General features: G+C 56.8%; 51 protein-coding genes and 1 riboswitch (1 of these 52 running past the window's edge). Of the genes, 28 read left to right on the top strand and 23 right to left on the bottom strand.

From position 1 onward, the window contains the following. The 5 genes in view from nikB to nikR are tightly spaced (at most 5 nt apart) and all read left to right on the top strand, a layout consistent with a single transcriptional unit that may run on beyond the window. Window positions 1–353: the final stretch of a nickel ABC transporter permease subunit NikB gene (gene nikB / locus ABLU96_RS06965; RefSeq protein ID WP_025106838.1), read on the top strand. The gene continues 592 nt to the left of window position 1, outside the view; the window shows 353 of its 945 coding nt (coding positions 593–945); the start codon falls outside the window, past its left edge; its stop codon occupies window positions 351–353. Then, window positions 350–1,183: a nickel ABC transporter permease subunit NikC gene (nikC, locus tag ABLU96_RS06960; protein ID WP_004855132.1), complete on the top strand. Its 834-nt coding sequence runs from the start codon at window positions 350–352 to the stop codon at window positions 1,181–1,183. The genes nikB and nikC overlap by 4 nt, the downstream gene beginning before the upstream one ends. After that, window positions 1,183–1,944 (top strand): nickel import ATP-binding protein NikD, encoded by a 762-nt coding sequence (gene nikD, locus ABLU96_RS06955; RefSeq protein ID WP_014227131.1) that lies wholly within the window; start codon window positions 1,183–1,185, stop codon window positions 1,942–1,944. Before nikC ends, nikD begins: the two co-directional genes overlap by 1 nt. Then, the gene (nikE, locus tag ABLU96_RS06950) at window positions 1,944–2,714 is read left to right on the top strand and encodes a nickel import ATP-binding protein NikE (RefSeq protein ID WP_025106837.1); all 771 of its coding nucleotides are present in this window, start codon (window positions 1,944–1,946) and stop codon (window positions 2,712–2,714) included. The genes nikD and nikE overlap by 1 nt, the downstream gene beginning before the upstream one ends. Before the next feature lie 5 nt (window positions 2,715–2,719). Next, on the top strand, window positions 2,720–3,136 hold the full coding sequence (gene nikR, locus ABLU96_RS06945; protein ID WP_025106836.1) for a nickel-responsive transcriptional regulator NikR: 417 nt from the start codon (window positions 2,720–2,722) through the stop codon (window positions 3,134–3,136). 50 nt (window positions 3,137–3,186) lie between these two features. On the opposite strand, the gene ABLU96_RS06940 is transcribed toward nikR, so the two are convergent. Then, on the bottom strand, window positions 3,187–3,744 hold the full coding sequence (locus ABLU96_RS06940) for a DUF1440 domain-containing protein (protein ID WP_025106835.1): 558 nt from the start codon (window positions 3,742–3,744) through the stop codon (window positions 3,187–3,189). 253 nt (window positions 3,745–3,997) lie between these two features. Beyond that, a riboswitch (M-box (ykoK) riboswitch) is annotated at window positions 3,998–4,181 on the top strand. Between the two features lie 56 nt (window positions 4,182–4,237). Here ABLU96_RS06940 and ABLU96_RS06935 point away from each other — a divergent pair. Then, entirely contained in the window at window positions 4,238–5,251 is a 1,014-nt protein-coding gene (locus ABLU96_RS06935; protein WP_064407374.1) for a magnesium transporter, read from the top strand. Here the strand turns inward: ABLU96_RS06935 and ABLU96_RS06930 are convergent. Continuing rightward, window positions 5,217–5,549 carry a LysR family transcriptional regulator gene (locus tag ABLU96_RS06930; protein WP_049080823.1) on the bottom strand — a complete coding sequence of 111 codons (333 nt, stop codon included), beginning with the start codon at window positions 5,547–5,549 and terminating at the stop codon, window positions 5,217–5,219. The genes ABLU96_RS06935 and ABLU96_RS06930 overlap by 35 nt on opposite strands. Window positions 5,550–5,881: 332 nt before the next feature. On the opposite strand from ABLU96_RS06930, the gene ABLU96_RS06925 reads away from it, so the two are divergent. From ABLU96_RS06925 to ABLU96_RS06905, 5 genes are all read left to right on the top strand, one after another. Beyond that, the gene (locus ABLU96_RS06925) at window positions 5,882–6,835 is read left to right on the top strand and encodes a hydroxyacid dehydrogenase (RefSeq protein ID WP_064406119.1); all 954 of its coding nucleotides are present in this window, start codon (window positions 5,882–5,884) and stop codon (window positions 6,833–6,835) included. 10 nt (window positions 6,836–6,845) lie between these two features. After that, a complete protein-coding gene (locus tag ABLU96_RS06920) occupies window positions 6,846–7,544 on the top strand; it encodes an RraA family protein (RefSeq protein WP_047722841.1) in 699 nt (232 codons plus the stop codon). A gap of 66 nt (window positions 7,545–7,610) precedes the next feature. Continuing rightward, the gene (locus ABLU96_RS06915; protein ID WP_004126262.1) at window positions 7,611–9,005 is read left to right on the top strand and encodes a DASS family sodium-coupled anion symporter; all 1,395 of its coding nucleotides are present in this window, start codon (window positions 7,611–7,613) and stop codon (window positions 9,003–9,005) included. A 12-nt stretch (window positions 9,006–9,017) separates the two neighbouring features. Then, entirely contained in the window at window positions 9,018–10,181 is a 1,164-nt protein-coding gene (locus ABLU96_RS06910) for a metallo-dependent hydrolase (RefSeq protein WP_049084366.1), read from the top strand. A gap of 142 nt (window positions 10,182–10,323) precedes the next feature. Continuing rightward, window positions 10,324–12,207: a sigma 54-interacting transcriptional regulator gene (locus ABLU96_RS06905; RefSeq protein ID WP_064406124.1), complete on the top strand. Its 1,884-nt coding sequence runs from the start codon at window positions 10,324–10,326 to the stop codon at window positions 12,205–12,207. Between the two features lie 34 nt (window positions 12,208–12,241). Here ABLU96_RS06905 and ABLU96_RS06900 read toward each other — a convergent pair whose 3' ends face one another. Continuing rightward, window positions 12,242–13,438 (bottom strand): NAD(P)/FAD-dependent oxidoreductase, encoded by a 1,197-nt coding sequence (locus ABLU96_RS06900; protein WP_025106829.1) that lies wholly within the window; start codon window positions 13,436–13,438, stop codon window positions 12,242–12,244. A gap of 229 nt (window positions 13,439–13,667) precedes the next feature. Here ABLU96_RS06900 and pitA point away from each other — a divergent pair, with 229 nt between their 5' ends. Further along, entirely contained in the window at window positions 13,668–15,164 is a 1,497-nt protein-coding gene (pitA, locus tag ABLU96_RS06895; protein WP_014227140.1) for an inorganic phosphate transporter PitA, read from the top strand. A gap of 66 nt (window positions 15,165–15,230) precedes the next feature. Here the strand turns inward: pitA and uspB are convergent, their stop codons facing one another. Further along, window positions 15,231–15,566 (bottom strand): universal stress protein UspB, encoded by a 336-nt coding sequence (gene uspB, locus ABLU96_RS06890; RefSeq protein ID WP_004855171.1) that lies wholly within the window; start codon window positions 15,564–15,566, stop codon window positions 15,231–15,233. 380 nt (window positions 15,567–15,946) lie between these two features. Between uspB and uspA the strand changes: the two genes are divergently transcribed. Next, window positions 15,947–16,384 (top strand): universal stress protein UspA, encoded by a 438-nt coding sequence (uspA, locus tag ABLU96_RS06885; protein WP_004126268.1) that lies wholly within the window; start codon window positions 15,947–15,949, stop codon window positions 16,382–16,384. A gap of 12 nt (window positions 16,385–16,396) precedes the next feature. Here the strand turns inward: uspA and ABLU96_RS06880 are convergent, their stop codons facing one another. Beyond that, window positions 16,397–16,570, bottom strand: coding sequence for a hypothetical protein (locus ABLU96_RS06880; protein ID WP_155774232.1), 174 nt, complete (start codon window positions 16,568–16,570; stop codon window positions 16,397–16,399). A gap of 72 nt (window positions 16,571–16,642) precedes the next feature. On the opposite strand from ABLU96_RS06880, the gene dtpB reads away from it, so the two are divergent. Further along, window positions 16,643–18,109 (top strand): dipeptide/tripeptide permease DtpB, encoded by a 1,467-nt coding sequence (gene dtpB / locus ABLU96_RS06875; protein ID WP_064406126.1) that lies wholly within the window; start codon window positions 16,643–16,645, stop codon window positions 18,107–18,109. A 373-nt stretch (window positions 18,110–18,482) separates the two neighbouring features. Here the strand turns inward: dtpB and rsmJ are convergent, their stop codons facing one another. The 5 genes from rsmJ to gntX all read right to left on the bottom strand — a co-directional run bounded on the left by rsmJ (window position 18,483) and on the right by gntX (window position 24,464). After that, window positions 18,483–19,247 (bottom strand): 16S rRNA (guanine(1516)-N(2))-methyltransferase RsmJ, encoded by a 765-nt coding sequence (gene rsmJ / locus ABLU96_RS06870; protein WP_004855183.1) that lies wholly within the window; start codon window positions 19,245–19,247, stop codon window positions 18,483–18,485. A gap of 7 nt (window positions 19,248–19,254) precedes the next feature. Next, window positions 19,255–21,297 (bottom strand): oligopeptidase A, encoded by a 2,043-nt coding sequence (gene prlC, locus ABLU96_RS06865; RefSeq protein ID WP_014839726.1) that lies wholly within the window; start codon window positions 21,295–21,297, stop codon window positions 19,255–19,257. Window positions 21,298–21,506: 209 nt separating this feature from the next. Then, complete coding sequence (gene gntT, locus ABLU96_RS06860) at window positions 21,507–22,823, bottom strand: gluconate transporter (protein ID WP_004134706.1); 1,317 nt, start codon at window positions 22,821–22,823, stop codon at window positions 21,507–21,509. Window positions 22,824–23,155: 332 nt separating this feature from the next. After that, window positions 23,156–23,731: a Fe-S biogenesis protein NfuA gene (gene nfuA, locus ABLU96_RS06855; protein ID WP_004106660.1), complete on the bottom strand. Its 576-nt coding sequence runs from the start codon at window positions 23,729–23,731 to the stop codon at window positions 23,156–23,158. Between the two features lie 58 nt (window positions 23,732–23,789). Further along, window positions 23,790–24,464 (bottom strand): DNA utilization protein GntX, encoded by a 675-nt coding sequence (gntX, locus tag ABLU96_RS06850; protein WP_032694208.1) that lies wholly within the window; start codon window positions 24,462–24,464, stop codon window positions 23,790–23,792. Between the two features lie 37 nt (window positions 24,465–24,501). Here gntX and bioH point away from each other — a divergent pair, with 37 nt between their 5' ends. Together bioH and ABLU96_RS06840 are read left to right on the top strand one after the other, a co-directional pair. Continuing rightward, the gene (gene bioH, locus ABLU96_RS06845) at window positions 24,502–25,284 is read left to right on the top strand and encodes a pimeloyl-ACP methyl ester esterase BioH (RefSeq protein WP_048263487.1); all 783 of its coding nucleotides are present in this window, start codon (window positions 24,502–24,504) and stop codon (window positions 25,282–25,284) included. 111 nt (window positions 25,285–25,395) lie between these two features. Then, on the top strand, window positions 25,396–25,665 hold the full coding sequence (locus ABLU96_RS06840; RefSeq protein WP_014227147.1) for a YdgH/BhsA/McbA-like domain containing protein: 270 nt from the start codon (window positions 25,396–25,398) through the stop codon (window positions 25,663–25,665). A 231-nt stretch (window positions 25,666–25,896) separates the two neighbouring features. Here the strand turns inward: ABLU96_RS06840 and feoC are convergent, their stop codons facing one another. The 5 genes from feoC to greB form a co-directional block, all read right to left on the bottom strand. Continuing rightward, window positions 25,897–26,133 (bottom strand): [Fe-S]-dependent transcriptional repressor FeoC, encoded by a 237-nt coding sequence (gene feoC / locus ABLU96_RS06835; protein ID WP_014227148.1) that lies wholly within the window; start codon window positions 26,131–26,133, stop codon window positions 25,897–25,899. Between the two features lie 9 nt (window positions 26,134–26,142). Beyond that, window positions 26,143–28,461, bottom strand: a complete 2,319-nt coding sequence (feoB, locus tag ABLU96_RS06830; protein ID WP_064406169.1) for a Fe(2+) transporter permease subunit FeoB — start codon at window positions 28,459–28,461, stop codon at window positions 26,143–26,145. 27 nt (window positions 28,462–28,488) lie between these two features. After that, entirely contained in the window at window positions 28,489–28,716 is a 228-nt protein-coding gene (gene feoA, locus ABLU96_RS06825; RefSeq protein ID WP_004126281.1) for a ferrous iron transporter A, read from the bottom strand. 411 nt (window positions 28,717–29,127) lie between these two features. Continuing rightward, window positions 29,128–31,458, bottom strand: a complete 2,331-nt coding sequence (locus tag ABLU96_RS06820; protein WP_032751610.1) for a Tex family protein — start codon at window positions 31,456–31,458, stop codon at window positions 29,128–29,130. A 101-nt stretch (window positions 31,459–31,559) separates the two neighbouring features. After that, window positions 31,560–32,039, bottom strand: coding sequence for a transcription elongation factor GreB (gene greB / locus ABLU96_RS06815; protein WP_004106676.1), 480 nt, complete (start codon window positions 32,037–32,039; stop codon window positions 31,560–31,562). Between the two features lie 237 nt (window positions 32,040–32,276). Between greB and ompR the strand changes: the two genes are divergently transcribed. Next, window positions 32,277–32,996 carry a two-component system response regulator OmpR gene (ompR, locus tag ABLU96_RS06810; RefSeq protein ID WP_001157751.1) on the top strand — a complete coding sequence of 240 codons (720 nt, stop codon included), beginning with the start codon at window positions 32,277–32,279 and terminating at the stop codon, window positions 32,994–32,996. Beyond that, window positions 32,993–34,354, top strand: a complete 1,362-nt coding sequence (envZ, locus tag ABLU96_RS06805; protein WP_014227153.1) for a two-component system sensor histidine kinase EnvZ — start codon at window positions 32,993–32,995, stop codon at window positions 34,352–34,354. The genes ompR and envZ overlap by 4 nt, the downstream gene beginning before the upstream one ends. Before the next feature lie 111 nt (window positions 34,355–34,465). On the opposite strand, the gene ABLU96_RS06800 is transcribed toward envZ, so the two are convergent. Beyond that, window positions 34,466–35,737: a phosphatase PAP2 family protein gene (locus tag ABLU96_RS06800; RefSeq protein WP_064406132.1), complete on the bottom strand. Its 1,272-nt coding sequence runs from the start codon at window positions 35,735–35,737 to the stop codon at window positions 34,466–34,468. Window positions 35,738–36,046: 309 nt separating this feature from the next. Between ABLU96_RS06800 and ABLU96_RS06795 the strand changes: the two genes are divergently transcribed. Both ABLU96_RS06795 and gorA read left to right on the top strand, forming a co-directional pair. Further along, window positions 36,047–36,889, top strand: coding sequence for a 23S rRNA (adenine(2030)-N(6))-methyltransferase RlmJ (locus tag ABLU96_RS06795; RefSeq protein WP_009651758.1), 843 nt, complete (start codon window positions 36,047–36,049; stop codon window positions 36,887–36,889). Between the two features lie 71 nt (window positions 36,890–36,960). Continuing rightward, window positions 36,961–38,313 (top strand): glutathione-disulfide reductase, encoded by a 1,353-nt coding sequence (gene gorA / locus ABLU96_RS06790; RefSeq protein WP_064406134.1) that lies wholly within the window; start codon window positions 36,961–36,963, stop codon window positions 38,311–38,313. Window positions 38,314–38,364: 51 nt separating this feature from the next. On the opposite strand, the gene ABLU96_RS06785 is transcribed toward gorA, so the two are convergent. Then, window positions 38,365–38,988, bottom strand: coding sequence for a glutathione S-transferase (locus ABLU96_RS06785; RefSeq protein WP_025106820.1), 624 nt, complete (start codon window positions 38,986–38,988; stop codon window positions 38,365–38,367). A 121-nt stretch (window positions 38,989–39,109) separates the two neighbouring features. On the opposite strand from ABLU96_RS06785, the gene ABLU96_RS06780 reads away from it, so the two are divergent. The 4 genes from ABLU96_RS06780 to ABLU96_RS06765 all read left to right on the top strand — a co-directional run bounded on the left by ABLU96_RS06780 (window position 39,110) and on the right by ABLU96_RS06765 (window position 43,276). Next, window positions 39,110–40,258 carry an iron-containing alcohol dehydrogenase gene (locus ABLU96_RS06780; RefSeq protein ID WP_048263481.1) on the top strand — a complete coding sequence of 383 codons (1,149 nt, stop codon included), beginning with the start codon at window positions 39,110–39,112 and terminating at the stop codon, window positions 40,256–40,258. Between the two features lie 266 nt (window positions 40,259–40,524). Beyond that, window positions 40,525–42,177: an alpha,alpha-trehalase gene (locus ABLU96_RS06775; protein ID WP_014227158.1), complete on the top strand. Its 1,653-nt coding sequence runs from the start codon at window positions 40,525–40,527 to the stop codon at window positions 42,175–42,177. Window positions 42,178–42,245: 68 nt separating this feature from the next. After that, on the top strand, window positions 42,246–42,794 hold the full coding sequence (locus tag ABLU96_RS06770; RefSeq protein ID WP_014227159.1) for a GNAT family protein: 549 nt from the start codon (window positions 42,246–42,248) through the stop codon (window positions 42,792–42,794). A 53-nt stretch (window positions 42,795–42,847) separates the two neighbouring features. Continuing rightward, complete coding sequence (locus ABLU96_RS06765; protein ID WP_032751618.1) at window positions 42,848–43,276, top strand: lysozyme; 429 nt, start codon at window positions 42,848–42,850, stop codon at window positions 43,274–43,276. On the opposite strand, the gene ABLU96_RS06760 is transcribed toward ABLU96_RS06765, so the two are convergent. Together ABLU96_RS06760 and ABLU96_RS06755 are read right to left on the bottom strand one after the other, a co-directional pair. Then, window positions 43,273–43,881 (bottom strand): response regulator transcription factor, encoded by a 609-nt coding sequence (locus tag ABLU96_RS06760; RefSeq protein ID WP_064406136.1) that lies wholly within the window; start codon window positions 43,879–43,881, stop codon window positions 43,273–43,275. The genes ABLU96_RS06765 and ABLU96_RS06760 overlap by 4 nt on opposite strands. Window positions 43,882–44,231: 350 nt before the next feature. Then, window positions 44,232–44,990 carry an SDR family oxidoreductase gene (locus ABLU96_RS06755; RefSeq protein WP_032719951.1) on the bottom strand — a complete coding sequence of 253 codons (759 nt, stop codon included), beginning with the start codon at window positions 44,988–44,990 and terminating at the stop codon, window positions 44,232–44,234. A gap of 119 nt (window positions 44,991–45,109) precedes the next feature. Here ABLU96_RS06755 and ABLU96_RS06750 point away from each other — a divergent pair, with 119 nt between their 5' ends. The 3 genes from ABLU96_RS06750 (at window position 45,110) to ABLU96_RS06740 (ending at window position 48,906) form a co-directional block, all read left to right on the top strand. Then, window positions 45,110–46,009, top strand: coding sequence for a LysR family transcriptional regulator (locus ABLU96_RS06750; protein WP_014227163.1), 900 nt, complete (start codon window positions 45,110–45,112; stop codon window positions 46,007–46,009). Window positions 46,010–46,281: 272 nt separating this feature from the next. Then, window positions 46,282–47,313, top strand: a complete 1,032-nt coding sequence (gene yhjD / locus ABLU96_RS06745) for an inner membrane protein YhjD (protein WP_004134249.1) — start codon at window positions 46,282–46,284, stop codon at window positions 47,311–47,313. A 270-nt stretch (window positions 47,314–47,583) separates the two neighbouring features. After that, window positions 47,584–48,906 carry an MFS transporter gene (locus tag ABLU96_RS06740; RefSeq protein WP_004126314.1) on the top strand — a complete coding sequence of 441 codons (1,323 nt, stop codon included), beginning with the start codon at window positions 47,584–47,586 and terminating at the stop codon, window positions 48,904–48,906. 49 nt (window positions 48,907–48,955) lie between these two features. Here the strand turns inward: ABLU96_RS06740 and ABLU96_RS06735 are convergent, their stop codons facing one another. After that, complete coding sequence (locus ABLU96_RS06735) at window positions 48,956–51,007, bottom strand: AsmA family protein (RefSeq protein WP_046877725.1); 2,052 nt, start codon at window positions 51,005–51,007, stop codon at window positions 48,956–48,958. 195 nt (window positions 51,008–51,202) lie between these two features. Between ABLU96_RS06735 and ABLU96_RS06730 the strand changes: the two genes are divergently transcribed. Further along, on the top strand, window positions 51,203–52,132 hold the full coding sequence (locus ABLU96_RS06730; protein WP_064374778.1) for a sugar kinase: 930 nt from the start codon (window positions 51,203–51,205) through the stop codon (window positions 52,130–52,132). 194 nt (window positions 52,133–52,326) lie between these two features. Here ABLU96_RS06730 and ABLU96_RS06725 read toward each other — a convergent pair whose 3' ends face one another. The 3 genes from ABLU96_RS06725 to hmsP form a co-directional block, all read right to left on the bottom strand. Continuing rightward, a complete protein-coding gene (locus ABLU96_RS06725; protein WP_064406140.1) occupies window positions 52,327–53,832 on the bottom strand; it encodes a pitrilysin family protein in 1,506 nt (501 codons plus the stop codon). Between the two features lie 221 nt (window positions 53,833–54,053). Then, window positions 54,054–55,340 carry a C4-dicarboxylate transporter DctC gene (gene dctA / locus ABLU96_RS06720; RefSeq protein ID WP_014227166.1) on the bottom strand — a complete coding sequence of 429 codons (1,287 nt, stop codon included), beginning with the start codon at window positions 55,338–55,340 and terminating at the stop codon, window positions 54,054–54,056. Window positions 55,341–55,494: 154 nt separating this feature from the next. Then, window positions 55,495–57,501 (bottom strand): biofilm formation regulator HmsP, encoded by a 2,007-nt coding sequence (gene hmsP, locus ABLU96_RS06715; RefSeq protein ID WP_025106810.1) that lies wholly within the window; start codon window positions 57,499–57,501, stop codon window positions 55,495–55,497. Between the last annotated feature and the right edge of the window lie 170 nt (window positions 57,502–57,671).

Raw genomic sequence — 57,671 nt, 5'->3', positions numbered from 1 at the left:
GCATGCTGGAAGTCTCCGGGCAGCGTCACGTAACCTGGGCCAGGCTGCGCGGCCTGAACGACAGGCAAACCGAGCGCCGCCATATTCTGCGCAACGCCTCGCTGCCGATGATTACCGCCGTGGGGATGCATATCGGCGAGCTGATTGGCGGCACGATGATTATCGAGAATATCTTTGCCTGGCCCGGCGTGGGCCGCTACGCCGTCTCGGCGATTTTTAATCGCGATTATCCGGTGATTCAGTGTTTCACCCTGATGATGGTGATCGTTTTTGTGGTCTGTAACCTGATGGTTGATCTGCTGAACGCCGCGCTGGACCCGCGCATTCGCCGCCATGAAGGAGCGCGCTCGTGAACTTTTTCCTCTCTTCACGCGGGTCCGTCCGCATTTCTTTGCTTATCATCGCCCTGCTGGCGGTCGTTGCGCTCACCAGCCAGTGGTGGCTGCCGTACGATCCGCAGGCGATCGATTTGCCTTCGCGCCTGCTGCCGCCCGGCAGCCAGCACTGGCTCGGTACCGATCATCTGGGGCGCGATATCTTCTCGCGTCTGCTGGCGGCGACCCGCGTATCGCTCGGCTCGGTGATGGCCTGCCTGCTGCTGGTGCTGGCGCTGGGACTCCTCGTCGGGGGCTGCGCCGGGCTTATCGGCGGCCGCGTCGATCAGGCCACCATGCGCGTCGCGGATCTGTTTATGACCTTCCCGACCTCAATCCTCTCTTTCTTTATGGTGGGGGTACTGGGAACCGGGCTGACCAACGTGATTATCGCCATCGCCCTGTCGCACTGGGCGTGGTATGCGCGGATGGTGCGCAGCCTGACAATCTCCCTGCGCCAGCGCGAATTTGTGCTCGCCGCGCGGCTTTCCGGCGCGGGACACGTGCGGGTATTCGTCGACCATCTGGCCGGCGCGGTCATTCCGTCGCTGCTGGTGCTGGCGACCCTGGATATCGGGCATATGATGCTGCACGTCGCCGGGATGTCGTTTCTCGGCCTCGGCGTCACCGCGCCAACCGCCGAGTGGGGGGTGATGATTAACGACGCCCGCCAGTATATCTGGACCCAGCCGCTGCAAATGTTCTGGCCAGGACTGGCGCTGTTTATCACCGTCATGGCCTTCAACATGGTGGGCGACGCGCTGCGCGATCGCCTGGATCCTCATCTGATCGCGGAGCACGCCCACTAATGCCGCAACAAATTACACTGCAAAACATCGTCTTACAGGCCGAGCGTCCGCTGGTGCACGGCGTATCATTGACGCTCAAACGCGGGCGCGTGCTGGCGCTGGTTGGCGGCAGCGGCAGCGGAAAATCGCTAACCTGCGCGGCGGCGCTGGGCATTTTGCCTCCCGGCGTACGGCAAACGGCGGGGATGATCCTCGCCGACGGCCAGCCGGTCTCCCCCGGCGAGCTGCGCGGCAGCAAAATCGCCACCATTATGCAGAACCCGCGCAGCGCCTTTAATCCGCTGCACACCATGGCGACCCACGCGCGGGAAACCTGCCGGGCATTGGGTAAACCCGCAGACGACGCCACGCTTACGGCGGTACTGGAAGCCGTTGGGCTGGAGGAGGCGCAGCGCGTCCTGAAGCTTTATCCGTTCGAGATGAGCGGCGGCATGCTGCAGCGGATGATGATTGCCATGGCGCTGCTGTGCGAGGCGCCGTTTATCATTGCCGATGAACCCACCACCGACCTGGACGCCGTGGCCCAGGCGCGCATTCTCGATCTGCTGGCAGGTGTTATGCAAAACCGCGGGCCCGGGATGCTGCTGGTCACTCACGATATGGGCGTCGTGGCGCGGCTGGCGGACGATGTGGCGGTGATGGATAGCGGCTGCATTGTGGAACAGGGGGATGTAGAAAGCCTGTTCAACGCTCCGCAGCACAGCATCACCCGCAGCCTGGTGGCGGCGCATCTCGCCCTCTACGGACTGGAGCTGGCCTGATGACATTACTGAGCGTATCCGCGATAACCCATCAATATACCGATTCAACGGTGCTAAAAGAGGTCTCTTTGGCGCTGAAAAGCGGTGAAACCGTTGCCCTGCTGGGACGCAGCGGCTGCGGGAAAAGCACCCTGGCGCGCCTGCTCGTTGGCCTGGAATCCCCCACTCAGGGCAGCGTCTGCTGGCGGGGAGAACCGCTCTCCCGGCTCAATCACGCTAAGCAAAAGGCGTTCCGTCGGGATATTCAGATGGTGTTTCAGGACGCCATCAGCGCGGTGAATCCGCGTAAAACGGTACGCGAGATTTTGCGTGAACCCATGCGACATCTGCTGTCATTGACGAAAGCGGAACAGCTGGCCCGGGCAAGCGACATGCTCAGGGCGGTGGATCTCGATGTTAGCGTGCTCGATAAGCGCCCCCCGCAGCTGAGCGGCGGACAGCTGCAGCGCGTCTGCCTGGCGCGCGCGCTGTCGGTTGAGCCGCAGCTGCTGATCCTTGATGAGGCGGTGTCTAACCTCGACCTGGTGCTCCAGGCGGGCGTCATTGGTCTGCTCAAAAAGCTTCAGCGACAGTTTGGCACCGCCTGTCTGTTTATCACCCACGACTTACGTCTGGTGGAGCGTTTTTGCCAGCGGGTGATGGTGATGGATGAGGGGCAAATCGTTGAGACGCAGGTCGTGGGCGACAAATTAACGTTTTCTTCCCACGCCGGTCGCGTGTTACAAAATGCGGTACTTCCCGCCTTTCCCGTGCGCCGTAATAAGGTTTAAAACAGATGCAACGTATCACGATTACTCTTGATGACGATTTACTCGACACGCTGGATAGCCTGAGCCAGCGCCGCGGCTATCATAATCGCTCCGAAGCCATCCGCGATATTCTGCGCGGCGCGCTGGCCCAGGAAAGCGCTCAGGAGCACGGCACCCAGGGCTTCGCGGTACTCTCCTATGTTTATGAACATGAGAAGCGCGATTTAGCCAGCCGTTTAGTTTCCACCCAGCATCACCACCACGACCTCTCCGTCGCCACCCTCCACGTACATATCAACCATGACGACTGTCTGGAAATCGCCGTGCTGAAAGGCGATATGGGCGACGTTCAGCATTTTGCCGATGACGTTATCGCCCAGCGCGGCGTGCGCCACGGCCATTTGCAGTGTTTGCCAACGGAGAAGGAGTCACCCCACTCATAGCCGTGGGATGCGATAAATGACTCTTTAACGCGCGATCGGGACTAACGCCATTATGGCGACTCGTTGGCCCATGCGCCTCGTATCGGTTTTGCCAGCAGGGCAAGAACGGCAATCATGCTGATTTCAATCGAAAACGACCAGCAAATATGTCCGAGGGTTTCGCTCCACAGCTCGTAGCCATTCAGGTTCCACAGCCACCCGGTTTCCCCGTTTAAATAGGCGGGATGCCTGAAGCCCAGCGCGGGAATGAGGAAGCCGTGCATAACGAGAGTAATAATCAGACCATAGGCCGCGCCGTACCAAAGCCGGATTTTCGGCCAGTATGCGGAAATAAAGACATAGAGAAAGGCAAAAGCAAAGCTGAACAGCCAGTGGTAAAGCATGACGGCGCCGGGGATTGTCACCCCCTGATAAACGTAGTCCAGCGAGTGTGAATTAATGCCAAGCCAGCCGAGCCAGGCGTCGATATGCGCCGCCGGGGGCGATATCTCGCCCGCCACGCGGGGCGGCATATTAGCTTCCGTTCCCGACTTCACCAGAGAGCTGATGAACCCTCCAATGAGCGTCGTCCAGATAATAACCTGAAGATTAATCCTGTTTTTCAACATAACAGCGTTCCTCTTAAATATCGCTTATACGATGGGTCACCTCAGTTTTTTCAACCAACAATCTCGCGGGAAATAGCATTTATAACGCATCCATTGCTAAGTATAGTTTGAAAAAATTTTGTTCACCCTAAGAGGGAAAAATCCCTGTATCGCCCTGATCGCAATAAACTTTCGCCTTTTCTCAACAATTAATAAACCACATGAATTATATGCTTGGTTAATCATCTCTCTTCGCGAATAATCAGGCCTCATTTAACGATCTCGTTATGGCGAGGCTCCTGCATAAACATAAGTTACCGCCCTGTTGGTATCGAGAGAGACCACTCAGGGAAATACAGGCTTCCATCGAATCAAGGTGTTGCCAAGGTAACTTCTGACGGCGTTCATGCCGGGCAGATACGTTGTGCAGTGCTAAAACCAGGACGTAGGGATCTGCCTGTGCTCATCCTGTCTTGTTCGCCCCTATGAGTGATTTTTTATAGGGAATTACACCATGTCTTCCATTCAACTGTGCGCCGCACATCAGGCTACCGCAGCGTTCGACGGCGACGCGATCGCCCAGTACATGCGTACCGATTTCATTACCCTGCCGGAACATTTCAGCGTTCATGAAGCGCGTGAGCTGTTCGTTTCTCAGCTGGCCAGCGATGAGATCCCCGGCCAGGTTTTTGTCGTCGCCGGGAAAAAACTGCGCGGCAGTTTATCGATTAAAAAGCTGCTGCAGGAGAGCGATACCGCCCAGTCCATTCGTTATTTAATGGATAGCTGCCTGTTTCGCGTCAGGCCTGACGACCCGCGGCCGCAGGTGGTCGCCGAGCTGGCCGAGCGCGGGTTCGACCTCGTGCCGGTGGTCGAAAAGGGCGAGCTGGTCGGCTGCCTGATGGAAAAAGAGATCGCGCATCTGCTGGAAGATGACGTGACCGAGGATGCTCAGCGTCAGGGCGCGACGCTGCCGCTGGAAAAGCCCTACCTGGAAACCAGCCCGTGGGCGCTGTGGAAAAAACGTTCGGTATGGCTGCTGCTGCTGTTTGTCGCCGAAGCCTATACCAGCAGCGTGTTACAGCATTTTGAGGAAGCGCTGGAGTCGGCGATTGCGCTGGCCTTTTTCATTCCGCTGTTGATTGGTACCGGCGGCAATAGCGGAACGCAGATCACCTCCACCCTCGTGCGTTCCATGGCGCTCGGCGAGGTGCGGCTGCGCGATATGGGGCGCGTAATCCGTAAAGAGGTCTCAACCTCGCTGCTGATTGCCATTACGCTCGGCCTGGCGGGCTGCCTGCGCGCCTGGATGATGGGCATCGGCATGGAGATCACCCTGATTGTCAGCCTGACGCTGGTATGCATTACCCTGTGGAGCGCGGTGGTGTCTTCGGTGATCCCCCTGACGCTCAAACGCGTAGGCATCGACCCGGCTGTAGTTTCAGCGCCGTTTATCGCCACCCTTATCGACGGTACCGGACTGATTATCTACTTCAAAATTGCCCAGTATTTCCTGGGGCTGAACTGATTATTTTGCCCGGCGGGAAGGACTTGCCGGGCTGTTTTATTCCCGCCCGAATATCCGCAATCGCATTAAGCAATCTCAGTAACTCTGGAGCAAGCCGATAAAAAGCGTGTCCTTTTTCCGTTAAGATAACTTTTCTGATATTCCTGCCGCGCTTAATCAGGTTGAAACCCAGTTCATTTTCAAGCGCACATACGCTGGTTGTTATCAACGAAGGCGCAATACTCAGCCGCTGCGATACAAAATGAACACTCCCCTCCCGAACCATAAGCATGAATATCTCCACCTGTGATTTATTCATTGCCGAAACCTCTCCAGATTAACCTTTGGCTTACGTTTTAAGTTGTCCACCGGGCAATGTCAATCGCTACAAGAAAATGCTCTCCGCATATAAATAAAATAAAGTGTGAAGCTCGCCATTCGCACATTTAATTATGCATTTCAGCCATTTCATAATTAAATAACCGACCTCACTTCGGCGTTCAGGTATGTGAAGAACATCACCACAACTCGTTGACCACAAAAACAAAATACACACACATATCAAAGCATTACAAAAAACATTCATCTTGCATGAATGTATGGCACACGCCATGCAATTACCTCCACGTAATCAACACTGGAGATAGTTAAATGACGTACAAAATTTTACTCCCGCAGGAAATCATGGCAGAAGGGAGAGAATATCTGGAAAGCCGCGGTTATCAACTGATTAACGGCTCAGGGATGGAAGAAGAAGATATCATTCGCGACATCGTCGATTGCGACGGTATTATCGTCCGCCTTTCAAAAATGTCCGACCGCGTATTTGAAGCGGCTAAAAAGCTGAAAGTCGTTGCGCGTCACGGTGCCGGTTACGATACGGTCGATCTGGCGTCGGCTAAACGTCACGGCGTCGTCGTATTAAATGCGCCAATTGCTAACAGCATGTCCGTTGCCGAACTGGCCATATTTTATATGCTGCACTGCTCGCGTAATTTCAAGCTGGTACAGGAAAAGATGCTTGAAGATTATTACTGGGCAAAACTGCGCACGCCAAAAGTGGAGCTGGATGGAAAAACGCTGGGTTTAATTGGCGTCGGGAATATCGGTTCACGCGTGGCAATCAAAGCGCTGCATGGCTTTAATATGAAAGTTATCGCCTATGACCCGTATAAAACCCAGCAGCAGATCCCCGAAGGCGTAGAGCTTACCAACGATTTTAACCGTATTTTCAAAGAGAGCGACTTCGTTTCTCTGCACTGTCCGACGACGGCGGAAACCACCGATTTTGTCGGAGAGAAACAGTTTTCCATGATGAAGCCTACCGCCTATTTCATTAATACCGCACGCGGAAAGCTGGTTGATGAAAAAGCGCTGTATCACGCCTTGAGCACCCACGCTATCGCCGGGGCGGGCGTGGATGTTTTAAAGAAAGAGCCGTTTGATGCCAACGACCCGATTTTCTCGCTAAGCAATATCGTGATTGCCCCGCATATTGGCGCCGCCACCATTGAAGCGACCGACAGAGCCTCGCTCCATTCCGCGATTGGCATTGATGAAGTCTTATCCGGTAAGAAACCGTCCTGGCCGGTCCCGGGTTTTTAAGGAGAAAAAAATGACTATTGGTAACCGTATTTTTTTAAAGCGTCCGACCTGCAGCGTCGATCTTCTTAAAGAATTTGAACAGCTCCCGGCGGCGAATATTGCTGACACCATGAACCGTATTGCCGTTCTGGGTAACGGCATTAAACGTATCTCTTCGCCGAAAAAGCCGATTATGGCGGGGTTCGCCATCACCGTGAAAGTCCGCGCGGGCGATAACCTGATGCTGCACGCCGCGCTGGATATGGCGGGTGAGAACGATGTGATTGTCGTCTCCAACGAAGGCGACCGTTCGCGGGCATTAATGGGCGAAATCATGGTGGCCTATGCCCACTGCATGAAAAAAATCGCCGGTATCGTGCTGGACGGGCCTATCCGCGATATCGATGCGCTGTCGGTTCTCGATTTTCCGCTGTTCGCTACCGGCTCTAACCCCGCAGGCCCGTTTAAACAAGGTCCAGGGGAGGTGAACACGCCGATCGCCGTTGGCGGCGTCGCGGTTTGTCCGGGCGACCTGATCGTCGGCGATGCGGATGGCGTGATTGTTATTCCCCTCGGCGACGCAGAAGCCGTACTGAATAAAGCCAAAGAGTATGCAAAATTCGATGCCAGCAAAGTAGAGGCCGCCAAAAACGGCACCGCGAATCGCCTTTGGGTCAAAAAATCACTGGATGAGACCGGCGTTGAGTTTATCGACGACATGTATCGTTAATTTGATTAAATAATATCAGGCCGCGGTGCCCTGACGGGCCGTGGCTTTAAAGCAAAGGTAATAAAAATGCTTTATTTAAAACTCTTGCCCATTATCTTTTTCCCCGTTTTATTTTGGATAATACCGCACCCGGAAGGCGTCTCCGCACCGACCTGGCATATGGTTGGCATCTATCTGGCGATGCTGTGCGGGCTGGTTTTGCGCCCGTTTACCGATGCGGTCATTATGCTGATTATTCTCGGGTTTGCCTCTCTGGTTCTCGACCCCGCTCCCCTGTTTGCCGGTTTTGGCAGCCCTATGGTCTGGTTTATTATCAGCGCCTTTATTATTTGCAAAGCGTTTGTTATTACCGGACTGGGTAAACGTATCGCCTATCTTCTGCTAAAACGCTATGGAAAAAATACCCTCACCCTGGGTTATTTGATGATGGTGACGGATACCGTACTGGCCCCGGCAACGGGTTCAAATATGTCCCGTTCGGGAGGCATTACCTATCCCATCTTCAGGAACATCGCCGAAGCGCTGGGCTCGAAGCCCGACGACGGTAGCCGCAAAATCGGCGCCTATCTGACCATCCTGATGTACGTCGTCTCAATGGGAACCTCCAGCCTGTTTCTGACGGGGATGGCGACCAACTCAATTACCGTCTCGCTGGCCAACGAGATCATGAAGGTGAATCTCGAATGGATGACCTGGTTTAAAGCCGCCGTGGTGCCAGCCGGACTGGTGCTGCTGCTCGCGCCGTGGATACTGTATAAAATCTACGCGCCGGAACTGAAAGTTATCGATAACGTCAATGAAATTGCCGAGAAGGGCTTGCGTGAGCTGGGTCCGGTAAAACGTGAAGAGAAGCTGCTGATCGTGTTCTTTGTCCTGGGCGTGCTCGGCTGGATGACGGGTTCCATCACCGGCATCGCCTTTATTCCCGTCGGCCTGGCGTTCCTCGCCTGTCTGCTGCTTTTCGGCGTGCTGAGCTGGAATGACGTGGTGAGCGAAAAATCGGCCTGGCAGACCTTCGTCTGGTATGGCGCGTTTTATGGCTGTGCGGTTGCCCTATCAAAAGGCGGGTTCTACGTCTTTCTGGTGGACGTTATCAAAAACTATCTCGACCTGTCGCATCTCAATGAAATCAGCGCGATTGCCGTGCTGGTCTTTATCAGCCTTGCCGTCCGCTATTTCTTTGTCTCGAACAGCGCGTTCGTCGTCTCTTTCTATCCGGTACTCTTTACCCTGGGAATGACGACCCAGGCGCACCCGATGTACGTGGCGCTTTCTCTGGCTTTCTCCGCAGGCTATGGCGCACTGCTGACGCACTACGGTAACGGCGCGGGCGTATTTACGTTCTCCAGCGGCTACGTCCCGCAAAAAACGTTCTGGATGTTGGGCACCATCATGGTGGTGGTCAACGTATTAATCTTCTTCCTGATCGGTATTCCTTACTGGAAGTTTATCGGCATTTAACAGGAGCATAAAATGAAACTGGATATTCTGATTAAAAACGGTCTGGTCGCCGATCTCGAAGGTCATGATTATATTAATCGTAATATTGGCGTTATCGGCGATCGCATCGTGGACTTAAATACCGTTGACGATTTGCAGGCCGAAACGGTGATTGATGCCGCGGGTTGTATCGTGCTGCCTGGCTTAATCGACTTCCATGGTCATGTTTTTCACGGCGGGACTGCCATCAGCGTCAACCCTGACATCGTATGCTTGCCCAACGGGGTCACCAGCATGGTCGATGCCGGCAGCAGCGGCTGGGTGAATTATCAGCTTTTTCGCAATAGCGTGATTCATCCTGCCATGGTGAAAATCAAAAGCTATTTGAACGTGGTCAACGTCGGGCTTTCCACCCTCGGGGGCGGGCCGACCGGGTATCTGGAAAATACCAATCCGGCGAATTACAACGAGGAGAAAATCGCCCAAACGCTGAATAGCAACAGAGACAATATTCTGGGATTGAAACTACGCTACAGCCAGGATATCGCCAAAGGGAAACAGTACGCCAGCGACCCTCTTCTCTCTACCGTCTCCCTGGCGCGTAAACTGGATACCACGATTTGCGTTCACGTCACGGACTCTCTTCTCTGCGCCGATGAACTGATCCGCTATTTTAATGCCGATGATATTTACGCCCACTGCTTCCACGGTACCGGCCACTCGATTCTCGATGAACAGGGCGAGGTCTATGCGGCAATAAAAGAGGCGCAGACCAGAGGGGTTATCTTCGACTGTTCAAACGGCGTGGCCCACTTTGATTTTCACGTTGCCAGAACCGCCATGGAGCAGGGATTTTATCCCGATATCATCAGCACCGATCTCACCCTGAGAAATAGCTTACGGACGGATAAGGTCTACAGTCTGCTCCACGTCATGTCGAAATATCTCAACATGGGAATGTCCTTCTTCGATATCGTTCGCGCGGTAACCGCCACGCCGGCCCGCCTGATGAAAATGCAGGGGCAAATTGGTACCCTGGCGCCCGGCGCCAGTGCTGATATTTCCATTGTTAAGCTGCGAAAAGAGAACGTCATTTTTGAAGATACCCACGGGGTCAAACTCGAAGGTGACCGTTATATCGATAACTGCGCTACCTTATGCAACGGTCAAATTGTCTACCGCCGCCTGCGTTTCTAATCACTAATGACATAGCCTTACGCATTTGCTATGCGTAAGGCTTTTATTCTTAATATCGTATTATATGACCACCCTCATTGATTCTCCCTGTGCTCGCCATATAATAAACATTGCAAACCCAGAACACCTGAGCGAATAATATATGAAGAATAATGAAATTGTCATTTTTTCAGTTTCCAAAACAATAACCCAACGCATCATGAATGTTCTTATTGAGAGGAAGCTCGATGTTCCGGTATATGAATTTCGTTATTCTGACGTTCTCGATAAAGCGAATGAGATGATCCAGTCCGGCGCTAAGATAATTATTAGCCGAGGCGGCACCGCCGCCCTCCTGCGTAACAATATTAGTATCCCGGTCATTGAGATCGCCCATGATTTTCACGGCGTTTATCGCATTTTACAACAGGCCAAAATCAAATCACAAAAAATCGCCGCGGTTGGTTTCCCCCAATTTTGTAATGCCTTACGTCATTATCAGAACATGACTAACGAAGAGTTTAAAATTTGCCAGGTATACAACCACAATGATATTGAAAACGTTATAAAAAATCTTTCAGAGAACGATTACCATACGGTCATCGGCGGCCTTACGGTTGCTGAAATGGCTAAAAAATATAACCTCAATGCTATTATGGGAGACACCGATAATATTTCGATTGAGCAGGCCATCAATGAAGCTTATAGCTTATTAAAATATCTCAACCGAGAAAATACCAAGCTCATCATGAGCCACGCCGCGCTGAATCAAGCACGTGAGGGCATCATGTGTATTGATCAGTTGGGTGAGATCATAAATATTAATGCTATCGGCCTGAGCTTATTCCAGTGTCATGTCGGAGATAAAATATTCAAAAAAGAGGCATTTAAAGATATTTACGCCAGTATTATTAACGAATTAGACATTAAAGAACAGGTCATTGATATTAACGGCCAAACTATTTTTATTTCCATACGTCATTTTTCCAACCGCCAAACATCTTATAGCATTATTACAGGATTAAACCAGGAGAGTTCACTTTGGCAAAATAGTATCAGCAAAAAAAGTAAACTCCGCGGTTTTTCCACAACCTGGTCTTTCGACGACATTATTGGCCAGTCTCCGGCGATACGCGATGTAATAAAAAAAGCTAAACTGTGCGCCCGCCACGAACTTCCCATTCATATTTTGGGCGATACCGGCACAGGTAAAGAGCTTTTCGCTCAGAGTATTCATAACCATAGCGCCAGAAGCCACGGCCCTTTTATCGCGATTAACTGCGCGGCTATTCCCGAGAGCATTCTGGAAAGTGAACTCTTTGGCTATGCCGACGGCGCATTTACCAGCGCGCGCAAGGGCGGAAAACCGGGGGTGTTTGAAATGGCGATGAACGGCACGGTGTTTATCGATGAAATCAGCGAAGCGCCGTTATCGGTACAGGTTAAGCTGCTGCGCGTGCTACAAGAGAAGCAATTCTCTCGTCTCGGCGGCGATACGCTGATCACCGCCGATTTTCGCCTGATCACCGCCAGCAATAAAGATCTGCGCCAGCTCGTCGCCAGCGATGAGTTCAGGCAGGATCTGTACTATAGAATCAATATTCTTGAGTTGAGTCTACCGGCCTTACGCCAACGACCGGGCGATATCATGTTGTTGATTCAGCACCTGCTTTATCAGCAAGGTAGGCAAATCACATTTACCCCCGACGCGGTGGATTTTTTGCATCGCTATAGCTGGCCTGGCAACATTCGTGAACTTCAGGCGGTTATCTACCGGCTCATCGTCCTGCTGGACATCGATCGAGTGAGCAAAGACGTTTTGCTGCAGATCGGTCAAATTTCACCGGATGACGCCAACGAGAGCTCTCACTTCCCGGCCGCGGGCGTGGCATCAGATGAAACCGATTTATTAAAGAAACAAGAGAAACGGCTGATTAGCCATATCATAGAAAAAACCGACGGGGACAGAACCAAAGCGTCGGTGATGCTCGGCATCAGCCCCACGACCCTGTGGCGCAAATTAAAGCAGCACAATATCAGCGGATAAGGCGGAGCCGGGTCCGCTGATACAGAGCAGGCGGTTATTTCTGTTCCGCTAAAGCCTGCGCGCATGCCCAGGCTGACGCCCACGCCCACTGGAAGTTATAGCCTCCCAGCCAGCCGGTGACGTCCATCACTTCGCCGATAAAGTACAGACCGGGCACCTTGCGGGCCTCCATGGTGCGCGAAGAGAGTTCGTTGGTGTCGACACCGCCGAGGGTCACTTCCGCCGTGCGATAGCCTTCGGTGCCATTCGGCTGGACGCGCCACGCGGTCAGCGTCTCAACCAGCGCCTGCTGCTCGCGAACGTTTAGCTGTTTCAGGGTGACGTCCGGCAGCTGCCCCAGCTGCTGCAGGCACTCAACCAGCCGCTTTGGCAGCTGTATTGCCAGGGTGTTCTTCAGGCTCTGATTGGGATGCGCCGCGCGCTGCTCGTTAAGGAAGTCATCAAGATGGCAATCCGGCAGCAGATTGATGCTGACGAACTCTCCCGGCTGCCAGTAGCTGGAAATTTGCAGTACCGCCGGCCCGGACAGCCCGCGGTGGGTAAAGAGCAGATTTTCCCGGAAGACGGTCCCGTTTTCCGCCGTGATGGTGGACGGCACCGACACCCCGGAAAGCACCTGCAGCTGTTCGAGCAGCGGCTTATGCAAGGTAAACGGCACCAGGCCCGCGCGGGTCGGCAGCACCTTCAGGCCAAACTGCTCGGCGAGCTTATAGCCAAACGGCGAGGCGCCCAGGCCGGGCATGGATAATCCGCCGGAGGCAACCACCAGCTTTTTCGCCGCCACCGTCTCGCCGTTAAGCTGTAGCGTATAGCCCTCATCATCCCGCTCTACGCTGATAATTTCGCTACGCAGGCGAATGTGTACGCCGCCTTTTTCGCACTCGGCCAGCAGCAGGTTAACGATTTGCTCGGCGGAATCATCGCAGAAAAGCTGGCCCAGGGTTTTCTCATGCCAGGCGATACCGTGTTTGCTAACCAGATCGATAAAGTCCCACTGGGTGTAGCGCGCCAGCGCAGATTTGCAAAAATGCGGGTTTTGGCTGAGATATGCCGCGGGTTCGATATACATGTTAGTAAAGTTGCAGCGGCCACCGCCAGACATCAGGATCTTCCGCCCGGGCTTTTTGCCGTTATCGAGCAGCAGCACCCGACAGCCTGCCTGCCCCGCCTGCGCTGCACAAAACATTCCCGCCGCTCCGGCGCCGATTACGATGGCATCAAACCTTTCCACACAACATTCCTCATATCCCGATTGTCGGGAATTGTAAATTTTTCATTCTGGTCGCACCAGACTGAAAAAAACAGATTTGCGTACCTCATTGAAAGATATAGGAATACTCCCAACAAGGTAAAACTTAAACAGGAAGAAAATCAAAAAAAGTCTATATTTCACTTTGCCCGCGCCGCGAAAGTCACTGATAATGCGCCGCGTTCATGTCCTCAAAATGGCGTAACGTCCTATGGTACATTTATTTGCCGGTCTGGATTTACATACCGGATTACTGTTATTGCTTGCTCTGGCTTTCGTGCTTTTTTACGAAGCGATCAATGGTTTTCATGATACCGCAAACGCGGTTGCAACGGTGATTTACACTCGCGCAATGCGGTCGCAGCTTGCTGTGGCGATGGCGGCTCTTTTTAACTTCTTCGGCGTTCTGTTGGGCGGTCTCAGCGTAGCCTATGCCATCGTGCATATGTTGCCGACCGACCTGCTGCTTAACATGGGTTCAGCACATGGCCTCGCCATGGTCTTTTCCATGCTGCTGGCGGCAATTATCTGGAACCTCGGCACCTGGTATTTCGGCCTTCCGGCCTCCAGCTCGCACACCCTGATCGGCGCGATCATCGGTATTGGTTTAACCAATGCCCTGATGACCGGTACGTCGGTGGTGGACGCGCTGAACATCCCGAAAGTCATGGGTATTTTTGGCTCGCTGATCGTCTCGCCAATCGTTGGCCTGGTCGTGGCGGGCGGCCTGATTTTCATTCTGCGTCGCTACTGGAGCGGAACCAAAAAACGCGCCCGTATCCACCTGACTCCAGCCGAGCGTGAAAAGAAAGACGGCAAGAAAAAGCCGCCGTTCTGGACGCGTATTGCGCTGATTTTGTCCGCCATTGGGGTCGCGTTCTCCCACGGCGCGAACGATGGTCAGAAAGGCATTGGCCTGGTGATGCTGGTGCTGATCGGCGTGGCTCCGGCTGGCTTCGTGGTCAATATGAACGCTTCCGGCTACGAAATCACCCGTACCCGCGATGCGGTCAACAACGTGGAAACCTTCTTCCAGCAGCGTCCTGAGCTGTTGAAAAAAGCGACCGGCGCCGAGCAGCTCATCCCGTCTCCGGACGCAGGGGCTGCCGCAAACGGCGAGTTCCACTGCCACCCGGCAAACACCATCAACGCGCTTGACCGCGTGAAGACGATGCTGACCGGTACCGAAAGCTACGACACGCTCTCCGTGGAACAGCGTAGCCATCTGCGCCGTATTATGCTCTGCATCTCCGACACCACTGACAAAGTGGCTAAGCTGCCGGAAGTGAATGCTGACGATAAGCGTCTGCTGAAGAAGCTGAAAACCGATATGCTGAGCACCATCGAGTACGCGCCAATCTGGATTATTATGGCGGTTGCGCTGGCGCTGGGTATCGGCACCATGATCGGCTGGCGTCGCGTGGCGACCACCATCGGCGAGAAAATCGGTAAGAAAGGGATGACCTACGCACAAGGTATGTCAGCTCAGATGACCGCCGCCGTATCGATTGGTCTGGCGAGCTATACCGGTATGCCGGTTTCCACCACCCACGTGCTCTCCTCCTCGGTAGCGGGGACGATGCTCGTTGATGGCGGCGGTCTGCAGAAGAAAACCGTCACCAGCATCCTGATGGCCTGGGTACTGACCCTGCCCGCGGCGATTCTGCTGTCCGGCGCGCTGTACTGGCTCTCGCTGCAGATTATCTAAGCGAATATCAGAAACAAGAAAGATAAACGGGTCAGGAAACTGGCCCGTTTTTTTTGTATCGTGAAGCTAGTGCCAGATAGCCAGAGCAATCATGCTGACCACCACCAGGCCGCATAGCGCGCTGGTGAGAATAAACTGCCGACGAACCCGCTCGCAGCGGCGGATAAATTCATCGTCGTGGTGATCGCGGTAGCGCTGGGCGTAGATGTACCACACCAGGCGCACCTGTTTGCCGGGCTGCCCGTGCGACGTAAAAAAACCGCCGCCGTCGACATATTGATAGAGCAAAGGGTCACAACCACGTAGCACAACAAGCAATGCACGCAGCGACGAGAAGTAGCGTGCCATATTCACTACACATACGATACACAGGGCCCAAAACAGCGCAACAGTGCTGATCATACCTCCTCCCCGGCGACCCGTCCTCGGAGGCTCCCTCCGGGACTACCGCTCCCCAATATCAAACCGACTGTACTGTGAAAGAGTGCGATTCCGATCACGTTTATTTATCCGACCGGCTCATTAAATAGTGTAGGAGATCAGTTAATTTTTTTACCACAACGTTAATCATTATCAATGCATAAGTCGGATATATTTGTTTAACTATTCGCTGAACAAGGTGGATTGACGGATCGCGAGGGGCGCTATAAGGTAGAAATATCTTCTACAATTAGGTCCTTAAGGACTCCCCCCCGCGAATGTAGCACGCAGGACGCGGGCGAAGCGGCAGCGCTGGCTGTCAGGTCCAACGGTCATCGACAACTTATGGAAGGAGTAACACCATGGCTTACAAACATATTCTCATTGCAGTAGACCTGTCCCCGGAAAGCAAAGTACTGGTAGAAAAAGCCGTTTCTATGGCCCGCCCCTACAATGCAAAAGTTTCCCTGATCCACGTGGATGTGAATTACTCCGATCTCTACACCGGCCTTATTGACGTCAATCTGGGCGACATGCAGAAACGCATCTCCGAAGAGACTCACCACGCGTTAAGCGAGCTGTCCACCAACGCTGGCTATCCGATCACTGAGACCCTGAGCGGCAGCGGCGATCTCGGCCAGGTGCTGGTTGATGCGATTAAAAAGTATGATATGGACCTCGTGGTTTGCGGTCACCATCAGGACTTCTGGAGCAAACTGATGTCCTCGGCTCGTCAGCTCATCAACACCGTTCACGTGGATATGCTGATTGTCCCGCTGCGCGACGAAGAAGACGAATAACAGGACGTTATTTCATTTCGCTGATGACCAACGCCCGCCAACGCGGGCGTTTTTATTTCCCCCACCCGCCGCAAAAAGCATATAAATCCAAATAATCGCCACAATGCCAGGTTGATCAACCATTTCAAAAGCAATATAGCCATATAATAATTCGCCAAAATAGATAAACATCATATCATTACGCAAAATTAACCTTTTTCAGCGCGTTTTGGCATACGCGTTCATACTTTTCCGGACAGGACTTAAAGGCGAAGAAAGATGAATTCAACCGCACCGACAGGCTTGCTGCAGCAACCTCGCCCATTCTTCATGATCTTCTTTGTGGAACTATGGGAGCGATTTGGCTATTACGGCGTTCAGGGGATCCTGGCCGTTTTCTTTGTTAAACAGCTCGGTTTTTCTCAGGAGCAGGCGTTTATTACCTTTGGCGCGTTTGCCGCGCTGGTATATGGCCTTATCTCCATCGGCGGCTATGTCGGCGATCACCTGCTGGGTACGAAACGTACGCTGGTTCTGGGCGCGATTGTGCTTGCCGCAGGCTACTTTATGACCGGCCTGTCGCTGCTCAAACCCAATCTGATTTTCATCGCGCTGGGGACCATTGCGGTGGGTAACGGCCTGTTTAAAGCTAACCCGGCGAGCCTGCTGTCCAAATGCTATCCGCCAAAAGATGCCCGCCTGGATGGCGCCTTCACGCTGTTTTATATGTCGATCAATATCGGTTCGCTGCTGTCGCTGTCGCTGGCGCCGGTGATTGCCGACAAGTTCGGCTATGCGGTAACCTACAACCTGTGCGGCGCCGGTCTGATCGTCGCCCTGCTGGTTTACTTCGCCTGTCGGGGTATGGTGAAAGATATCGGCTCTGAGCCGGACCACAAACCGCTGAGCCTGCGCAATTTACTGTACGTGCTGGCCGGTACGGTGGTCATGATTTTTCTCTGCGCCTGGCTAATGCATAATGTCAAAATCGCCAATCTGGTGCTGATTATCCTCTCAGTGGTGGTGACGATTTTCTTCTTCCGCGAGGCCTTCAAGCTGGATAAAACCGGGCGCAACAAAATGTTCGTCGCCTTTATCCTGATGCTGGAAGCGGTGCTGTTTTATATTCTGTACGCGCAGATGCCCACCTCGCTCAACTTCTTTGCTATCAATAACGTTCACCATGAAATACTTGGTTTCGCGATTAACCCGGTGAGCTTTCAGGCGCTAAACCCGTTCTGGGTGGTGGTGGCCAGCCCGATCCTCGCCGCTATCTACACGCGTTTGGGCAATAAGGGCAAAGACCTGACTATGCCGATGAAGTTTACCCTTGGCATGTTCCTGTGCGCGCTGGGCTTTCTCACAGCCGCCGCGGCGGGAATGTGGTTTGCCGACGCCCAGGGGCTGACCTCGCCGTGGTTTATCGTGCTGGTCTATCTGTTCCAGAGTCTGGGGGAACTGCTGATTAGCGCCCTGGGGCTGGCGATGGTTGCCGCACTGGTGCCGCAGCATCTGATGGGCTTTATTCTTGGGATGTGGTTTTTAACCCAGGCGGCCGCGTTCCTGCTGGGCGGCTACGTGGCGACCTTCACCGCCGTACCGAATAATATTACCGACCCGCTACAGACGCTGCCGATTTATACCGATGTCTTCAGCAAAATTGGCCTGGTGACCCTGGGCGTCACGGTGGTCATGGCGTTCATGGTGCCGTGGCTGAACAGGATGATTAATACAAAAAGCGCGTAAAAACGGAGTGGTCGACGAGGTTTCCCGGATTGCGGCTAACGCCTTATCCGGGCTACAGCCCCCCCAGATCGCAAGAACCCGTAGCCCGGGCTAGGCGCATCGCGCCGCCCCCGGGAACAGAGCGCAGAGTGGCAGAATTTCCCGGAGGCGATGCTGCGCATCTGTTCGGGCTACCAGACCCGCAGACGGCGGTGAACCCGTAGCCCGGGCAAGGCGCATCGCGCCGCCCCCGGGAGCAGAGTGCAGAGTGGCCGAATTTCCCGGAGGCGATGCTGCGCATCTGTCCGGGCTACCGGCCTACAGACGGCGGTGAACCTGTAGCCCGGGCAGGCGCAACGCGCCGCCCCCGGGAAAGGGCTCTGACGCAGGTTGCTTACCCCTGCGGCTCAACCGCCGTTCCGGCATAGATATCAAAACGGTGGCCTTTGGTCACCACCGCGTTAGGCGTCGCGACATCCGCCAGCGGCGGCGCGTAGTCCGGGCGCTTAACCACCACCCGTTTGGTCGCCAGCTGACGCGCCGGCGCCAGCAGACCGTCGGCGTCTAAATCCGGCCCCACCAGCGACTGAAATACCCGCATCTCTTTCTTCACCAGCGCGCTTTTCTGCTTATGCGGAAACATCGGGTCGAGATAGACCACCTGCGGACGCGGAGTGATATCGGTCAGCGCCGTCAGGCTGGAAGCGTGAATCAGCCGCAGACGCTCCTGCAACCAGGGGCCGATTTCAGCGTCGGCGTAGCCGCGCGCCAGGCCATCGTCGAGCAGCGCGGCAACCACCGGGTTACGCTCCAGCATCCGCACGCGACAGCCCACGGAGGCAAGAACAAAGGCATCCCTTCCCAGACCGGCGGTCGCATCGACCACATCCGGCAGATAGTCGCCTTTGATTCCCACCGCTTTCGCCACCGCCTCGCCGCGGCCGCCGCCGAACCTGCGCCGATGGGCCATGGTCCCGCCGACAAAATCAACAAAGATGCCGCCAAGCTTCGGTTCATCGCGCTTGCGCAGCTCAAGATGCGCCGGGGTCATCACCAGCGCCATCGGGTTGTCCTCATCCTGCTCCAGCCCCCAGCGGTCAGCCAGAACAGATAAGGCGCCGTCTCCGGCGCCCGTTTCATCAATTAAACAAATTTTCACAACAGGATTAACTCTTAATGCCGTAATGCTCAAGCATCGCGTCCAGCTGCGGCTCGCGACCGCGGAAGCGTTTGAACAGGACCATTGGCTCTTCCGAACCGCCGCGGCTAAGGATGTTGTCGAGGAACGACTGGCCGGTTTCGCGATTGAAGATACCCTCCTCTTCGAAGCGCGAGAAGGCATCCGCCGCCAGGACGTCGGCCCACAGATAGCTGTAATAACCCGCTGCGTATCCGCCGGCGAAAATATGGCTGAAGGCGTGCGGGAAACGGCCCCACGACGGCCCGGGGATCAGCGCCACCTGCTGCTTAATTTCCGCCAGCGTTTCGAGGATTTTCGCGCCCTGCTGTGGGCTGAACTCCGCATGCAGGCGGAAGTCGAACAGGCCGAACTCCAGCTGGCGCAGAATAAACATCGCCGCCTGGTAGTTCTTCGCCGCCAGCATTTTCTCCAGCAATTCCTGCGGCAGCGGCTCGCCGGTTTCATAGTGGCCGGAGATAAAGGCCAGCGCTTCCGGCTCCCAGCACCAGTTTTCCATAAACTGGCTCGGCAGCTCGACCGCATCCCACGGTACCCCGCTGATGCCGGACACGCCGGCGGTGTCGATACGGGTCAGCATATGGTGCAGACCGTGGCCAAACTCATGGAACAGGGTGATCACTTCATCGTGGGTGAACAGCGCCGGCTTACCGTTGACGGGACGGTTAAAGTTACAGGTCAGATAAGCGACCGGCTTTTGCAGCGAGCCGTCAAGCTTGCGCATCTGGCCAACGCAGTCATCCATCCACGCCCCGCCGCGTTTATGTTCGCGAGCGTAGAGATCGAGATAGAAGCTACCGCGTAGTTCATTTTTTTCATCGTACAGCTCGAAAAAGCGCACCTCCGGATGCCAGACGTCCACATCGGTACGCTCTTTCGCGGTAATACCGTAAATACGCTTAACCACCTCGAACAGGCCGTTAACCGCTTTGTTTTCCGGGAAGTAGGGGCGCAGCTGTTCATCGCTGATGCTGTAAAGATGCTGCTTCTGTTTTTCGCTGTAGTAAGCGATATCCCACGGCTGCAGTTCATCCACGCCGAATTCGGCTTTGGCGAAGGCGCGCAGCTGGGCCAGCTCTTTCTCACCCTGCGGACGGGCGCGTTTAGCCAGGTCGGTCAGGAAGTCGAGCACCTGCTGCGGATTTTCGGCCATTTTGGTCGCCAGCGACTTGTCGGCAAAGCTGTCAAAGCCCAGCAGCTGCGCCAGCTCGTGGCGCAGGGCGAGGATTTCCGCCATTACCGGGCTGTTGTCCCATTTTCCGGCGTTCGGCCCCTGGTCGGAGGCGCGGGTGGAATAGGCGCGATACAGCTCTTCACGCAGCGCCTGATTGTCGCAGTAGGTCATTACCGGCAGATAGCTCGGGATATCCAGGGTCAGCAGAAACCCTTCCTGCTCTTTGGCTTCAGCCTGGGCTTTCGCTGCGGCAAGCGCGCTTTCCGGCATGCCGGAGAGCTCAGATTCATCGGTGACCAGCTTGGTCCAGCCCATGGTCGCGTCGAGCACGTTGTTGCTGTACTGATTGCCCAGCTCGGAGAGGCGGGCGGCGATTTCGCCGTAGCGTTTCTGCTGCTCTTTCGCCAGGCCAATACCGGAGAGTTCAAAATCGCGCAGCGCGTTATCCACCGCTTTTTTCTGCGCGGTATTCAGGGTGGCGTAATGGTCGCCGTCGCGCAGGTCGCGGTACGCTTTGTACAGGCCTTCATGCTGCCCAACCCAGGTGCTGTACTCCGAAAGCAGCGGCAGGGTCTGCTCGTAGGCTTCGCGCAGTTCCGGACTGTTTTTGACCGAGTTCAGGTGGCTGACCGGGGAAAAAATACGCCCCAGCACGTCGTCTACTTCCGCCAGCGGCTGGCAAAGATTTTCCCAGGTATACGGCGCCCCTTGCGCCACCGCGCGCTCTACCGCCGCCCGGCAATCATCCAGCGCTTTAGTGACCGCGGGGACCACGTGCTCGGGTTTGATGGCAGAGAATGGCGGTAATGAAAAAGGCGTCAGTAATGGATTGGTCATATGCGCAGTCCTGTTGAATTGGGTGAATGAAGCGCGCGTCCGGCGCTATAGCATGAGATCTAGAATGGGGGATAGTTTGCTGAATTTCAATGTCAGGCGCCGCGCGCAGGCGGGTATTACTGCGATAAGTCTGGCCGTTGTGGCCAGAGCGCATAAAAAAGCCGGGTTCGCCTCGCGGCGACCCGGCTCGTTTTAGGCGGACAAGCAGCTTATACCACCATCCCCAGCAGCAGACAGCCTACCAGGCCGCACACTGAGATAATGGTTTCCAGCACCGACCACGACTTAATGGTCTCGCCGATGGTCAGGTTGAAGTATTCCTTAAACAGCCAGAAGCCCGGGTCGTTAACGTGGGAGAAGATAACGCTGCCGGAGCCAACGGCGATCACCATCAGTTCCGGGCTCACGCCGGTGGTGGCGATCAGCGGCGCGGCGATACCGCCCGCGGTGATCGCCGCAACGGTGGCGGAACCCAGCGCGATACGCAGTACCGCAGCAATCGACCATGCCATAAACAGCGGGGACATATTGGATTCATGCATGATAGAAGCAATGTATTTATCCATGCCGCTATCGACCAGCACCTGCTTGAAGGCGCCGCCGCCGCCGATGATCAGCAGCATCATGGCGATAATTTTGATCGAGGAGGTCAGCGTATCGTTAATCTGCTCCATGGAACGACCGCGGTTAAGACCGAAGGTGAACATGGCGATCAGGACCGCGATCAGCGTGGCCATGACCGGGTCGCCGAAGAATTCCGCGATCGGCAGGAAGGCATGACCTTTCGGCAGAACCATTTCGGCCACGGCGCGCATAGCCATCAGAATAACCGGTACCAGAGAGGTCCAGACGCTGACGCCGAAGCCCGGCATCTCTTCCTCAGTGAACGTTTTCGGGTTATGCAGGCCTTCCGGAATCGGCTTATCGATACCTTTCAGGAAGCGTGCGTAAACCGGCCCCGCAAGGATAACCGTCGGGATCGCCAGAATCGTACCGAACAGCAGGGTTTTACCCATGTCGGCATGGAAAATAGTGGCAATGGCCGTCGGGCCCGGGTGCGGAGGCAGGAAACCGTGCGTGACGGAGAGCGCGGCCGCCATCGGGACGCCGATATAGAGCAGCGGGATACCGGCGGATGCGGCGATGGTAAAGACCAGCGGCAGCATCAGTACGAAGCCCACTTCATAGAACAGGGCGAAGCCGACGGTAAAGCCGGTGAGCACAACCGCCCATTGAATATGTTGTTTACCAAATTTGGCAATCAGCGTGGTGGCGATACGCTGCGCGCCGCCGCAGTCCGCCAGCATTTTACCGAGCATCGCGCCGAAGCCCATGATCAGCGCGAGGCTGCCGAGGGTTCCCCCAACGCCGTTTTTGATGGAGACGATAACTTTATCCAGAGGCATACCCTGCATGAGCCCGACGGCAAGTGCCACCAGAACCAGAGCGATAAACCCGTTCAGCTTGAAACGGATCATCAGCAACAATAACAGGGCAACCCCGATAGCAACGATGACTAATGGCATGATTTACCTGGCCTTAATTTGTTATGGGTAACGTCATAGTTTCAACATTGACTTCATCCGTTCCGACCGGAACAAAAAATGTCTGACGCCGTAGAAGCTGGCTTTATCCTTACCCAGAGAAAGGATAGCTGGCTATTTTTTTATCTGTGGCGCCTGAAGCGAATGATACGGGTAACATATGAAGTTTGAGAATCACCTGGGCGGTGAAAATTTCAAATATGAGACTTAAGTCATACTCTTTCCCGGGTTTCTGCCGGGTCGCTTAGCGGGAAATGTTGCGCGGTAACATGAAGAGAGTCGCCCGGCCGCGAAAAGGCAGCCGGGCGGGGAAATCAGTAGTAGGAGTGCTCGCCGCGCTGGTGTTCAGTCAGATCGCGTACGCCTTTCAGTTCCGGGAACTCGTTCAGCATCTGCTTCTCGATCCCCTCTTTCAGCGTCACGTCAACCATCGAACAGCCGTTGCAGCCGCCGCCGAATTGCAGAATCGCCAGGCCATCGTCGGTGATTTCCATCAACGTGACGCGCCCGCCGTGGCCGGCCAGCTGCGGGTTAATCTGCGACTGCAGCAGGTACTCAACGCGCTCCATGAGCGGGGCATCGTCGGACACTTTGCGCATCTTGGCGTTTGGCGCTTTCAGCGTCAGCTGGGAGCCCAGCTGGTCGGTAACAAAATCGATTTCAGCGTCTTCCAGGTACGGCGCGCTAAGCTCATCGACGTAGGCGGTGAGTTGCTCAAACTTCAGCGCGGTATCGGAATCTTCCACCGCATCCGGTGGGCAGTAGGACACGCCGCACTCGGCGTTAGGGGTGCCGGGATTGATCACAAATACGCGAATTTGTGTCCCTTCTTCCTGATTTGCCAGCAGTTTGGCAAAGTGCGCTTGTGCAGCATCGGAAATACGGATCATAGCGTTGGCCTAATAGTTGACTATTTTACTGGGTTATTATACGCCCATCAGCAGGGGTCTACAAGGTACGGCATATACACCATACCTGAACCGTCGCGGCGCCGTTTCGCAAAAGCAGGCGGGATATCTCGGCGACGGTGCTTCCGGTTGTGACGACATCATCCACAATGGCGATATGGTGGCCCTGGAGCGACAATTCAAGCTGGAAGGCGTTTTTCAGGTTCCGTTTGCGCAATCTGGCGCTGAGCTGATGCTGGGTGGCGGTGCGGCGCCGGCGGGTTAGCGCATCGCTGCGCCAGGCGCAGTCCAGCCAGCGGGAGAGCGGTCGGCACAGCAGATCGCTCTGATTAAATCCCCTCTTCCACTGACGACGCTGCCAGAGCGGCACGCTAATTATCCGGTCCGGGCGGGGAAGATCCCGACGCTGGCGAATGCGCAACAGCAGCAGACGCGCCAGCGCCGGGGCCAGCTCGGGCCGCTTATTGAATTTCAGTTGGTGAATCAGGCCGCTCAGCGGCGGTCGATAGTCATTCACCGTCACCAGCCGCTGCCACGGCGGCGGTTTTTGCAGGCAGCGCCCGCAGGGCAGCGTGCTTGATTGGGCCGGCAGGCCGCACTGCGGGCACAGCGGTTCAGACGCCAGCAACGCCGACGCGCATCGCGAGCAGATCCCCCAGCTGGCGATGGCCAGCGGCATTTGGCATAGCCAGCATAAGCTGTGTGCTGTTAGCATATTTCCCCCTCGATTGGTGGAAAGAGAACAGTAACTGATGAAAACGATCGCGTGGCAGACCACGGGCGAAGGAAATTGTCATCTTGTGCTGCTGCACGGATGGGGGCTGAATGCCAAAGTGTGGGATTGCATCACGCCGCAGCTGGCTTCGCATTTTACGCTGCACCTCGTCGACCTGCCTGGCTATGGCCGCAGCGGCGGCTTTGGCGCGATGTCGCTGGAAGAGATGGCGCAGCGGGTGCTGGAAAACGCGCCAGAGCGCGCTATCTGGCTAGGCTGGAGCCTCGGCGGGCTGGTGGCCAGCCAGGTCGCGTTATCCCATCCCGATCGCGTGCAGGCGCTGGTCACCGTGGCCTCTTCCCCCTGCTTTAGCGCTCACGACAGCTGGCCCGGGATTAAGCCCGACGTGCTGAGCGGATTTCAGCAGCAGCTGAGCGAAGATTTTCAACGCACCGTCGAACGCTTTCTGGCGCTGCAAACCCTGGGTACCGAAAGCGCGCGTCAGGATGCGAGAGCGCTGAAGAGCACGGTGCTGTCGCTACCGATGCCGTCGCCGGACGTTTTAAACGGCGGGCTGGAGATCCTCAAAACCGCCGATTTACGCCAGCCGTTGACCGCCCTCGACATGCCTTTTTTGCGCCTGTACGGTCGGCTGGACGGTCTGGTACCGCGTAAAATCATTCCGCTTCTCGATGCGCTGTGGCCCAAAAGCACGTCGATTGTCTTCGATAAAGCCGCCCATGCGCCGTTCATTTCACATCCGCAGGCGTTTTGCGCTCCGCTGATCGAGCTGAAGCGTGAGATCGATAAATTTTTTTAGCGGGACGTGGTAAAAACGCTGGGTGCAGCAATACTTAGGTTGTTGCGGGGGTTGACTATTTCACGCTGGCCCCGTGACCTAAAAAAAACAACCTAATGGAGAGTAGAGGCTATGAAACTTGTTACAGGAATTGTTGCATCTCTGGTGATTGGCTCCCTGTCCTTCGGCGCGTTCGCCGCCAAGGAAATTCAAAAAGACGAAGTGGCTAAGTTGAACCTGACCAAAATTGGTTCGATTACCACCTCCAGAACAACCTCTCCGATGGATGCAAAGCGCGATCTGTCGAAAAAAGCGGATGAGCTGGGCGGCACCTATTTTGTGGTGATTGCAGGCGAGAAGAACGAGAAAACGGTTCACGCTAACGCGGACGTCTACAAGTAAGCCAGAAAGCGGGTCTCAGGACCCGCTTGCGGTATATGCCGCAGTCGGTTCCCGGAGGCGGCGCGTTGCGCCTGTCCGGGCAACCCACCCCAGAACCGTACAAATCTGTGGTCGAATCTCCCGGGTCGCGGCGTAAACGCCTTACCCGGGCTACCAAGCCCAAAACCGCACAAACTCGTAGCCCGGATAAGGCGTTAGCCGCAATCCGGGAAACCTGCCTTCACAGCCCAATCAGCGCAGCGACCACCACTCCCGCAGGCAGGCTTTGCCTTCCGGGCAGCTTTTACAGCTGCCGGAGAGGCAGCCATCGGCATCTTCGGTCACTTTCACCGCTTTCCCCATCGCTTGCAGACGGCCCAGCATGGCGTCAATCAGCGGCTGCGGCGTATTCAGGCGGACGCTGAGCTGCTTTGCCTCCATCCTCCCCTGCAGGGCCAGCATATCGCGGACTTCAATTAATGACGCCATCATCGCTCCTTAGTGGCAATCGCCCGCCGGACTCTGGCAGCAGGTGGACGGCGTTTTGCGCGTCGCCAGCAGCGAGACGTCCACCCGGCTGCGCGCTCTGCGCAGCAGGCCAAAGACCACGATATTGAACAGCATCACCGCCAGAATGCACACCAGGCTATAGCGCGGATGCTGGCTAAAGCTGACGGTCTGGTAGTACAGCGTAGAGAGCGAGTAAGCGATATTCAGCCCCCACAGGACGGAGAACATCATCCAGCCGCGGCTCGACTCGCGGGCAATCGCCCCCATTACCGAGATGCAGGGAATATAGAGCAGGACAAAAATCAGGTAGCTGTACGCCGCAGCGGCGCTACCGAATTTGCTGCCCATGACGCCCATCGCGCCGGTTGCCATTTCGCCGTCGCCTTTACTGGCTTCGATAGGGTTGGCCAGCACGCTCAGGCTGAACGTATCTTTCAGGCTCTGCCAGGTCTCGTCTACCGCGGCCAGCAGCTCATCGCCGAGGCTAAACGTCTGCGGATTAAACGCTTCGTTCTGGATATCTTCGGCGGTGTAGAGGGTGTTCAGCGTCCCCACCACCACTTCCTTGGCCATCGCGCCGGTAAACAGCCCGACGGTCGCCTGCCAGTTATCCTCATGTACGCCAATCGGTTTAAATACCGGGGTAATCACCCGGCTGACCGACGCCAGCGCCGAGTCGTTGATGTTATCGACGATCTTACCGCTCAGCGAGAAGCTGTTCAGCGCGCTGAGGAAGATACTGACGATAACGATCACTTTACCCGCGCGCAGGACGAAGCCTTTCAGGCGCTGCCAGGTCTGGATAATCAGACTCTTCACGTGCGGAACGTGATACACCGGCAGTTCCATCACGAACGGCGACGCTTCGCCGCGCATAATGGTATGCTTCAGCATCAGTCCGGTCGCAATCGCCATCACGATCCCCAGTACGTACAGCGAGAAGACCGCCAGCGCGCCGTTCTGGCCGAAAAAGGCGGCGGCGAAGACGGCGAAAATCGCCAGCCGCGCGCCGCAGGACATAAACGGCGCCATCATAATGGTCATCAAACGTTCGCGCGGCGCATCAAGCGTACGCGCGCCCATCACCGACGGAACGTTGCAACCAAAACCGACGATTAACGGCACGAAGGATTTCCCCGGAAGCCCCAGCGCCTGCATCAGGCGGTCCATCACAAACGCCGCCCGCGCCATATAACCAGAGTCTTCAAGGAAAGAGAGAAACAGGTACATCATGCCGATCTGCGGTACCAGCGGCAGTACGGTATTGATACCGCCGCCAATCCCCTGGGCGAGGAACACCGTTAGCCAGTCCGGGAAATGCAGGGTATAGCCAACCCACTGAATACCGTGGATAAAGATAGCCACGGAACCGGCATCAAAAATGGGCTGCAGCGCGCCGCCGATATTAATCGCCAGCAAGAACATCAGGTACATAACGAAGAGGAAGACCGGCAGGCCGAGGAAGCGGTTGAGGATCACTTTATCCATCGCCGCGGTAAAGCGGCTGGGCTCGGCGGTAAGGGTGTTACTGACCGCATCGCAAATGGCGGCAATGCTTTGGTAACGGGCATCGGCGATATGCAACGCGGGGTCATCCATCTCTTCGCTCAGGTGCGCCAGGGACACGTCCAGCTTGTGGGCAGCGTCACCGGCATAGGCGCGGCTGTAAATATCGCCTTCAAGCATCTGTAAACCCAGCCAGCGACGCTGGCGCTGCGGAATATCCGCGGCCATGGCCTGCGCCAGCTTGTCCGCCTCCCGCAGCAGCGGCTGCGGATAGTGCACCAGTTCAATAGCCTGGTTCTGCTGATGGCGATCGATCGCCATTTTTAAGGCCTCGATACCGCGCCCGCGGGTGGAAACCAGCGGGATCACCGGGCACCCGAGCCGCGCGGCCAGCGCGTCAACATCGATGCGGATCTTCTGTTTTTCCGCGATATCGAGCATATTCAGCGCGACCACGCAGGGAATGCCAAGCTCCAGCAGCTGCAGCGTCAGATAGAGGTTACGTTCCAGATTGGACGCATCGACCACGTTAATCAGCATGTCGGCGTCGCCGCTGAGAATATAGTGGCAGGCAATCTGCTCATCCAGCGAGGTTTGCGAGGAGATGGTGGTCAGGGAATACGTGCCCGGAAGGTCTACCAGCGTGACCTGATGATCGGTGGTGTTGAAACCACCCTCTTTGCGTTCAACGGTCACTCCCGCCCAGTTACCGACGCGCTGACGCGCGCCGGTGAGCTGATTGAACAGCGTGGTTTTACCGGAATTAGGATTACCAATTAAGCCAAGGGTTAATTTTTTCATATTCATACTCTTAGTGCCGGTCAGGCATTATTGTGCAACCGCTTCCAGCTCAATTAACGCAAGATCCTTTTTACGTAATACCAGGCTAACGCGTCGGGTTTCAATATGAATAGGGTCGCCGAGCGGCGCCACGCGAACCACATTGAAAGAAGAACCCGGCAGCATCCCGAGGGACAGCAGCTTCTGCCGATACGCCGGACTAATATCGCGGGAGAAACCGGTGATTTTCCACGCACTATCAGGTGTAAATTGCATAGGACCTACTTGTTTATCGCCAACTGAAAAGAGAGTTTTCCGTATGCGCCGGAGACGCGGCGCCAGGGACCGTAGCTAACGAAGAAGAAAAAATACTCAATGCAAATAATGATAATGAGAATAGTTTTTATCATCAATACATATAATGCGGCCGTTTCGCTTTTTAAAGAGAAAATTGAGCTTTTGTTGATATTGAGCAAACTCTTTTTTCTCGCCGTCGCGGAGGTGATGATTATTCTTAATGACTAAATGTTTAATTAAAGTTTCGATAGTTAACGAAATGAAAATAATAATATCGCCGTCCGTAATTCGCGCTTATTACGACGTTATAAGAAAATACTGATGCTTGTTTGCACAATATGGCGAATGCCGGAAGAAATGCGGCCCCTTAGCAAAAGGGGCCGGAAAGAATTAACGTTTTTTACCCATTGCCGCCGCCAGCGCATCCATCATCGCGCTGTTGCCCGCAGGCTGCGCCTCGCGACCGCGAGGTTTAGCGGCCTTCGCCGCCGGGCGGTTGCCCTGAGGACGATCGTTACCGCCGCCGCGGCGCGCGTTGCTGTCGCCAGGCTGTTCGTCCAGACGCATCGTCAGCGCGATGCGCTTACGCGGCAGGTCGACTTCCATCACTTTCACCTTCACGATATCGCCCGCTTTGACCACCGTGTGCGGGTCTTCAACGAACTTATTCGACAGGGAAGAGATATGCACCAGGCCGTCCTGATGAACGCCGATATCAACGAACGCGCCGAAGTTGGTGACGTTGGTCACCGCGCCTTCGAGGATCATCCCCGGCAGCAGGTCGTTCATCGTCTCTACGCCATCGGCGAACTGGGCGGTTTTAAACTCAGGGCGCGGGTCGCGGCCCGGCTTCTCCAGCTCTTTGATGATGTCGGTCACCGTCGGCACGCCGAATTTCTCATCGGTGAAGTCAGCGGCTTTCAGATGACGCAGCTCGCTGCTGTTGCCCATCAAATCTTTCAGCGCCTGCTGAGTCGCCGCCAGAATGCGCTCCACCACCGGATACGCTTCCGGGTGCACGGTTGAAGCGTCCAGCGGGTTGTCGCCGTGGTTGATACGCAGGAAGCCCGCGCACTGTTCAAAGGCCTTCGGCCCCAGACGGCTGACCTTCAGCAGCTGCTGGCGATTCTGGAACTGGCCGTTCTCATCGCGCCAGGAGACGATATTCTGCGCCATCATGCGGGTCAGACCGGCGACGCGGGTAAGCAGCGGGACGGAAGCGGTATTCAGATCGACGCCGACGGCGTTTACGCAGTCTTCCACCACCGCGTCCAGCTTACGCGCCAGCTGGGTCTGGCTGACATCGTGCTGATACTGGCCGACGCCAATGGATTTCGGATCGATTTTCACCAGTTCGGCCAGCGGGTCCTGGAGACGACGGGCGATAGAGACCGCGCCGCGCAGGGAAACGTCGAGATCCGGGAACTCCAGCGCCGCCAGCTCGGAGGCGGAGTACACGGACGCGCCCGCTTCGCTGACGATGACCTTCTGCGCGGTCACTTTCGGGAACTGCTTCTGCACGTCGAGGAAGAAGCGCTCGGTTTCACGCGAGGCGGTACCGTTGCCGATCGCCACCAGCTCAACGTTGTACTTTTCACACAGCGCTGCAACCGCCACCGCCGCTTTTGCGGCCTGGCCGGTATGCGGGTAAATGGTATCGGTAGCCACCAGCTTGCCGGTACCGTCAACGACGGCGACTTTGACGCCGGTGCGCAGGCCCGGATCGAGGCCCATGGTGGCGCGCAGCCCGGCCGGCGCGGCCATCAGCAGGTCGTGCAGGTTGCGGGCAAAGACGTTAATGGCTTCATCTTCCGCGCGTTCGCGCACGGTCCCCATCAGCTCGGTTTCGAGGTGCATCAGCACCTTGATACGCCACGTCCAGCTCACCACGCCCTTACGCCAGCCGTCCGCCGGCGCGTTGTTCAGGCGCAGGCCGAGATGGTCGATAATGATTTGCTCGCCGTGGCTCTCTTTCGGCGGCTCGTCGAACTGCGGGTCGGCGTTTAAAGAGAGCTGCAGCACGCCTTCGTTGCGGCCGCGGAACATCGCCAGCGCCCGGTGCGACGGGACGGTGGAGATCGGTTCATGGTGATCGAAGTAGTCGCGGAATTTCGCCCCTTCCTCTTCTTTACCGCTGACGACGGTCGCCACCAGGTGGGCGTTTTTCCACAGATAGTCGCGCACTTTCGCCAGCAGGCCCGCGTCTTCAGCAAAGCGCTCCATCAGGATATAGCGCGCGCCGTCGAGAGCGGCTTTTGTGTCCGCTACGCCGTTGTCGGCGTCGATATATTTAGCGGCTTCGGTTTCCGGGTCGTGAGAGGGTTCGTTCCACAGCAGATCGGCCAGCGGTTCCAGCCCGGCCTCAATGGCGATCTGCCCGCGCGTGCGGCGCTTCGGCTTGTACGGCAGATAGAGATCTTCGAGCTCGGTTTTACTCAACGTCCCGTTGATGGCTTTTTCCAGCGCCTCGGTCAGCTTGCCCTGCTCGCCGATGGACTTCAGGATCGCCTGACGACGGTCTTCAAGTTCACGCAGATAGCCCAGGCGGGTTTCCAGATTACGCAGCTGCGTGTCATCCAGACCGCCGGTGACTTCTTTACGATAGCGTGCGATAAACGGCACGGTATTCCCTTCATCAAGCAGGCGAACGGCAGCTTCTACCTGTTCAGCCCTGGCCTGAAGTTCACCCGCAATAATGCGGCAGAGCGAATCATTCATCATCGGTTTAATTCATCTTTAGGATCAAAAATCAGGGGGATAGTTATACGGACTGGCACGCTAAAATGCCAGCCGCGACCAAAGCCTCTCGGAATGTTCCGGACCTATTTGGCTTTGACGTATTCAATTTCGTTCACGTACCAGGCCGCCTCGCCCGCGGGGGTGTTCACGATAGCTAAATCACCGACCTCTTTTTTCAGCAGCGCGCGCGCCATTGGCGAATCAATGGAGATGTAGTCGTTGCGGCCAAAGATTTCATCGTAGCCGACAATCCGGAAGCGCTTCGTCTCGCCCGCATCGTTTTCAATCTCCACCCACGCGCCGAAAAAGACCTTACCCTCCTGCTGCGGCGAATAATCGACGATTTTCAGCTGCTCAAGGCACTTGGTCAGGTAGCGCACCCGGCGGTCGATTTCACGCAGGCGCTTTTTATTGTATTGGTAATCGGCGTTTTCACTGCGGTCGCCGAGGCTCGCCGCCCAGGTCACCTTTTTGGTGACTTCCGGACGTTCTTCGCGCCACAGGGTATCCATCTCTTTCTTCAGTTTTTCATACCCTTCACGGGTGATCAGCGGCGTTTTCATCGAAGGTTCCGGCTCCTGATTACAGATCTTTGTGCAATGCTGCGCACAATTCGTCGCACGTCATCATACCAACAGGATAAATAATGTGTCTTATGCTTAAATGTATACTTAAGCTGCTGTTAAATATGCTTTGTAACAATTTAGCCTGGAATATATACCAGATTTCGCTGGTGGGCGACCCGGGCTTTTTTGAGAATACGTACTGACAATTGCAGTGAACCTTTGGGAGTATAAACAATGCAAGAGAATTATAAGATTCTGGTTGTCGATGACGACATGCGCCTGCGTGCGCTACTCGAACGTTATCTGACCGAGCAGGGCTTCCAGGTTCGTAGCGTGGCGAACGCTGAACAGATGGATCGCCTGCTGACCCGTGAATCCTTCCACCTGATGGTGCTGGATCTGATGCTGCCGGGCGAAGATGGCCTGTCCATTTGCCGCCGCCTGCGCAGCCAGAGCAACCCGATGCCGATCATTATGGTCACGGCGAAAGGGGAAGAAGTTGACCGTATCGTGGGCCTGGAAATCGGCGCCGACGACTACATCCCAAAACCGTTCAACCCGCGCGAGCTGCTGGCCCGTATCCGCGCCGTACTGCGCCGTCAGGCTAACGAACTGCCGGGCGCGCCTTCGCAGGAAGAAGCGGTTATCGCCTTTGGTAAGTTCAAGCTGAACCTCGGCACCCGCGAGATGTTCCGCGAAGATGAGCCTATGCCGCTGACCAGCGGTGAATTCGCGGTACTGAAAGCGCTGGTGAGCCATCCGCGCGAACCATTATCCCGCGATAAGCTGATGAACCTCGCTCGCGGCCGTGAATATTCGGCCATGGAGCGCTCCATCGACGTACAAATCTCCCGCCTGCGCCGCATGGTGGAAGAAGATCCGGCGCATCCGCGCTATATCCAGACCGTTTGGGGCCTGGGCTACGTTTTCGTCCCGGACGGCTCTAAGGCATGAAACGCGTGCGCTTTTCGCCGCGAAGCTCGTTTGCCCGCACCCTGTTACTGATCGTCACCCTGCTGTTCGCCAGCCTGGTGACGACCTATTTAGTGGTGCTGAATTTCGCGATCCTGCCCAGTCTTCAGCAGTTTAATAAGGTTCTGGCCTACGAAGTGCGTATGCTGATGACCGATAAACTCCAGCTGGAAGACGGCACTCAGCTGGTGGTACCGCCGGCGTTTCGCCGCGAGATTTACCGCGAGCTGGGCATTTCGCTCTATTCCAACGAAGCGGCGGAAGACGCAGGCCTGCGCTGGGCGCAGCATTATGAATTCTTAAGTCAGCAGATGGCGCACCAGCTCGGCGGGCCGACCGAAGTGCGGGTCGAGGTAAACAAAAGCTCCCCCGTGGTGTGGCTGAAAACCTGGCTTTCTCCCAATATCTGGGTGCGCGTACCGCTGACCGAAATCCACCAGGGCGACTTCTCGCCGCTGTTCCGCTACACCCTGGCCATCATGCTGCTGGCGATTGGCGGCGCCTGGCTCTTTATTCGTATTCAGAACCGACCGCTGGTCGACCTGGAGCACGCGGCGCTTCAGGTCGGGCGAGGGATTATTCCCCCGCCGCTGCGCGAATACGGCGCATCGGAAGTGCGATCGGTGACCCGCGCCTTTAACCACATGGCGGCTGGCGTGAAGCAGCTGGCGGATGACCGCACGCTGCTGATGGCCGGGGTGAGCCATGATTTACGCACTCCCCTTACGCGTATCCGCCTGGCGACGGAGATGATGGGCGAAGAGGACGGCTACCTCGCCGAGTCGATTAATAAAGATATTGAAGAGTGTAACGCCATTATCGAGCAGTTTATCGACTACCTGCGCACCGGCCAGGAGATGCCGATGGAGCTGACGGACCTTAACGCGGTGCTGGGGGAAGTGATTGCGGCGGAGAGCGGCTACGAGCGAGAAATCGCCACCGACCTGCAGCCGGGCGAGATCCCGCTGCGCGTGCATCCGCTCTCCATCAAGCGCGCGCTGGCGAATATGGTGGTCAACGCCGCCCGCTACGGCAACGGCTGGATTAAAGTCAGCAGCGGCAGCGAGGGGAACCGGGCCTGGTTCCAGGTGGAAGATGACGGTCCGGGAATTAAACCGGAGCAGCGTGAGCATTTGTTCCAGCCGTTCGTGCGCGGCGATAGCGCCCGTACGATTAGCGGGACCGGCCTCGGCCTGGCTATCGTTCAGCGCATTATCGATAACCATAACGGTAAGCTGGAACTTGGCTCCAGCGAACGCGGCGGATTATTAATTCGCGCCTGGCTGCCGGTGCCGATGCAGCGCGCCCTGCCCGCGATAAAGCCCGCCAAAGAGATCTAATTCTGCCGGTACGCCCGCATTAAAACGCCCGGCGGCGCCACGCTGTACGCCGCCGCATTGCCCTTATATCCCGGAGAGGTGCGCCAGCACCGCCTCCGGACTGCACCAGGTTTAATGCGCTTTATTCGCCATCGCATACGCCGCTGGCAAATTCAGCCGCTGCCAGAACTGCTGCGCGTCGTTATCACCGGATAGCGGATACCCTGCGGGCAACGCCGTTTTGATCATCAGCGCCCGACGCTGCGCGGCGGACAGATTCGGCAGCGCAGCCTCCAGCAGCACTTCAGCCCCTTGCGGCACCTTCAGGCTCTGTTTTTCGCCCTTCTGCTGCGGCAGATCGTAGGTCATGGTAAAGCGATAAAACGCGACCATCGCCGGGTCGCGATACGGATCGTCTTTCGCAGGCACTTTCGCACACTCCGCCAGCGTCGTGCCGCACTCTTTCTCCAGCGCGGTACGCAACTGGTCGCGGGCCTCATTAAACAGCCCCCGATACTTCGCGTCATTCAGGTAGTGGGCGACATTGCGCTGCGCCACCATCCGCGAACCCATCACGTCCAGCGGATAGTGCACGCCCAGCACGATGCGCGAATAGCCATAGCGGGCGCCGCGCGTCACCAGCGCGTCGAAGCGCTCCGGGATCATCTCCGCCATCAGCAGAGCGTCGGTATAGCCGGTGTTGGTGTGCCCGCTCGGAAACGAGCCGCCGTCGGCGGTATAGGGCTTATTGTCCTTAACGACCACATCGTCCGGCACCAGATGGATGGTATTGCCCTGAATCAGGAACGGGCGCGGGTTATTGAAGTGCTTTTTCGCCGCCCCGGTACTCACTTCCGAAGCTTTGATCAGCGCCGCCGCCTTACCGAGCTCGCCTTTGTCGTAGGCGGCGAGGAACGCTTTGCCGAGGCGCGGCCCCAGCGCATCGCTGAGGAAATAGAGATAGCTGATGCCTTCGGCATCCGCCAGCGCCTGGTGGCGAGCGCTCTGTGCGGCATCGCGGTTAATGGCGGTGACGGTCGCCAGGTTTTGCTGTATGACCGCCTTCGGCAGCGCGCTGAACGCTGAGAGCAGCTCGATTCCCGCCTGCTGGTTGGCTTTTGTCTGGAAGTCATAACCGCTGGCCTTCAGCCACGCGGTATCCGCCTGAGTTTTATTCTGTCTGGCGTGTTCAAGCTGGTCGCGAGTCAGGGTTGCCGCATCGCCCTTCAGCGCGTTGCGCAGCTGCGACAGGCTTTGGCTCTCCAGAGCATCAAACCCCGGACTGGCGGCGGCTGGCGTCACGCCGTTGGCGATTGCCGCCGCCTGATTCAAAGGAACCTCTTTCGCCAATGCCGGCAGCGCCAGCATGAGCGCCGATGCGAGAAGCGTGATGTGCAGTTTCATTATTTTCCTTTTATACCCTAAATAATTCGAGTTGCTTAAAGGCGGCAAGGGAGTGAGTCCCCGGGAGCATAGATAACTATGTGACCGGGGTGAGCGAACGTAGCCAACACATAAGCAGCTTGAAGTATGACGGGTAAATTCAAACCATTACCTTGCCTTTACGTGACGCTAGCCCTTCTGTTTGACGCTTTTATGACACGGTTATGTTTTGCAACGCTTTAAGCGGAATGGAAACAGCGCGGCGGTAATCCAGGCCGATCTGCGGTAAACTATCGGTCATCTTGTCTCAATCCCGGAATCACCGTATCCATGCTCAGTTATCGTCATAGCTTTCACGCAGGCAACCACGCCGACGTTCTTAAACACACCGTTCAGAGCCTGATCATTGAATCGCTCAAAGAGAAAGAAAAACCGTTTCTCTATCTGGACACCCACGCCGGCGCAGGCCGCTATCAGCTGAGCAGCGAACACGCCGAGCGTACCGGTGAATATCTCGAAGGCATCGCCCGCATCTGGCAGCAGGATGACCTGCCCGCCGAGCTGGAGCCGTATATCTCCGTCGTTCAGCACTTCAACCGTAGCGGCCAGCTGCGCTACTACCCCGGCTCGCCGTTGATTGCCCGCCAGCTGCTGCGCGAGCAGGACAGCCTGCAGATGACCGAACTGCATCCCAGCGATTTTCCGCTGCTGCGCGCCGAGTTTCAGAAAGACGACCGCGCCCGGGTTGAAAAAACCGATGGCTATCAGCAGCTGAAGTCGAAGCTGCCGCCGGTTTCTCGTCGTGGACTGGTGCTGATCGACCCGCCTTACGAAATCAAAAGCGACTACCAGGCGGTCGTGACCGGTATTCATGAAGGCTACAAACGCTTTGCTACCGGCACCTACGCGCTGTGGTATCCGGTGGTGTTACGGGCGCAGATTAAGCGCATGATCAAAGAGTTAGAGGCCACCGGCATTCGCAAAATTCTGCAAATCGAGCTGGCGGTGCGTCCGGATAGCGACCAGCGCGGGATGACCGCCTCCGGGATGATCGTCATCAACCCGCCGTGGAAGCTGGAGCAGCAGATGAACAACGTTCTGCCGTGGCTGCATAAAAAGCTGGTGCCGACCGGCATCGGCCATACCACCGTCAGCTGGATCGTGCCTGAGTAATCGCAGTCATCGGTGGAAACTATTGATTTCAGGTATACAATCGCGCCAATCAGACATTAAGGATAAGACTCATGAGCAAGCATTATGACTATATCGCCATTGGCGGCGGCAGCGGCGGTATCGCCTCCATTAACCGTGCCGCTATGTACGGCCAGAAGTGCGCGCTGATTGAAGCCAAAGACCTGGGCGGTACCTGCGTGAACGTCGGCTGCGTGCCGAAAAAAGTCATGTGGCATGCGGCGCAGATCCGTGAAGCCATCCATCTGTATGGCCCGGATTACGGTTTTGATACCACTATCAATCACTTCGACTGGGACAAACTGGTCGCCAGCCGTAGCGCCTATATCGATCGTATCCACACCTCCTACGATAACGTGCTGGGCAAAAATAAGGTCGATGTGATTAAAGGCTTCGCCCGTTTTGTCGATGCGAAAACCATCGAAGTTAACGGCGAGACGATAACCGCCGATCATATTCTGATCGCCACCGGCGGCCGCCCGAGCCATCCGAATATCCCCGGCGTCGAATACGGCATTGATTCCGATGGTTTCTTCGAACTGCCGGCGCTGCCGAAACGCGTTGCGGTTGTCGGCGCGGGCTATATCTCCGTTGAGCTGGCGGGCGTGATTAACGGCCTGGGCGCGGAGACGCACCTGTTCGTGCGTAAACACGCGCCGCTGCGTAGCTTCGATCCGCTGATCGTGGAAACGCTGGTTGAGGTGATGAACGCCGAAGGCCCGCAGCTGCATACCCATGCCATTCCGAAAGCGGTTGTGAAGAACGCCGACGGCAGCCTGACCCTGGAACTGGAAGATGGCCGCAGCCAGACCGTGGACTGCCTGATTTGGGCGATCGGTCGCGAACCGGCAACCGATAACTTCAACCTCGCCGCGACCGGAGTGGAAACCAACGATAAAGGCTATATCGTCGTCGATAAATTCCAGAATACCAACGTTCCGGGTATTTACGCCGTCGGCGATAATACCGGCGCCGTCGAGCTGACCCCTGTCGCCGTTGCCGCAGGCCGTCGTCTCTCCGAGCGTCTGTTTAACAACAAGCCGGACGAACATCTGGACTACAGCAATATCCCGACCGTGGTGTTCAGCCATCCGCCTATCGGCACCGTCGGCTTAACCGAGCCGCAGGCGCGCGAGCAGTACGGCGATGAAGCGGTGAAAGTGTATAAATCCTCTTTCACCGCCATGTATACCGCCGTGACCTCACACCGCCAGCCGTGCCGCATGAAGCTGGTCTGCGTCGGCCCGGAAGAGAAGATTGTCGGTATTCACGGTATCGGCTTCGGGATGGACGAGATGCTGCAGGGCTTCGCGGTGGCGCTGAAGATGGGCGCAACCAAGAAAGACTTCGACAATACCGTGGCGATCCACCCAACCGCCGCGGAAGAGTTTGTGACGATGCGGTAAGACGCGCACCATGCCTGAAAAAGAAGCTCTCCGGAGCTTCTTTTTTTTCCTCTACGCCACGCCGTTATTCCCGTGACGCTTAAACGCCGGCCGCTGATTCAGCGCCATATACCAGCGCTCCACTTCCGCCATTTCAGGATGGGCGAACGGCGTCATTTTCCAGCGATGCACCGACAGGCCAAGGACAATATCCGCCAGCGTAAACTCTCTACCGGCGACCCATGCCCCGGTTTGCTGCAGCTGCGTATTGACGATCTGCACGCAGCGGGTCCAGGCGGCAATGCTCTCTTTGATAGCCGTCGGATCCTGAAAACGCGGGTCCTTGCGTACCAGTCCCATAAAGGCATAGCGCCAGGCAGTATTAAATTCCGTCGCCTGCCAGTCCATCCAGTGCTCAACCTCGGCGGCAGCCCGCGGCGCCGTAGGGAGCAGGTCTTCCCGCCCGGCTTTGCGCGCCAGATAGCGGCAGATGCTGTTCGACTCCCATAACACAAAGTCGTCATCCCGCAGCACGGGCACCAGGCTGTTCGGATTAAGGGCGCGAAACTCCGGGGTCTCAATCGACTGAAACCCGCTACCATAATCCTCCTGCTGATATTCAAGCCCCGCCTCTTCGCAGGTCCACAGCACTTTGCGCACGTTAATTGATGAGCGTTTGCCCAGTATTTTTAGCATTGTCAGCAATTCCTCAATCAAAAGAGATGGTTGTTTCACAATACTGCATCGGCGGCGCATGTACAGCCGGATAATGTGTATAGTGGATTGCACGATTTTTCTCCAGGACAGGTTACCCGACATGTTGACCTCTTTTAACGTTTTAACACCGGGCAATATCCGCTTTGGACGCGGCCTTGCTCGCAGCGCCGCCCCCTGGCTCGCCGCCCGCTCCGCACAGATACTGCTGATTCACGGCGCCAGCCTGCAGCGCGCGGCGTTCTTATTAAGCGAACTCCACGCTCACCAGCTGAACGTCACCACGCTGTCTGTCGCCCATGAACCCGACCTGCAGGATATTGAACGGGGCGTTCGTCTGGCGCGGGAAAAAGGCGTCGGCGCGGTGGTCAGCCTCGGCGGCGGCGCGGTGATAGATGCCGGCAAAGCGATTGCGGCGCTGGTTCCCGCGCAGGGGCCCGCGATCGAGTATCTGGAAGTGGTGGGTACCGGGCGCCTGTTAGAAGCCAATCCGCTGCCGTTCGTCGCCATCCCCACCACGGCCGGTACCGGGGCGGAAGTCACAAAGAACGCGGTGATCAACGTCCCCGAGCAGCAGCGCAAGGTCAGCCTGCGCGACGACCGCATGCTGCCGGACCTGGCGATTGTCGACCCGTCGCTCACCGACAACACCCCGCGCGCGGTGACCCTCGCTTCCGGCCTGGATGCCCTCACCCAGGTGATTGAGCCCTGGCTGTGCGCCCGGGCGAATCCTTTTACCGACGCTCTCTGCCGGGAGGCGATCCCGCGCGGCATCAAAGCGCTCAGAACGCTGATGGCCAAAGAGTGTCCGGATAGCCGCGATGAGATGGCATGGGTCAGCCTGTGCGGTGGGCTGGCGTTAGCCAACGCCGGTCTCGGCGTCATTCACGGTCTTGCGGGCCCATTAGGCGGTCTGAGCAACGCCCCCCACGGCGCGCTTTGCGGCAGCCTGCTTCCCTTCGGCCTGGCGCTCAATGAAACGCAAATTAGCGACGAACGCCTCCGCCAGCGTTTTGCCGACGTACGCCAGTGGCTGGCCGCCGGACTGGACGCCGATCCGAACAGCGCCTGGGAGAGCCTGCGCGAGTGGAGCCAGCGATCCGGTCTGGGCAATCTGCGCGAGCTCGGCGTCCCCCGCGAAGCGCTGGAACCCGCGGCCCTCGCCGCCAGCAGCTCATCCTCCATGAAGGCTAACCCGGTTATGCTGACCAGCGAGCAGCTGCTGGAAATGCTGGAGGCCGCGTGGGAGTAATGGCTTAATCGCTAAAGCGCCTGGAAATTTAGATTTTGTTGCAAAACGAAATCTCCGAATTTTTCGGCGCAATACGAAGCGGTTAAAACGGTTTTAATGCGCCAGGTCAACGAGTTAAAGCCGAAACCCCGGGCAGACGGTTTAGAACAAAGCGTGATCTACCGCACACTTCTCTTTTCGTTTCCCGCTGCGAATGTCTAAGCTTAATAGACAGGTCGGGCGCGCCCGGCATCCTCTACTGACGCAATCCGGAGGTCCGTACCACTATGTTCAGCCAGAAATTACGCAACGTTGATGACGATGAGCTCAGGATCGAAATCGATCCGTGCTACGAAGCCGATCCGTATGAGTTAAAGCTGGATGAAATGTTCGACGCCGAACCCGAACCGGAGATCATAGAAGGGCTGCCCGCCTCGGATGCCCTGACCCCTGCCGATCGCTATCTGGAACTGTTCGCTCACGTCCAGAAGTCGCGAATTTTCGCCGATAGCAAAACCTTCCCCGACTGCGCGCCGAAGCAGGACCCGCTGGATATTTTGATTCACTACCGTCGCGTCCGGCGCACCCCCGGATTCGATCTCCGCCAGTTTGTTGAAGACCACTTCTGGCTGCCGGAAAACCGCGCCGAGGATTACGTCTCCGATCCCACGCGATCGTTAAAGGAGCATATTGATAATCTGTGGCCCGTCCTGACCCGCGAGCCGCAGGATCATATTCCCTGGTCATCGCTGCTGGCGCTGCCGCAGTCTTATATTGTGCCTGGCGGGCGGTTTAGCGAAACCTACTACTGGGATTCCTATTTCACCATGCTGGGGCTGGCGGAAAGCGGCCGCGAAGACCTGCTGAAATGCATGGCCGACAACTTCGCGTGGATGATTGAAATCTACGGCCATATTCCTAACGGCAACCGCACCTACTATCTCAGCCGCTCGCAGCCGCCGGTGTTTGCCCTGATGGTCGAACTGTTTGAAGAGGATGGGGTTCGCGGCGCCAAACGATACCTTGACCATCTGCGGATGGAGTACAGCTTCTGGATGGACGGCGCGGAATCGCTGATCCCCAATCAGGCCTACCGTCACGTGGTGCGGATGCCGGACGGCTCGCTGCTGAACCGCTACTGGGACGATCGCGATACGCCGCGCGATGAGTCATGGCGGGAAGATGTCGAAACGGCGAAGCACTCCGGGCGCCCGCCGAACGAGGTCTATCGCGACCTGCGCGCCGGGGCGGAGTCCGGCTGGGATTACTCCAGCCGCTGGCTGCGGGATATTACCCGGCTGGCGAGCATCCGTACCACCCAGTTTATTCCCATTGATTTGAACGCCTTCCTGTTCAAGCTGGAGAACACCATCGCCAACCTCTCCGGCCTGAAGGGCGACCGGGAAACAGAGGCCGCTTTTCGCCAGAAGGCCAGCGAGCGCAGGGCGGCGGTAACCCGCTATCTGTGGGATGACGAAAGCGGCTGTTTCCGCGATTACGACTGGCGCCGCGAGCAGCTGGCGCTGTTTTCCGCCGCCAGCCTCGTCGCGCTGTACGTCGGCATGGCGACCCATGAACAGGCCGACAGGCTCGCCGACGCGGTACGCGCCCGCCTGCTCACCCCCGGCGGTATTATGGCGACGGAATATCAAAGCGGTGAGCAGTGGGATAAGCCCAACGGCTGGGCGCCGCTGCAGTGGATGGCGGTACAGGGTTTTAAAATGTACGGCCAGGATCCGCTGGGCGATGAGATAGCCCAAAGCTGGCTGCAAACGGTGAATCATTTCTATAAACAGCACTATAAGCTGATTGAAAAGTACCATATCGCCAGCGCCACGCCCCATGAAGGCGGAGGCGGTGAATATCCGCTCCAGGATGGCTTTGGCTGGACGAATGGCGTGGTGCGCCGGCTTATCGGCCTGTACGGCGAACCGTTGTAAAAGCGGACTATTCCCGCGGTCGATGTCCTGCTATGTTCATGGCATCGACTTTCGCCGGAAGCCCAGCTATGCCTGAACTGGTTACCCCACGTCTGCGCTGCTCGCCGCTGCAGCTTGACGACTGGCCCTTTTTTCTCAGCTTACAGCAAGACCCCCAGGTGATGCTTTACGTCGCGGATCCCCGCCCGGTAGCGGACATTCGCGACGCTTTTGATGCCCGGCTTCCCGCGTGGTCGCCGGGCGCGGCCCACTGGCTGTGCCTGGTAGTGCGCGACCGCTACACCCACGCTCCCCTGGGCCTCACCGGCTATCAGCATCACGCTCCCGATAGCGCCGAAGCGGGCTTTCTGTTCGCTCCCCGGGCGCAGGGCAAAGGTTACGGCTATGAGTCTCTGCGCGCACTGTGCGATTACGCTTTCTCCGCCGGCGGCATCCGGCGGCTGACGGCAACCGTCACCGCGGGCAATCTGGCGTCAAAAAATCTGCTGCAAAAGGTCGGTTTTCACCAGGAGGGCGAGCTGCGCGACTGCTACTGGCTCAACGGTCGCTGGCACAACGATTGGCTGTTTGGCCTGCTGCGCCGCGATTACCACCAGCCTGGGCCATCTGGCGAATAGGGCGCGACGCGCTTTTCCTCTACACTGCAGGCCGACAACAGAGGAAGCGATAAATGTCCCCAACCATACCGCCGCTAAGCCTGCACGGGCTGGAGTTTATTAAGCGAATGCAGGGGCTAGCGCTCGCCCCCTATCGGGACGAAAGCGGCCTGCGCGTGATTGGCTACGGCCACGTTCTCAATGATTACGAATCGTTCCCTCACTTCACGCGCGAGATCGCGGAGACTCTGCTTATCGTCGATCTTCTGCAGTGCCAGCGCGAACTTAAGCGCAGGCTCCGGGTCACGCTTAATCAAGCGCAATATGATGCGCTGGTCTCTTTAGCCTTTAGCTGCGGGGCGGCGTCTCCGGCGCTTGATACCGTCCTGACCCATCTTAATCATCAGCGGTTCGCTGACGCGCTGAGCGCATGGGAAAATATTCGCAGCGGCCGCGAACAGCGGCGCGAAGAGTGCGCAAGATTCAAAACCAGAGCCGATTAAGTTTCGCTGACGCGATGAAAGACCATCGCCGCCTGGGTACGATTCTTCACGTCCAGCCGACGGTACAGCGACTCAAGATGGGCCTTTACCGTGCCGGTGCTGATATTTAACGTCCGGCTAATCTGTTTATTAGAGTCACCGGCGGCCAGCAGCTGCAAAATCTCCCGCTGGCGCTGGCTCAAATGAACCCGTTTATTATCGCTCACCTCCGCCATTATTAATCCATCGTCCGGCAAGCAGGGCAGCCCCCGCCGGAGACGGTTGATGGTCTGAGCGAAAGTGGGCAAACTTTCCTCGCGCTGCACGATGGCCCGCACATTATAAGACAGCGCGCGCTGTAGCCAGCCCTTATTATCGTCAGAAACGATCAGCAGGACCTGAGCGTGCGGAAAACGACGCTGTTTTTCCTCCAGCAGCCAACAGCAAAACTCACCGTGCATATCCCCGTCCAGCATGAGCAGCGCGTCAGGATGCACCGTCAGCTTCTGCCAGAGCTGTTCAGCCTGACAGGTGCCAAAAATATCAATCTCTGGAATGTATTGCTGGAGGCCAATTTTCATTCCATGAATAAATATCGACTGCCTGTCAAACATGAGTATCTGCATGGGTTTCGCTCCAATAAATAAATGCCCGATGAAAAGACAAACATCAGCCAAAATAAATAACAACTTGCCGTTTGGCCTGGGGCATTTTACCGATAGGGATGCGAAACTAAATATCATAACAATGAATAGTTACAGGGCTTATTGGCCCCATTACTTATCCACAATATTTATTACATTTGAATTAAGGAAATTCTTAATGAAACGGGCAAGAAAAAATAAAAATAATACTAATTTTCTAGTTTAAACGAAGCCGGAAACGCAGGCGATGGCGAAATGAGGAAAGTCTGTTACGAAATAAGAAAGCGCATGAAATACGTTAGCCCCTCCATACTCTATGGAGGGGCGCGGGATTACAAGAACATCCCACCGGAGACTTCTACGCGCTGGGCGTTCATCCAGCGCAGGTCATCGCTAAGCAGCGCGGCGATGGCATCGCCAATATCATCCGGCAGCCCCACTCTTCCGAGCGCCGTTTGCGCGGCAATATGCTGATTCACCTGCGCGTTATCCCTGACCACACCGCCGCCAAAATCGGTTTCAATCGCGCCGGGCGCAATAATATTGACCGAAATTCCGCGTTCTCCCAGCTCCTTCGCCTGGTAGCGCGTCAGCACCTCCATCGCGCCTTTCATTGAGGCGTAGGCCGCATAGCCCGGCAGCGCGAAACGCGCCAGTCCGCTGGAAACGTTGAGGATCCGCCCCCCGTCCTGCAATAACGGCAGCAGGCGTTGGGTAAGGAAAAACGGCCCCTTAAACTGGATGTTCATTAATTCATCAAACTGCGCCTCGCTGGTTTCAGCAAAGGGAATATTCAGGCCAATTCCGGCATTGTTCAATAAATAGTCGAAGGTCTCCCGCTGCCAGCGCTGCTGAAGCACTTCTCTTACCTTCTGAGCAAAACTGTCGAAACTGCCAACATCACCGACGTTTAGCGGTAATGCCGCGGCTTTCACGCCTTTTTGCTCAATTTCAGCCACTACGTCCAGCGCCGCCTGCGGGTTACTGTGCCAGGTCAGAATAATATCGGTTCCCTTTGCCGCCAGCTTCAATGCGGCGTTTTTTCCCAGTCCACGGCTACCGCCGGTGACTAAAGCGATACGTTGCGTCATCAGAAAACCCCTTCTTGGTTGCGTTTGCATCGTTGAAGAGCTTATTAGCTGCTATAAAAACAATAAATATGGCAAATTACGTTTTACTGTTTCATTAAAAACAACAATAGGCCGCCGGCATGGATAAAATTCACGCAATGCAGCTGTTCATCAGAGTCGCGGAGCTGGAAAGTTTTTCCCGCGCCGCCGATACCCTTGGCCTGCCGAAAGGAAGCGTCTCGCGCCAGATTCAGGCGCTGGAGAGCCACCTTGGGGTTCGTCTGCTGCATCGCACAACCCGCCGGGTACAGCTGACGCAGGATGGTATGGTTTATTACGAACGCGCCAGAGACCTGCTCAGCAATCTTGAAGAGCTGGACGGCATGTTTCAGCTCGACCCCTCCAGCATCAGCGGGCGTCTGCGGGTTGATATGCCCGTCGCCGTAGCGAAAAAGCTGGTCATTCCACAGCTGCCGGCATTTCTGCAGCAGTATCCCGGCATCGAATTGGAGCTCAGCAGCAGCGATCGGTTAGTCGACGTGGTTCGCGAGGGCTTTGACTGCGTGGTGCGCGTCGGTACGCTGAAAGATTCCGGGCTCATCGCGCGGCCGCTGGGCAAGCTAACGCAAATCAACTGCGCCAGCCCGCAGTACCTGACGCGCTTCGGCTATCCGCAATCGCTGGACGATCTCGCCGATCATGCGCTGATCCACTACGCAAGCAGCCTCGGGGTGCGCCCGCTGGGCTTCGAAGTGGTCAGCGAGGGCGCCGTCCGCTGGATCAAAACCGGCGGCGTCTTGACGGTGAACAGCACCGAGACCTATCAGGCGTCGTGCCTGGCGGGGCTGGGCATTATTCAGGTGCCGCGGGTGGGGGTTCGGGAATGGCTGCGCACCGGCGAGCTGATAGAAATTCTGCCCCACTACCGCGCCGAGCCGCTGCCGGTGTCGCTCATTTATCCGCACCGGCGTAATCTCTCGCGCCGGGTACATCTGTTTATGGAGTGGCTGGGCGGCTTGATGAAAAACTACGTTGATTAGGCCGAATGATGAAAAATCTGTATTTGAGAGCGTGCCGATATTCCCTGCCGGGTGCCGGCTGACGCCTTACATAGCGTAAAAAAATCATCAATATCATGCCATTATAAAATTCACCCAGGCCGATACAAACGCAGCGCAGCCGGGGAATAACACAAGAACGCGCTTCAGTGATTCGCAGATTCCGATGCCCGCTCCCCCCCGATACGCCCCATCCGTGATTTTACGTATATAATTTTTGAAGAATATCGCTGTAAAAAAGGAAGAAATAATTTATGACGCCGGAAAACGACGCTCAACGCCCAACCGAGGATCCGGGCCAGCAGCCGGATAAAAACAAAAGCGCGATGGCTGCGATAAACGACTCTACCGTGGCGAAAAAAGCCAACCAGGCGCTGAAAAGCGTCACCGGAACGGCGGAAAAAGTTCAGCGTAACCATATGGTCGCCCATATCATCCGCGCCGCGGAGCGCTTCAACGACAGGCTGGGTAATCAGTTTGGCGCGGCAATCACCTACTTCTCGTTTTTATCGATGATCCCAATCCTGATGGTCTCTTTTGCGGCCGCCGGTTTTGTTCTCGCCTCGCATCCCACGCTGCTACAGGACATCTTCGATAAAATCCTGCTTAACGTTAGCGACCCGACGCTGGCGGCAACGCTGAAAAATACCATCAATACCGCCGTACAGCAGCGTACCGCCGTCGGTATCGTGGGTCTGCTGGTGGCGCTCTACTCCGGCATTAACTGGATGGGCAACCTGCGTGAGGCCATCCGCGCCCAGTCGCGCGACGTCTGGGAACGCACGCCGCAGGATCAGGAGAAAATTTGGGTTAAGTATTTCCGCGACTTTATCTCGCTGATCGGCCTGCTGGTTGCGCTGGTCATTACCTTGTCGATCACCTCTATCGCCGGCTCGGCCCAGCAGATGATTATCTCGGCGCTTTATCTTGATTATATCGAGTGGCTGAAACCGGCGTGGCGGCTGATTGGCCTCGCGATTTCCATCTTCGCCAACTATCTGCTGTTTTTCTGGATTTTCTGGCGACTCCCGCGCCACCGCCCTCGCCGTAAGGCGCTGATTCGCGGCACCCTGATTGCGGCCGTCGGCTTTGAGATAATCAAAATCATTATGACCTGGACGCTACCGGCGCTGGTGAAATCCCCATCCGGGGCGGCATTCGGTTCGGTGTTGGGGATAATGGCCTTCTTCTATTTTTTCGCCCGCCTGACGCTGTTCTGCGCCGCATGGATTGCCACCGCCGAATATAAAGACGACCGCCGGATGCCGGGCAAAGCCCACGACTAAACCATCACTGGGCTGAATAAAAGACGCAAAATTCAGCCCAACCTGGCATTTCAGCATATAAATCCAACATGTAACTTTTATTTAACCTAAACCTGGTTTTATCGACCATTATTTGAATTTTGTGAAGCATTTCATAGAAGTTATTTTTCTGGCACAGAAATTATTCACTTTTTGCTTCTTTTTTCGCCTCCCCCGCCCCTTGTTACAGATTGAAATGTCCCCAAGGCTGTGGCTATATGGCCTTTCGTTCGCAAAAAATAAGAAAGATCTATGCAAGCCACAGCCACAACACTCGACAACGCGCAAGACACCGTTCCGGTTAACTCACGCAATAAAGTCGTCGTCGCCTCACTCATTGGTACCGCCATCGAGTTCTTCGACTTCTACATCTATGCCACCGCGGCGGTTATCGTATTCCCGCACATTTTCTTCCCGCAGGGCGACCCCGCCGCCGCGACGCTACAATCGCTGGCGACCTTCGCTATCGCCTTTATTGCGCGCCCTATCGGTTCAGCGGTCTTTGGCCACTTCGGCGACCGCGTAGGCCGTAAAGCGACCCTCGTCGCCTCGCTGCTGACGATGGGGATCTCCACCGTGGTTATCGGCCTGCTGCCCGGCTATGAAACCATAGGCATTATGGCACCGGTGCTGCTGGCGCTGGCGCGCTTTGGTCAAGGGCTCGGCCTTGGCGGCGAATGGGGCGGCGCGGCGCTGCTGGCGACGGAAAACGCCCCGCCGCGCAAGCGCGCGCTGTATGGCTCATTCCCACAGCTGGGCGCGCCTATCGGCTTCTTCTTCGCGAACGGCACCTTCCTGCTGCTCTCCTGGCTGCTGACCGACCAGCAGTTTATGGAATGGGGCTGGCGTATGCCGTTTATCTTCTCCGCCGTGCTGGTCATTATCGGCCTGTACGTCCGCGTTTCGCTGCACGAGTCGCCGGTGTTCGCTAAGGTAGCCGCCGCGAAAAAACAGGTCAAAATCCCGCTGGGCACGCTGCTGACCAAACACGTGCGCGTCACCGTTCTCGGCACCTTTATCATGCTGGCGACCTATACGCTGTTTTACATCATGACCGTCTACTCCATGACCTTCAGCACCGCCGCCGCGCCGATTGGCCTCGGCTTGCCGCGTAACGAAGTGCTGTGGATGCTGATGATGGCGGTTATCGGTTTTGGCGTGATGGTACCGGTGGCGGGCCTGCTGGCGGATGCATTCGGCCGTCGTAAGAGCATGGTCGTGATTACGACCCTGATCATCCTCTTCGCGCTGTTTGCCTTTAAACCGCTGCTCGGCTCCGGCAACCCGCTGCTGGTCTTTGCCTTCCTGCTGATTGGCCTGAGCCTGATGGGGCTGACCTTTGGCCCCATGGGCGCGCTGCTGCCGGAGCTGTTCCCGACGGAAGTTCGCTATACCGGCGCATCGTTCTCCTATAACGTCTCGTCGATCCTCGGGGCGTCCGTGGCGCCGTATATCGCCGCCTGGCTGCAGGGCAACTACGGTCTGCCTGCGGTAGGGCTCTATCTGGCCGCCATGGCGGCGCTGACGATGATCGCGCTGCTGCTGACTCACGAAACGCGTCATCAATCGCTGTAACTCTCCCTCCACGCCCCTGGCCATCCGGCGAGGGGCGTCTCCGTGCCGACTATTTTTTCATCTGCGACAGGATTGCCCGACACTGGTTCGCCTCGCCTTCGGCGGGTGAGATCAGCGCCAGCAGCGCGGCGGCCGGCGTCACCAGGGTCGCCAGCGCTGCCGCTACCGCGCCGCGGGCAATCAGCGGCCCCGCCTTCACGCCCGCATTCGGCGACTTAAAGGTGCCGCGCACGTAGAGCGGTGAACGCAGGGTGATAATGCGAAAGCCCTTACTCTCCGGATCGATAGTGAGGTCCAGCTGCTCTGAGGCAAAGCTGGCGGTACCGGTGACGTTGATCAACGCGTTTTCCGTATCAAAGGCAAACACCTGCGGCCGGGCGACGCCGTTGACCACGTCGATATTGGCCGCCGCGCAGTTCACCCGCACCTCATCATCGCCAAAGATCTGCCCGATGATAAAGTTACCGACGTTCAGACCGAGGATCTCCATCAGGTTGCGGCTAATTAAACCGTCGTTCATCAGCAGCTTCAGGTTACCGTTACTGTTGCCCAGCAGCGCGGCGACGGAGTTGCCGGTACCGCGAAGCTGTACATCGCCGTTCATTTCGCCGAGGGTTTTCTGCATCATCTCCACGTTTGGCATCAGCGCTTTCAGCTTCAGGCGGCGCGCCTGCAGGTTCGCCGTCCCCTGCAGCGGTTTTTTATCCCCTTCAAGATGAATGCTGCCGGCAATCGTGCCGTTGGCCAGCCCCAGACGCAGCGGCTGCAGGCGCAGGTCGCCCCGTTCGAGGATCACGTGGGTGGAGAGGTCGCTGATGGGGAGCGTGCCGCCGTGCTCAATACGGCGTCCTTTAAAGCGCACATCGGCATCCATCACCTGCCACTTATCGGTTTCAAAGCGGTCATACGGCAACACTTTTCCGGCCGGCTGCGGGGAGGCCTCGCCTTTGCGCCGTTCGGTCTGGCTGCCTTTACCGCCGGAGTCGACGCCAATCAGCGGCCCCAGATCCGCCAGCCTTAGCTGTCTGGACTCAAGGTCGCCCTCCAGCTTAGGCCGGGGTTTACCGGTGCTGTAGGTCAGCGATCCGTGGATATCGCTCTCGCCGATGCGGCCATTAAAATCCTGATAGACGAAGCGTGAACCGTTTTTCTCCTTGAAGGTGGCCCGCAGATGCCCGTCGGTCGAAAAGGCCGGCGTATCCGGCAGCAGCACGCCGGTCAGGTCATAGAGATCGCCCAGCGAGTCCCCGGAAAACTTCAGCCGCAGATCGACGCCGCCGAGGTTAAGCGGATCGCTGACCGTGCCGGTAAACGCGACCCGGGTATTGCCGGAACGAAAATCCCCCTGCAGGGGGAACGGTGTCCCTTCGCTGCGCAGCGCCAGCATGCCGCCGATTTTGCCGCTACCGGAGAGCGGCTGTCCGTTGTAGCTCCCTTTCGCCTGCAGGCCGAAGACGTAATCGCCTACTTTCTGCGGCTGCCCTTTCCCCTTCTCGCCGGTCACTTCACTGAACGCCAGCGGCTTACCGAGCGGATCAACCACGATCGTCACGTCAGCGCGCGACACTTTGTCATCAACGGCAATCTTGCCGCGATCGAAAAGAATATTGTCGAGGCGGAAAGACCAGCTGGAAGGCGCCGCATCTTTCTCCGACGACCCCGCCGAAGCCAGGTCGAAAGTCCAGTTGTTGGTCTTCTCCGATAGTCGGATCAGCCGCGCGTCGGGCTGTTCAAGCTTAATCCACGGCAGATAGACCGTTTTGCTGAGCAGCGCCAGCGGGGCGAGAGTCGCCTCAACGCGCGGCAGGTGGACCATTGTGACCTGCGGGATATCAGGGGGGTTGCCAAGGACGATATCTTCGGCATGAACGTGCGGCCAGGGGATCCAGCTTCGCCAGCCGCTCTCGCCGGGCTGGCGTTCCCAGACGACGCCCAGATCGCCGCGAATCGCGAACGGGCGGTTCAGCTCGGCAGAGACTTTCTGGTTGATCGTCGGCTTCAGGCGGTTCCAGTCAAAGGTCGCCAGCACGATAAAAAACAGAACGATCAGTACGACAATCGTTCCCAGGATAATAGCCACGGTTTTTCGGGTTCTGCTCATCCCTTCTGCACTCCTTTTGCGTCTCGTCACTCCTGAATATAGTTGAGAAACGCCATTTGCTCCGCCGAATGAGGTTTTCGTCACATAATCCGCGTCAGGTCAAAAAAATAATGGAACGTTGTTTTAATATCATTGACCATCAAAGCGCCCCAGCGCACACTAGGGTTAATATTGATTTAATTTCAGGTCATCACTATGTCGAAGAAAATTGCCGTCATTGGCGAATGCATGATTGAGCTGTCAGAGAAAGGCGCAGCGGTTAATCGCGGCTTTGGCGGCGACACCTTAAACACTTCCGTCTACATCGCTCGCCAGACCGACGCCAGCGCGCTGGGCGTGCACTACGTTACCGCCCTGGGCACGGACACCTTCAGCCAGCAGATGCTCGAATCCTGGCAGCGCGAGAACGTTCAGACTGACCTGATTCAGCGCATGGCCGACCGTTTACCGGGCCTCTACTACATCGAAACCGACGATACCGGCGAGCGCACCTTTTACTACTGGCGCAACGAAGCCGCGGCGAAGTTCTGGCTGGAGAGCGAGCAGTCTGCGGCCATCTGCGAAGAGCTGGCGACCTTTGATTATCTGTATCTTAGCGGGATCAGCCTGGCGATCCTCAGCCCGACCAGCCGCGAGAAGCTGCTGACCCTGCTGCGGGAATGCCGGGCAAACGGCGGCAAGGTTATCTTTGATAATAACTATCGTCCGCGCCTGTGGAGCAGCAAAGAGGAGACGCAGCGGGTTTATCAGCAGATGCTGGCCTGCACCGACATCGCGTTCCTGACCCTCGATGACGAAGACGCGCTGTGGGGCGAGAAGCCGGTTGCGGAAGTGATTGCCCGCACCCACGCCGCCGGCGTTGAAGAAGTGGTGGTTAAGCGCGGCGCAGACTCCTGCCTGGTGGCGATTGCCGGCCAGCCGCTGCGGGAAGTCCCGGCCGTTAAGCTGCCGAAAGAGAAAGTGGTTGATACCACGGCGGCGGGCGATTCGTTCAGCGCCGGCTACCTGGCCGTACGCCTGACCGGCGGCGACGCCGAATCTGCGGCAAAACGCGGACACCTGACCGCCAGCACGGTGATCCAGTATCGCGGCGCGATTATCCCGCGCGAGGCGATGCCGCAGTAATTTTCGATTGCGTTACGCCCGCCTGCGAGAATCCCGGCTTGCGCTGCGCGTAGCCGGGCTACTGTCTGGCGCTGGCATTAGACCGGACAAGGCGCGCCAGCGCCGCCTCCGGGAAAATCACCGGGCCAACCCAGCAATACGTAAAACAGATTAGCCATAAACCTCACCGGATAGCCACGCTATCCGGTTTTGCTTTACTGTGCGGGCGGGATATCCGTCGCTTCGTTACGCCCTTCCGCAACATCACCGGCGGCGCTCGACGCCGCTGCGGCCGCTGGCGCGGGCGCCATCAGCTTTTCCCACGTCGCCTGCAGTTCCTTCATGTTGTATTCCGGCTCACCCTGCGGCTGCTGCAGCACCAGCGCCATATCCTGCGACAGCTGCTGACGCAGGTACTGATTCAGCATGTCGACCGTCAGCGAATTGAGAAACTCCTGGCGCAGTTTCTGATACTGCTCGGGCGCGATATCCACCACCTGATTTTGCAACGAACGCATCCGCTGGCTAATCAGGATGTACGTATCGGTGCGCGCATAGGTGGCAAACAGCTTCTGCAGTTCGAGGTTTTTCTGCGCGATCAGGGCGTCAAACTCCTCCTGCGGCAGGCCGCGATCGCGGACTTTCGCCAGCTCGCGCGCCACGGTCGTTAAGTTGGCGTTCAGGCGCTCGCCCGGCGATTCGATATTGATCGCGCACTGGGCGCGCTGGTAGAGCACGCGGCAGTCAAAGCCAAGGCCGATATCCTTGATATTACTTTTGCTCAGATTCTGCTGTACGTGCCAGAACAGCGCTTCCCGGGCAAGATCGTCGCGCCAGTAGCGCTGCAGCGCGACCGAGTCGCGGATCGGCTGCCACGGCGCATCCCACATCAGCGACAGCTTATCCTGGCGCACCGCATCGGTCATGATGCTGACCGGCGTCGTCGGCAGCGGCGACAGCGTAGGAACCGCCACCGGCGTTTCGCGCTTGCCCTTCAGGCCGCCGAAGGTTTTGTTGATTTGTTCCGCAACGCTGCGGCTATCCACGTTGCCGACCACAATCAGGGTCATGGCATCCGGGGTGTACCACTTGTGGTAATACTCTTTTAGCTGAGCAATATCCACCGGCTGCTTCAGCGGCGCCGCCGGATCGTGCCCCAGCATGGTGGAGCCTTTCAGCCGATAGCGCCACCAGCCTTCTTTGGTATCCGCAGGCCAGGTCGCCACCATGTCTTCGCCCTGCAGCGCGTGGTTGACGGTTTCCGGGGAGATCGACATTTTACCGCTGGCGCTGGCCAGCCAGCTCAGCGCCTCTTTCAGCAGGTCGTTACGGTTATTCGGTATGCTCAGGTTAAACAAACTGTAGTCATAAGAGACGATGGCGGGCGGCAGAGGACGCTTCGGGTCAATACTCTGCTGCCATAGCGAACGGGCCTGCATGGTCGGGAGGCCACCGTTTTGCGTCAGCGCGAGGCGCGGGATAAAGTGGCTAAAGCCGCTCTGCTGAGTGCTTTCGCTCAGCGAGCCAATATTCACGGACAGGCGAACTTCGATACGATCGCTGGGACGCTGCGGGGTGGCTAAAACCTGCCACTGAAATCCATTCGCCAGTGTCCCCTGTTGCCAGGCCGGGTCCGGCTGGAGCGCTTCTGCCTGCACATAGCCGACCGTCGCCATCATCAGCAAACCACCGGTTAAGAGTCGAATTTTTGTGCCCTGCATGTGAACCCCTGATGAACAATCCTGGTTACAACAGCGGCCCACGGGAGGGCCGCCGAAAAAATATGGTGAGTTAAGTACGTCGGTTAGACCACACGGAGATGAAAATGTCGCATGTTGACGTGAAATAAACATAAGGGTCACCGCCGCGCAAGCGACAGTGACCCCTAATTATGCGCAGGAGCCCGTAGTCCAGCAAGGGACAACGGGCCTAACAGATGGATTTATGAGGATAATTCGTGCGATTTGCTTACCGGAGTACGGTTGTTCAGCACATCATCCAGCTGTTTCGCGTCCAGCTCTTTGACCCATTTAGCGACAACGATGGTCGCGACGCCGTTACCCACCAGGTTGGTCAGCGCGCGCGCCTCGGACATAAAGCGGTCGATGCCAAGAATGAGCGCCAGACCGGCAACCGGCAGGTGCCCGACGGCGGAAATCGTCGCCGCAAGGACGATAAACCCGCTGCCCGTCACCCCCGCCGCGCCTTTTGAGGAGAGCAGCAGCACCACCAGCAAGGTGATCTGATGGAAAATATCCATATGGCTGTTCGTCGCCTGGGCGATAAACACCGCCGCCATCGTCAGGTATATTGAGGTGCCATCGAGGTTAAAGGAGTACCCCGTCGGGATCACCAGCCCCACCACCGACTTCCGGCAGCCCAGCTTCTCCATCTTATCGAGCATACGCGGCAGCGCCGACTCGGACGAAGAGGTCCCCAGGACAATCAGCAGCTCTTCGCGGATATAGCGGATAAATTTAAAGATGCTGAAGCCGGTGGCTTTGGCGATCGACCCCAGCACCACCACCACAAACAGGATGCAGGTGATGTAGAAGCAGACGATCAGTTGGCCAAGCTGCACCAGCGTACCGACGCCGTATTTCCCAATGGTAAAGGCCATGGCCCCGAACGCGCCAATCGGCGCCAGGCGCATGATCATATTGATGATGCCGAAGATCACCTGCGAGAAGCTTTCGATAACGTTAAAAATCAGCTGGCCTTTGCTGCCGAGGCGATGCAGCGCGAAACCAAACAGCACCGCAAACATCAGCACCTGCAGAATGTTGCCGCTGGCAAAAGCGCCAATCACGCTGCCGGGGATAATATCGAGCAGGAACGCTACGATGCCCTGATCTTTCGCCTGTTCGGCGTAAACCGCCACGGCCTTCGCGTCGAGGGTCGCCGGGTCAACGTTCATTCCCGCGCCGGGCTGCACAACGTTTACAATGATCAGGCCGATGATCAGCGCAATTGTGCTCACGATTTCAAAGTAGAGCAGCGCCACCGCCCCGGTGCGGCCGACGGCTTTCATGCTCTCCATCCCGGCAATCCCCGTCACGACGGTACAGAAGATAACCGGGGCAATAATCATTTTAATCAGCTTAACGAAGGCATCGCCGAGGGGTTTCATCTGCGCACCCAGTTCCGGGTAAAAATGGCCCAGCAGAATACCGATCGCTATGGCCGAGAGAACCTGGACATAGAGGCTTTTAAAGAAAGAGATTTTCATAGGGTGTCCTTTGGAGATAACCACAGACCTTGAGGGGGTATTGCGTCCGTGGCTTAAAAATAACACCCATGAAACATTTCAGAAATAACGAGTGATGAAATTGCAATGCAATTGTTAATTTATTTGAACTGACTCGCATAAGCTAACAATGTTGTTACAAACTTGCATCCTCAACATCACCGGGTAAAAAACGGGCCATAAAAGCCTCAGGCGGCATGGCGCAGCCAAAAAGATACCCTTGCACCGTCTCGACCCCCGCCTCCTGCAGCCAGCGATACTGGGTATCGGTTTCGACGCCCTCCGCGACAATGTGCAGATTCAGCCCCCGCGCCAGCTGGATAATCGCGGGCACCATGCTGATGTCATCGGGCAGCATATCGATAAAGACTTTATCGATTTTCAGGATGTCTACCGGCAGCGATTTAATATGCTGCAGCTGGCGCAAGCCCGCGTAGCCCATACCAAAGTCATCGAGGGCAATCCGCACGCCCGCTTCACGCAGCGGACGCAGCAGCGAAATAATCGCCTGCGGGTCGTCTATCCGACGGCTTTCGGTGACTTCCAGTACCAGCGTGCCCGGCGCGATACGATAGCGCGCGAGCAGCGCCAGCATCTCCTCGCCGCGATCGTGATGCAGCAGCTGCAGCAACGACACGTTGACCGACAGCGGCAACATGATCCCCTGATTTTGCCAGGCGGCAAGCTGCCGGCAGGCCTCTTCCATCACCCAGTAGCCGACCGGCACCATCAGCCCGCAGGCTTCGATACGCTCAATCAGATCGCCCGGCAGCGACCAGCTGCCGTCCGCCTGACGCTGACGCAGCAGCACTTCCGCACCGCACACCTCGCCGCTGTGGGTATCCACCTGCGGCTGCAGCCAGATGGCAAACTGCTGGTTATCAAGCGCCGTCAGAATATCGTGCTCTTCCATTAAGCGGCGCTGCGCTTTTTCCATCTGCTGCGGATCGAAGAACTCAATCTGGTTTTTCCCTTTACGACGCGCGGTTACGGCGGCGGAAAACGCCCGCCGGTAGAGCTGTTCGGCGTTAATTTCGCCGTTAAACATCGCGATACCGACGCTGGCGCAGGGGCGCAGCTGGATGCCGTGCAGAGGCAAACGTTCATTTAAGACAGTGAGTACTTGCTTACTTAACGTCACCGCCTGCCAGGGTTCGTCAATACCGTGGGCCAGAATCGCGAAGTCGTAGCCGCTCACCTGAGCCAGCACCATCTGCGCCGGGATAATCGCCCGCAGCTTTTCAACCAGGGTTAGCAGCAGCATTTCACGCTGCGTCTCTTTCAGTACGCCAGCGGTATCCTGTAGCGTTTCGCAGGCGATAATCAGCAGCGCCGAGGCCTGCGGTCGCGCGACGGTTTGCTCCAGCATAGCCATTAGAAAGGCTTTGTTCGGCAGCTCGGATACCGGAAAACGAGTCGATTGCAAAGAGAGTTCATCGTGCAGGCGCAGCAGCGTCTGCTGATTACGGTTGTAGCTGCGCACCAGCATGCCGATTTCATCGTCATGATGGAGACGCGGCAGCGTGAGCTGATGGCCCAAACGCTCGTGCTGCGGGACATCGTTTAGCTCACGGGCGATTTTACGCAGCGGTCGTACCATCAGACGGTTGATGCACCAGGTGATCGCCACCGTCAGCATCAGCACCAGAAGCAAGTAAGCGGTCACTAACGTCGCCAGCGCGCTCATGACGAATTTATACATGCGGTATGAGTCGGCCTGGAGCACCAGATAGGCCAGCGGCTGTGGGTTAGCGGGCCGTTCAAGGGAGTAGATAGGCAGCGAAATCTGTACCGGCAGTTCAAACATACGGGTGATGGTTACCGGTACCGGGCGCTCGGGGATAAAGCGCATCCGCAGCGCCTGGAACTGATTGGGCAGGACAACATCCGCCCGGCTGACGATGCCTGCGGGTTGAATACGGCTCAGAATGGCTTCCGCCTCAGGGATATCGGCTTTCAGGATAGCCGCTGACAGCGGTTCGCGAACGGAACGCGCGATGCTTTCTAACTGCGTGGCCGTGGTAAAACGACTCTGCTGAACAAAGTGGAACAGCAGAATAGAACAGAAGACCAGTACAAACGCCATGGACACGCTCGCGACCATCGCCATCTGTTTAATTGTAAGTGAACGGCTGACGCGCAACGGGGTTCTCCACTGAAACTGAACGCATATCGGGTGTAGGTCCCTCTCACCGATCGTTATCAGGCTGATTATATACTCAAATTGTTTGCTCACGCCCGCAAGGCGCGAAGCAATACCATCGGGACGCTTTCCCGGAGGCGGCGCAATGCGCCTGTCCGGGCTACAAAATC

Origin of the sequence: Klebsiella sp. CN_Kp106 (assembly GCF_040064575.1) — a bacterium.
Taxonomy (GTDB): Bacteria; Pseudomonadota; Gammaproteobacteria; order Enterobacterales; family Enterobacteriaceae; genus Klebsiella; species Klebsiella michiganensis.
This window is presented reverse-complemented; position numbering and strand designations above follow the sequence as displayed.

Bases quoted from the DNA above. Each gene is read 5' to 3' on its own strand.
- nikD (WP_014227131.1), top strand. From the start codon at position 1,183: ATGCCGCAACAAATTACACTGCAAAACATCGTCTTACAGGCCGAGCGT.
- nikE (WP_025106837.1), top strand. From the start codon at position 1,944: ATGACATTACTGAGCGTATCCGCGATAACCCATCAATATACCGATTCA.
- nikR (WP_025106836.1), top strand. From the start codon at position 2,720: ATGCAACGTATCACGATTACTCTTGATGACGATTTACTCGACACGCTG.
- ABLU96_RS06940 (WP_025106835.1), bottom strand. From the start codon at position 3,744: ATGTTGAAAAACAGGATTAATCTTCAGGTTATTATCTGGACGACGCTC.
- ABLU96_RS06935 (WP_064407374.1), top strand. From the start codon at position 4,238: ATGTCTTCCATTCAACTGTGCGCCGCACATCAGGCTACCGCAGCGTTC.
- ABLU96_RS06930 (WP_049080823.1), bottom strand. From the start codon at position 5,549: ATGAATAAATCACAGGTGGAGATATTCATGCTTATGGTTCGGGAGGGG.
- ABLU96_RS06925 (WP_064406119.1), top strand. From the start codon at position 5,882: ATGACGTACAAAATTTTACTCCCGCAGGAAATCATGGCAGAAGGGAGA.
- ABLU96_RS06920 (WP_047722841.1), top strand. From the start codon at position 6,846: ATGACTATTGGTAACCGTATTTTTTTAAAGCGTCCGACCTGCAGCGTC.
- ABLU96_RS06915 (WP_004126262.1), top strand. From the start codon at position 7,611: ATGCTTTATTTAAAACTCTTGCCCATTATCTTTTTCCCCGTTTTATTT.
- ABLU96_RS06910 (WP_049084366.1), top strand. From the start codon at position 9,018: ATGAAACTGGATATTCTGATTAAAAACGGTCTGGTCGCCGATCTCGAA.
- ABLU96_RS06905 (WP_064406124.1), top strand. From the start codon at position 10,324: ATGAAGAATAATGAAATTGTCATTTTTTCAGTTTCCAAAACAATAACC.
- pitA (WP_014227140.1), top strand. From the start codon at position 13,668: ATGGTACATTTATTTGCCGGTCTGGATTTACATACCGGATTACTGTTA.
- uspB (WP_004855171.1), bottom strand. From the start codon at position 15,566: ATGATCAGCACTGTTGCGCTGTTTTGGGCCCTGTGTATCGTATGTGTA.
- uspA (WP_004126268.1), top strand. From the start codon at position 15,947: ATGGCTTACAAACATATTCTCATTGCAGTAGACCTGTCCCCGGAAAGC.
- dtpB (WP_064406126.1), top strand. From the start codon at position 16,643: ATGAATTCAACCGCACCGACAGGCTTGCTGCAGCAACCTCGCCCATTC.
- prlC (WP_014839726.1), bottom strand. From the start codon at position 21,297: ATGACCAATCCATTACTGACGCCTTTTTCATTACCGCCATTCTCTGCC.
- gntT (WP_004134706.1), bottom strand. From the start codon at position 22,823: ATGCCATTAGTCATCGTTGCTATCGGGGTTGCCCTGTTATTGTTGCTG.
- nfuA (WP_004106660.1), bottom strand. From the start codon at position 23,731: ATGATCCGTATTTCCGATGCTGCACAAGCGCACTTTGCCAAACTGCTG.
- gntX (WP_032694208.1), bottom strand. From the start codon at position 24,464: ATGCTAACAGCACACAGCTTATGCTGGCTATGCCAAATGCCGCTGGCC.
- bioH (WP_048263487.1), top strand. From the start codon at position 24,502: ATGAAAACGATCGCGTGGCAGACCACGGGCGAAGGAAATTGTCATCTT.
- ABLU96_RS06840 (WP_014227147.1), top strand. From the start codon at position 25,396: ATGAAACTTGTTACAGGAATTGTTGCATCTCTGGTGATTGGCTCCCTG.
- feoC (WP_014227148.1), bottom strand. From the start codon at position 26,133: ATGGCGTCATTAATTGAAGTCCGCGATATGCTGGCCCTGCAGGGGAGG.
- feoB (WP_064406169.1), bottom strand. From the start codon at position 28,461: ATGAAAAAATTAACCCTTGGCTTAATTGGTAATCCTAATTCCGGTAAA.
- feoA (WP_004126281.1), bottom strand. From the start codon at position 28,716: ATGCAATTTACACCTGATAGTGCGTGGAAAATCACCGGTTTCTCCCGC.
- ABLU96_RS06820 (WP_032751610.1), bottom strand. From the start codon at position 31,458: ATGATGAATGATTCGCTCTGCCGCATTATTGCGGGTGAACTTCAGGCC.
- greB (WP_004106676.1), bottom strand. From the start codon at position 32,039: ATGAAAACGCCGCTGATCACCCGTGAAGGGTATGAAAAACTGAAGAAA.
- ompR (WP_001157751.1), top strand. From the start codon at position 32,277: ATGCAAGAGAATTATAAGATTCTGGTTGTCGATGACGACATGCGCCTG.
- envZ (WP_014227153.1), top strand. From the start codon at position 32,993: ATGAAACGCGTGCGCTTTTCGCCGCGAAGCTCGTTTGCCCGCACCCTG.
- ABLU96_RS06800 (WP_064406132.1), bottom strand. From the start codon at position 35,737: ATGAAACTGCACATCACGCTTCTCGCATCGGCGCTCATGCTGGCGCTG.
- ABLU96_RS06795 (WP_009651758.1), top strand. From the start codon at position 36,047: ATGCTCAGTTATCGTCATAGCTTTCACGCAGGCAACCACGCCGACGTT.
- gorA (WP_064406134.1), top strand. From the start codon at position 36,961: ATGAGCAAGCATTATGACTATATCGCCATTGGCGGCGGCAGCGGCGGT.
- ABLU96_RS06785 (WP_025106820.1), bottom strand. From the start codon at position 38,988: ATGCTAAAAATACTGGGCAAACGCTCATCAATTAACGTGCGCAAAGTG.
- ABLU96_RS06780 (WP_048263481.1), top strand. From the start codon at position 39,110: ATGTTGACCTCTTTTAACGTTTTAACACCGGGCAATATCCGCTTTGGA.
- ABLU96_RS06775 (WP_014227158.1), top strand. From the start codon at position 40,525: ATGTTCAGCCAGAAATTACGCAACGTTGATGACGATGAGCTCAGGATC.
- ABLU96_RS06770 (WP_014227159.1), top strand. From the start codon at position 42,246: ATGCCTGAACTGGTTACCCCACGTCTGCGCTGCTCGCCGCTGCAGCTT.
- ABLU96_RS06765 (WP_032751618.1), top strand. From the start codon at position 42,848: ATGTCCCCAACCATACCGCCGCTAAGCCTGCACGGGCTGGAGTTTATT.
- ABLU96_RS06760 (WP_064406136.1), bottom strand. From the start codon at position 43,881: ATGCAGATACTCATGTTTGACAGGCAGTCGATATTTATTCATGGAATG.
- ABLU96_RS06755 (WP_032719951.1), bottom strand. From the start codon at position 44,990: ATGACGCAACGTATCGCTTTAGTCACCGGCGGTAGCCGTGGACTGGGA.
- ABLU96_RS06750 (WP_014227163.1), top strand. From the start codon at position 45,110: ATGGATAAAATTCACGCAATGCAGCTGTTCATCAGAGTCGCGGAGCTG.
- yhjD (WP_004134249.1), top strand. From the start codon at position 46,282: ATGACGCCGGAAAACGACGCTCAACGCCCAACCGAGGATCCGGGCCAG.
- ABLU96_RS06740 (WP_004126314.1), top strand. From the start codon at position 47,584: ATGCAAGCCACAGCCACAACACTCGACAACGCGCAAGACACCGTTCCG.
- ABLU96_RS06735 (WP_046877725.1), bottom strand. From the start codon at position 51,007: ATGAGCAGAACCCGAAAAACCGTGGCTATTATCCTGGGAACGATTGTC.
- ABLU96_RS06730 (WP_064374778.1), top strand. From the start codon at position 51,203: ATGTCGAAGAAAATTGCCGTCATTGGCGAATGCATGATTGAGCTGTCA.
- ABLU96_RS06725 (WP_064406140.1), bottom strand. From the start codon at position 53,832: ATGCAGGGCACAAAAATTCGACTCTTAACCGGTGGTTTGCTGATGATG.
- dctA (WP_014227166.1), bottom strand. From the start codon at position 55,340: ATGAAAATCTCTTTCTTTAAAAGCCTCTATGTCCAGGTTCTCTCGGCC.